Genomic DNA, 57,671 nt, shown 5'->3' with positions numbered 1-57,671 from the left:
CTACGTGCGCAAGCTCGACCCCTCGCGACCGGTGACGCAGGCGTTCATGCCCATCGGCAACTGGGACGACCTGTTGCCGGGCTTCGACGCGCTGGACCTGGTCGGCTACAACTACAAGATCGACCGGTACGTCACCGATCACCAGAAGCGCCCGCGGCAGGTGATCGCCGGCACCGAGTCGTTCCCGAGCGCGTGCTTCGACGCCTGGATGGCCGCAGTCGATCTGCCCTACGTCATCGGCGACTTCGTCTGGACCGGGTACGACTACATCGGCGAGGCGGCCCTGGGCCGAACCGCCTGGGACGGCAAGGCCGATCCGACGTGGACGCCCTGGCCGTGGAACGTGGCGTACTGCGGCGACATCGACATCTGCGGATGGCGGCGCCCGCCGTCGCACTATCGCGAGGCGGTCTTCGGCGTCACGCCCGTCGTGTCGTGCTTCGTCCGCCAGGTGGACCCCACCAGCGGGATCGGCCCCTGGGGCTGGTGGGACGAGCAGGCCTGCTGGACGTGGGATGGCCTGGAAGGCCAGACCCTCAAGATCAACGTCTACTCATCCTGCCCGCGCGTGCGACTGACGCTCAACGGGCGAGATCTGGGCGTCAAAGACACCTCGCGCGCCACTCGCTTCAATGCTCAATGGGACCTGCCCTACGAGCCGGGTGAACTGACTGCCGTCGGGCTCGACGCCCGCGGCCGCGAACAGGCGCGATGGACGATGAAGACCGCCGGCTCGCCCGCGGCGCTGCGTGCCAACGCCGACCGCACGACCCTCGCCGCCGATGGACAGGACCTGTGCTTTGTGGATGTCGAGGTGGTAGACGCCGCCGGCGTGATGCACGCTCGCGCGGACAATCAGGTGACCTTCAGCATCGAAGGCCCGGGAACAATCGCCGCGGTCTCCAACGGAAACCCCTGCAGCCGCGAAAGCTTCCAGCAGCCGCAGCGCAAAGCCTTCCGAGGCCGCTGCCAGGTCGTCATCAAGGCCAGCGAAAAGAAAGGCACCATCCGCTTGCTCGCAAACGCCGATGGACTGGCAGGCAGCGAAGTCGTCATCAGCGCGAAGTAGAGCCACTGAGGTCGCTGAGGACGCTGAGGAAGGATGAAGGGATGGATGGATGGATGGATGGATGGATGGATGGATGGATGAGAAGTTGGAATAATGGAATGTTGGAATAGTGGAAGACTGCGGGTGCCGTGGCGCGCAGGGCCGCAGGCCCGGAGAGCCACGATACCGCGCAGTGGGAGTGGAACCTTGGAATACCGGAATGACAGAAGACGGCAGATGCTGCGACGCTTGATTTTGCCCGCCCCATTCTTCCACCATTCCATCATTCCACTATTCCATCTTTCCTTCCTCAGCGTCCTCAGCGACCTCAGCGGCTAGTATCAACGGAAGCACGATGTCATCCTCGCCTGACTTGTACATGCAGTGGCTGGCGTTGCCGCCGGGGCCGCGGCCGCCGGACCATTATGTCTTGCTGGGTCTGCCTCGCGGGTGCGGCGATGCCGAGCGGATCGAGGCGGCTGTCCGCCGCCAGATGGACCGCCTCGACGCGTACGCCCTGCACCCCGACGCCCAGAAGCGCCAATCCGTCCAGGAGATGATGAATCGCCTGGCGCAGGCCCGGGGGTGCCTCATCGACCCGCGGCGGCGCAAGGCGTACGATCTGGCGCAGGGCATCACGCCCGCGTCCGCCCCGCCGGCGCCCGCGATCGCCAAGGCGCCGCCGAGCCCGACGACCGCCCCCGCCACGGCGGCGCAGCCGACACCCCCGGCCATTGAGGCGCCGCTCCAGATATCGCCCCGCGAGACGCTGCGTGAGTTCGAGTCGCGCGTCCGCGGGCACCTGCAGAAATGGAAGCTCGACCCGCACGAAGAGATGCTTCTGATGGCCGAGGCGGCGCTGCTGGGGATGGACGAAACCAAGGCCCGTGCGACCATTCACCGCGTCGGCGGCGTGCGCACCCGCCGCGTGCGCCGCGGAAGCTGGCGGCTCAAGAAATGGCTGCTGGGCATCATCGCCGCCGAGACGCTGGTCGTGCTGGCCATGCCCACCGCTCGCGACATCAGCGACCGCCTCGATGAGAATGAGGCACTGCGGCACGAGAATGAGCAGCTTACCGCCGAGATCACCCGCCTGACCGGCAAGCCCCCCGCCATCGCCCCCGTCCCGCCGCAAAAACCCGCTCCCGCCCCCGCTCCTGCTCGAGCGCCCCGAAAGCGCCACCGGTAGCGCAGCGGCCGCCCTAACGCGGCCCCGCTTCATCCGCCGCAACGAAATCCCCCTGCGTCAAGCACGTCGCCACAAGGCGACCCTGGAGTGCGGCGGCACCGGCGCCGCTTTTATGTTCTTCTAAACCACCCAAACCGTTTTCATGGAACAGCACGTCACTAAAGTTGGGCAAGATAGGACAAAGGCTCAGAGGAAAGAAACTGCTAAGCCGCAAGCGGCGGATATCGCCTTGCGTTACTGGGGCAGGATGATCCTTCGCTTGGCGGGGCGGGGTTCCTGCTGCGCGGGGCGCGGTTTGGAGGCGGCGCCGCCTCGGCGATGCGCGGGTTGGGCGGCGGTTTTGTCGGGACGGGGCTTCGCGCCGGCGGGTTTTCCACCCGACGGTTTGGCGCCGGAGGGTTTGCTCTTGCGGGGTTTGGCGGCTGTGGCGGGCTTGGGACCGGCCGACTTGCGCAGCGACTGCACCTCAGCCGGCGACAGCACGCGGTAGTTGCCGATCTTGACGCCCTTGTCGGTGATCTCGCCGATGGCGACGCGTTTGAGGCGTTTGACCTCGTGGCCGACCATCGCCAGCATCCGGCGGATTTCGCGATTGCGCGACTCGTTGAGCGTGATCTGCAGCAACGTGGTGTTGTGGTCGCGGGCCAGCACGCCGACGCGGCTGGGACCGACGCGCTTGCCGTCGATGTGCATGGCGCCGGACTTGATGCGGTTGATCTTGTCGCCGCTGACCATGCCCTCGACGTCGACAATGTACGTCTTGGGCACGCCGTAACGCGGGTGCGTGAGCTGGTTGGTCAGCTCGCCGTCGTTGGTCAGGATGATCAGCCCGGTGCTCTCGATGTCCAGCCGCCCCACGCAGTACACGCGCGAACCGACGTCGCCGAGCAGGTCCACCGCACGCCGGCGGCCTTGCGGATCGAACTGCGTGCAGACCACGCCCTTGGGCTTGTTGAGGAGGAAGTAGAACTTCTCTTCGCGTTTTTCCCACCGGACGGGGCGGCCGTCGACTTCAATGCGGTCACCGGGCTCAACAAAATGCGGCAGGGCGGCGACGGTCTTGCCGTTGACGCGAACGCGTCCCTCGACGACCATTTCTTCAATCGCCCGGCGGGAGTCGACGCCGGCTTCGGCGAGCACTTTTTGAATTCGCTGTGGCATAGCGCTTTATAGTACGACACAGAGGCACAGAGAACACAGAGGAAAGAGGAAAAACCGAGGACAAGGACGAGGACGACGTTGGCGGCCGACAGTCGGGTGCCGTGGCGGGAGGGCGAAGCCCGACAGCCACGACCAGCCGCTACTGAGCAGACGTGCGCTCCAGTGAAGTCAGGGATCGTGGCTCTCCGGGCCTGCGGCCCTGCGCGCCACGGCACCCGAAGGATACCGCACACTTAGGTATTCTTTGCGTTGGGCAGTGTGATTTCGAGCCAGGCGCAACCGGCGCTGCAGCGCACGGCGGCGTTCTTGAGGGCGGCGGGGATCAGCAGCGTGTCGCCGGCGCGGGCCGATACGGCGGGCTCGGTCGTTCCATCGTGAACCACTTCAAGATTGCCCTCGAGGCCAAGGAACATCAGCGCCGCGCAGCGGCCGCTGGGCAGGGGCCTGGTGCCACCGCCGCTGATGCGGCGCAGGGCGATGGAGAAATATGGCGTCGCCAGCAGCGTCGGCGGTGCGGCGCCGGGCGAAGGCGCCGGCGGCGGGGCAAAATGAATGCACTGCATGGACCGCTCGACGTGGATCTCGCGCCCGCGGCCCCAGTCGGTCACGCGGTAGGTTGTGTCGGAGGGCGTCTGCACCTCGGCCACGACGACGCCGGCGCCCAGGGCATGCACCGTGCCGGCGGGCAGGTAGTGGAAGTCCCCCACCGCCACGTCGTAGCGGTTGCAGACTTCTTCGCACGCGTCGGTCTCGATGGCCTTGCGGAAGGCGGCTGCATCCACGCCGGGCGCCACGCCCTTGTAGATGAAGCCGCGGCGGCTATCGAGCACGAACCAGCACTCGGTTTTCAGGGCCGCGGGCGGGCCGATTTCCTTCACCGCCCGCTCGTCCGGGTGTACCTGGAGCGAGAGGATGTCGTTGGCGTCGAGCAGCTTGAGCAACAGCGGGAATCGCCCGTCGCGCCAGGCCGCCGCGGACCCGAGCAGGTCGCGCCCCATCTGCCGCGTCAAGTCCGTCAGCGAAGTCCCAGCGGCAGGCCCGTTGGCGACGACGCTGACGCCCTGCTCCAGATCGGCCAATTCCCAACTCTCGCCGATGTTGTCGGCAGGCAGTGTTCGCCCGAAGAGCCGGCGCAGATTTCCGCCGCCCCAGATCTTGTCGTGGTAGATGGGCTCGAAGTGAAACGGATACGCGTTCATTCTTCCTCTATTCCATTCTTCCATCATTCCACTCTTCCGCTTGTTTATCGGCGGCCGCGGGGAACAAGCTTGAGCATCCACCCCGCCGCGCCTACACTACGCCGAACACGAACCGCTGCTGTTTTTTGAAAGGCCCGTTATGTCCGACGCACCGACGACGCCCAAACCGACGATCGAATACGACGACTTCGCCAAGCTGGACCTGCGCATCGGCAAGGTCGTCGAGGTAGCCGCACACCCCAACGCCGACAAGCTCGTCGTGCTCAAGGTGGACCTGGGCAGCGAGACGCGCCAGATCCTGGCCGGCATCCGGGCGTACTACAGCCCCGAGGCCTTGCTCGGGCGTGAAATTGTAGTCGTGGCGAACTTGGCCCCGCGCAAAATGCGCGGGCTCGAATCGCAGGGAATGCTGCTGGCCGCCTCGGCCCGAGGCCCCGCCGACCCCGCCACCGGCGAGGCGCCGCTGCTGGACGTGGTGGTGCTGGGCCCGGAAAAAGAAGTCCCGCCGGGATCGACGGTCAGCTAATGAATTGTCTGTCTCGTGCATTCCGTTCTTGCCTACCTTGCTGGCGGTATGTCACAAGCCGACATCCTGAACGAATGGCCCGAACTCGAACCGGAGGATATCCGTCAGGCCTTGGCATACGCAGCATGGGTGACGGCTGAACGCGTACTGGAACTCAAGGAGCCTGCCGCCTGATGCGGTTCCTCCTGAACATGAACATGGCCAAGGCTATTGGCCAGACCCTGCATGAACTTGGGCATCAATCGGTTCACGTTCGCGAGATAGGGCTGGATCGTGCAGACGACGCTACGGTCGTTGAATATGCCCGCAAAGAGAATCTTGTCGGCGTGTCCGTTCTTCTTCTCAGTGATCTCTGTGCCTCTGTGGTAATAAGCCGCCAATAAAAAGAGGACCGCATTGCTGCGATCCTCAATGGTCTCTGCGCGTCTGTGGTAAGCCCTGTCGGAACCCGTTATTTTCCGTCGACGGTTGACTTCGACCTTGTGCGCTGGAGCTTGACGGTGTTGGCCTGGCGGGACAGGACCGACATTGAGATGTCGATGCATTCCTTGGCCTCGTCGGGCGTCAGCGTGCCGACGGTGACCATGTCTTCGTCACGCAGCGTCGCCCACGAGAATGCCAGACCCACCAGCGGATGCAGGCGGCCCGACGCCATCGGCTTGATCGTCATGACGGGCTTCTTGAGGCCCCAGATGATGCGCTGCACCCAGTCGACCTCAAGCGGCATCAGGAAGCCCGCGGCGTTGTAGATCTGGATGTACGTGTCGACGTCGAGGCCGCTCTCGTCGGCGTAGATGGGCGCCTCGTTGGTGTGCGTGCTCATGCCCGGGATCATGCCCCGCTGGCGGATCATCTTGGAGTATTCGTCCATCAGCAGCACCTTGCGCAGGCGGCGGTCCACCAGGCGGTCGATGCTCGACGAGTGCGGCAGCACGATGTCGACGTTGCGCTGCTTCTCCATGTCGAAAATCTTCTGCGCCTCGTCGCGAGAGGCCTGGTTGTCGTCGACGGGCACGGCCGGGGTCGAGACCACGATCATCTTCTTGCCCGTGCGCTGCTGGGCTTCCTGGACGGCCTGGTGCTGAACGTCGCGCTGGGCGAAGCCCATGATCGTGTCGATGCCGGCCTTGAGGTACACCTCGATGATGTCGGCCACCTTCGAGGCCGTCTGGGTTTCGCCGATGAGTTTGTCGCGAGCGGCCGACGTGTGCGACCAGCCGAGAAACCAGTTGGTTCCGATGATCATTCTGGAAACAGAAATGCCGCCGACTTCAGTGCGAGGAAACTCGTTCACGCTTCGCTCCTTTGGTGCTCTTGCGGTCCCGCTCCGGCGGGCTCACGTTTGGAACATTGTAACACCTTCGGCGTCATTTTGGATCGGCCTGTGGGGGAATTTTGCTGAAGAGAAGCTTACCACCGAGGCACAGAGGGCCCTGAGATGGAAACTGAAGCGGCCCGGGTGGCATGGCGACACGCGTTGTTCAGCGGGTCGCCATGGGCGCGCTGAGCATCATGGGCGAGTGCGTGGCAGCGGGGCCTTGCCACGATCCCCCGTCATTATGGCGGTCGGGCGGATTTGGTTGCCGCCGCGGGCGGGCATATAGTCTTCTGGAGACACTCGGTCGCTGCAGGCGTTTCTGGCGGCCTGGACCGTCAGCACCTCGTGAGCCTGCCAGGACAATGATTGTCCCCGCAGGTGAAGTTCAGGAGAAGACGCGGCCGGGGATTCACGTTCTCAAAGGGGAGAAGATGGGGACGCGCGCTCAACATCGCGGCGCTGTCGCCGCGTTCACGCTGGTTGAACTGCTGATCGTCATGGCGATCGTGGCCACGCTGGCCACGCTGACTGGCATGACGGCCGGATACATCCGCTCCACGGCCCACCGCGTCACCTGCGCGAACAATCTGAACAAGATCGCCCAGTCGCCGCGGCTGCAGTTGAGGGAGTTCGACCCCAGCGTCCGCGGCGCTTTCAGCACCGCCGAGCGATGGATTCTGATGACCCTGCAAGACGCCCAGGACGCGGCGATTCTTCGCTGCCCGGAAGGGGGCAACTATTTTTCGATATCGGACCGGCCGCCCGCAGCCCCGCTGTACAGTATTTCGGGGACAATCGCCATCGACATCAGCCCCTCCAACTCCGACCCCAAACGATTTGAAATGATCACGCCCTCGGGCACCATCGACCGCAAGAACATCATGGCCTATAGCGGCCCGGCCAGCAGCGTGCAGTTTACGCCGCAGGGGGCGACCGAGGTGCTCTTGAACGGCCAGCCGATGCAGCTCGATTACCACACCGCCACGACCGTCACGGGCACTTCGATCACGGTGAGTCTCTACAACACCAGCAACAATGGCAAGGCCTCCAGCGCCTGGGTTGTCGAGATTGCGGCCACCGACGCGAAGATCACGCCCGGCCCGTCGCCGAGCATGGTCGAGGCCGCCCCGGCAGCGGCGGCGCCGACGTACTACGTCAGCTATGGGGTAAATCCCAACGTTGTCAACACTTCGGGCCTTGGCCTTGGCAATGTTCTGGCGATGGATTACGAACACCTCGTCGTTCAGCCGGGCGATGCGGACTGGCAGATGCCGACGTACCCATTTGCCCGGCACCGCGGGTTGCTGAATGTGCTGCTGCGCGACGGTTCAGTGCATGTGCTGGCGCCCGAAGAAGTCAGCCCCGCCATGGCCGAGAACTTCGCTTACTGGCAACCAGGATAGTGGCATGGCCCCGCCAATCACCTTTTTTTTTGCCAGCCGCATATTTCGGACGATTTTTACCAGATTCTCTCATCTCGCGCCGCTTTCAAATCCGATACTCCTGAAGATGGTCAGTCGCCGGTGATGCGTTGATGTTCGTTTTTTGCGCATGCTTGTTCATGCCGGAAGGGAGCCCCGATGGTCGCGCGAGATATTTCCAGGCCGGCCCGCCCCGCCCAGAGTCGCCCTCGTCCCCTTTACCCTGCCAAGACCGCAATGACCCTGATCGAAGTTCTGGTGGTGCTCGCGGTTACGTCTACGCTATCGCTGCTAGGCGCCACGACCGCCGGCGACATCCTCTCGCGAACGCGCCTGGCGATCTGCGCCAACAATCTTGCCCGGATCGGCCAGGTGCCCGGAATCCAGATGCGCGAGTTCGAGCGGGGCCGCCAGGCGGCTTTCACCGACACCACGCATTGGATTCTCTCCGCTCTGAAGGAGACCAATGAAAAGGGCATCCTCCGCTGCCCCGAGGGCGGACGCGAGTTCACCCTCTCCGACCCGGTGCCCGGGGCACCCGCGCCGTGGATGACCACCAACATGTGCATCGAAATCAACCCCGACAACTGCGACGCTAATTCCTTCTGGATGCAGACCCCCTGTGGCGTGATCGAACGCAACAGCATGGTCTATTACAGCGGCCCGGCCGGCATCGTCAAGGTCAAGCCCCAGGGGCCTACCACCATCACCATCAACGGACAGCTCGTCGGCCTCGACATTACCCAAGCGTCGACCATCACCTCGGCCAACATGACCGTGGAGCTTCGCAACACCAGCAAGAACGGCAAAGCCATGGGGCAATGGGAAATCCTCATTGCCGCCACGGATGCGACCATTGTCCCTGAGCCGCCCTCTGCCTCGGCGGCACGCGACGCGCAAGAGGCGGCCATCGAAGCCGCCAAGCCCCGCTACTTCGTCAGCTACGGCATGAACCCGACCGTGGCCTCAGGCGCGACCCTGCGTTCGGGCAACATCCTGGCGATGGATTACTCCGAACTGGTAGTGCAAACCAGCGACCCCCAGTGGTCCGCCCCTGACTATTCCTTCGCCCGCCACCGCGGACTGCTCAACGTCCTCTTCCGCGACGGAACCGTCAGGCAGCTAAGCCCGCAGAATCTGGACCCCACCTTGCCGGAAAATGCCCGGGAATACTGGCAGCCGTAAAACCGATCCTCGGTCCTAGGGGAAGAACAAGATCCTAGGTCCTAGGTCCTCGATCCTAGGGAGGAAAGAAAAGAACAGATCCTCGATCCTGGAGAGAAATGGATCAGCCCGTTCGCGTGTCGCGCAGTTCCCCTAGGATCTAGGACCTGTTGTTGTCTTCTAGGATCTAGGACCTAGGATCTAGGATCTGTTGTTAAGCACCCGCAGCACCAGATCGGCCGCGTTGTCTGCCGCTGTGGTCCCGTGCGGCAGCAGCGGCTCGACCGTCTCGAGCAGGCGCCGCCGGGCCTCGACCATGCTTCCGAGGTCTTCGAGAATCTCCAGCACCATGTCCAGAACGCGGGCGATGTTTCCATGCCAGGGCATCAGCTCGGGCACCACCGGTCTGCCGTTGGGCGAGAGAATGTTCACCAGCGACAGCCGCGGCGTGTGGACGATCCACCGCCCCACCAGCTCCCAGTTGAGCTTGGGGACGTGGTAGAAGATCACCATCGGCACGCCGTAGTATGCCACTTCCAGCGTCACCGTGCCGCTGACGGCCACGGCGAAATGCGACTGCCCGATCGTCTCGCTGGTGCGCCCCACGACGATGTCGAGCTGGCGGTCCTTGGCCGTGGCGGCGATGGCCTGGGCGGCTTTTTCGTCGCCGGCCAGGAATTGGCAGCGGGCGTCAGGGTGTCGCTGGTGGATCAGATCGGCGGCCGCCAGCAGCGCGGGCATGTGCGTGCGGATTTCGCCCATGCGCGATCCGGGCAGCAGCGCGACCCGCCAGGACTCGTCGGCCCAGGCCTCGATCAGGTCGGGCATGGGCTCGGGGCGTGGGGGCAGGTCGTCGAAGAGCGGGTGTCCGACGAAGGTAGCCGGCACGCCACGGTGCTGCATGTACCGCGCTTCGAAAGGCAGCAGGCACGCGACGTGGTCGGTCAGGCGGCACAGTTTCTTGGTGCGCCATCGCGCCCACGCCCACACCTGCGGGCAGACGTAATGAACCACCGGCGAACCGACGGCCTTGGCGGCGGCAGAGAGGTGCCAGTTCAGCGCCGGCGAATCAACGGGAATGAACACGTCCGGCTTCAGCTCGGCGATGAGCTTCTTGAGCCGCCGCACCGTCCGGACGTAATAGCCGATCCTGGAGAACGGTCCGGTCACCATCGTCGCCTGGGCGGCGAGGTCCACGACGACCTCGCAGCCGGCCTCGGCCATCTGCCGCCCCGCCACGCCGATGAACCGCGCGTCGGGCACGCGTCGGCGCAGGGCGTGAATCAGGCCGGCGGCGTGATGGTCGCCGCTAGCTTCGGCGGCGGAGAGAAAGAATGTCGGGGCGTTTGTTCCCATAGCTCAGGAAGACTATTTCGTAGCTTACGGCTTTTCCCCGCCCTCATCCGCCAGGGCGATCGCCGAGGCGATGGCGTGCGTCTCGACGTGGCTGATCGAGATCAGGATCCGCCCGATCCCGCGGGCGCGGGCGACTTCCTCGCACCGTCCGCTGAGATAGATGTCCGGTTGCCCCGAGGGCGCATTGCGTACTTCGACGTCCGTCCAGGCGATCCCGTTGGTCCAGCCGGTGCCCAGCACCTTGAAGACCGCCTCCTTGGCCGCGAACCGCCCGGCCAGATGCTCAATCTTCCGCGCCGGACGGCGGTCGCAATATGCCAGCTCCAGCGGCGTAAACACCCGCTCGAGGAACCGCTGCCCGTGGCGATCGATCGCCTCCTGCAGCCGCCCGGTCGGCACCATATCCACGCCATGTGCGATCACATTCATTGACGCACAGTCTACGCCAAAGCACGCGGCGAGGGAATGATGGAATAATGGAATGACGCAAGAGTGGATGGATGGATGGATGGATGGATGGACTGGATGGATGGATGGATGGGTGCGGCGCCACGCACAACTCCGTTGTGCGTGCCCTGACCGCTATGACGGGTTGACACTGGCGAGGTGATCGTTGATACTCACATGTTCGACAGTAAGGTCACTCGCGAATACAGGAGCAGGAAATGTCATCAGTCATGGGAAAAGTTCTTCTTGTTGCTTTCATGGTCGCCGCTGTGGCCGTGAGTTCTTCGACGGCCGCCGATCCCAATGAGTGCAGCGGTCCGTTCGAGAACATCAAGACTGCGCCGGTGGCGGTCACGTGGCAGTACAGCAACGACGACGGCAAGACCTTCTCCGACAAGCCCCTCGCCGGTCCCAAGGCCGGGGCTGACCCGCGCCACACCCGGGAAGTCTTCCCCTATGTCTGGAAAGGCGCCTTCGAGGTCGCCGACCCTGCGAAGGTCGCCGGCCTGTGGGTGCGGATCACCGACGGCCTGCCCGACACGAAGGCCACCATCTGCAACGGCGACATCTTTGGCGCCGCATCGGGCTACTGGAAAGACCTGGGCTTCTGCCCGACGCTGCTGGAAGCAGCCATCACGCTCAACGGCAAGAACGTGCCCTTTCCGCACGGGGGCCCGCTGGTGCAGTTCTGGGTGCCGCTGACAGGTGAACTCGTCAAGGGCAAGAACACCGTCGAAATGCGCGGCAACCTGTATACGCACTGGCAGGCCAAACCCGCCGAGGCGATGAACGCCCTGATCGTCTCGGCCGAGGCGCAGCCGGCGGAGATCTACAACGGCCCCATCCTGGGCGACTTCGGCGAGGGATACTTCACCCTGGCCTGCCGCACGCAACTGCCCGCCGACCTGACGGTCGAGGCCACGCCCACCGAACCGGCCGGCGCGGCTGTCAGCGTCGTCTCGGCCGGCAAGATCTGGCACCGCCTTAAGATCGAGGTGCCCAAGGGTACGCGCAAGGTCAGTTACACGGTTTCGGCCAAGGTCGCAACGCACGTGACGAAGCGCGGACCCTACGCCGTGACGCTGGCGGCCGACACCAAGGCGTACCGGTTCGTGGCCTTCGGGCATCCGCAGCAGCAGCTCACGGGCGATTTGACCACCGAGCCGCTGGCGATCAACAGCAAGCTGATCCTCAAGGCCAACCCGGACTTCGTGGTCAACACCGGCAACCTGCTCGAGCAGGGCGCGTGGTCGTTCTGGTGGGAGTCGTCGTACATCAAGCCGGCCTCGGAACTGCTGGCGCGGGTGCCGACTCTGATCACCCCTTGCGCCGACGATTACACCGGCATCTTTGACGAGCTGCACTACACCCCCGCCGACGACGGCTACGGACATAGCTGGACGAAGGTGATGGGGCCGGTTCGCTTCATCGGCATCGACGGCAACATGGACTGGACCGCCGGCGGGCAGAACGCCAAGTGGCTCGAGGGCGTGCTCAAGGCCGCCACCGACAAGTTCGTGATCGTGCTGGCGGGCTACCCGGCGTATTCATCGGGCATCAACAGCAAGAAGATTTTCGGCGGGCGCATCGCCACCCGCGACGTGATCCTGCCTCTGTGCGGCAAGTACAAGGCCACCATGATGCTGTGCAGTTGGGACCCGACGTACGAGCGCATCGAACTGCCGCCCGAGAAAGGCTGCACGCAGATCGTGACCGGCTGCATCGGCCGCGGGAACTGGCACCGCTGGGACACCCGCATGGGCTCGCACCCGTTCGGCCCGCCTAATGGCAACGCCCGCGGCACGGTCGGCAAGGTCGTGCGTCCCGACGGCGGCGAGTGGGTCGGCTACTTCGGTACCCGCCACTTCTGCGTCTTCGACGTCAAGGACAACACCCTGGAGATGAAGGTCCTCAAGACCGGCCCGGCCGACGCCGACATCAAGGACCTCAAGGTCCTCGACCAGAAAACCTTCAAGCCCAGAAACTGATCCCGATTGCGGATTAAGTTCTCGATCCGCCCGGCATGGCGACACGCGATGTTGTTTCACGCGTGTCGCCATGTCATTTTCGGCCGGGGACGGGGAGTGCGGGATTTAGGGGATTAGAAACGGATTAAGAGGATTAAGAGAGATCACGGGGAGCGGCTGTTTATGGAGTGCGGCAGCCTTAGCTGCCGCTTTTAGAGTTTTTCGGATGCGAGGAATGCCCGTGGCGAGAATTAGTGAGCAATTTCGCCACTGTCGCTTTTGCGACTGCGAACAACTCCCAAAGCGGCAGCTAAGGCTGCCGCACTCCATAACCTACTTGTTCTATTTTCGCTTCTTGCTTGCCTTGGCTGCGGACTTCTTGATGCGGTCTTCCAGGTGGAAGATCCGCGTTGGGGTGTCGACGAACATCCACCCGGCGATCTGCTTGGCGCGGTCGAGGTCGAAGCTGCCATCGGACACCTTCTGCGCCAAGGCGGCCGCTACGTTCTGACGCGCCAGCGTGGCGTGGCCGTAGACGCCATCGACAAAGCAGTAGTCGCCGCCGAAGGCGGTGATCTTGTTGGCGGGCACCGCGTCGAGCCATTCGACGATCGCGCGGCGGGCGGCTTCGGGGCTGATGATGTGGCCCCAGCACATGTCGATGAAGACGTTGCGGAAGTTCTTGGCCAGGTTCGACAACTCCATGATGAACGGATAACTCATGTGGAAGATGTCGAACTTCACGTTGGAGTATTCCAGAAACAGGTTCGTCAGCAGCACGGGGTTCGAGTGGGCGATGTGGTTTCCGTTGCCCTCGTGCAGGCCGGTGTGGATCTGGAAAGTCAGCCCGCGCGCGTCGGCGAGCTTCAGCAGCGCGTGCATCATGTAGTCCTGGAAGCCCTTGGCCATGTGCGTTCCTGGCTGCCATGGGGCCGAATGATTGGGGCCGAAGAAGCGGTTGAACTCTTCCTCGGCGACGGCGCGCGGGGTCTTCTCGAACAGCAGCGTGCGCGAGTACGCCAGGCCGCACTTGAGGGCCACCGCCCCGCCCTTGAGGCACTTGTCCACGTGCAGTTCGAGGGCATGCTCCCAGTCTTCGATCGAGTGAATCTCCACGCCGACTTCCTGGCCCACCTGGCGCACACGGTTGATGTGTCCGGGCGTGATGAACTCGTCGAGGTACTGCGAGACGGCGAAGAAGTCTCTCTCGTACGGCGTGACGACCGCACCTGCCGCCAGCGACAGGGCGATGCGGCTCTTGTCTTTGAGCACGTACTGGTAGTGCCCGCCCTTGGCGCGGGCGGCCTTGAACGCCTCGTTGAGCGGCTCGATGGTCTTGCCCGTGACGCCGTCGAGACCGTAGAGCCCGCGGGCGGCAATATCGAGCGAGCGGCCGTAGCCGGTGCTGCGGGCCGCGTCCCAGAACGGCTGGACGATCTTCCACCGCTTGGCGAGAGGTTGCTTGGAGTCGCGGACCTGCCCCATGGCGTCGTCGCTCATGCCGGCCGAGATCAGATCGCAGGAGAAGTAATGGAACAGCCACTCCGAGAGGACATCGGAGTTCTGGTCGCGCTGGGCCTCGGGGGGCAGATGCTCGTGCGAGTCGATGATTTGCAGTTCGTTGATAAAGCCCAGCAGTTCGTCATAAGCGGCCATGGTCGGCTCCTGTGTGAGGGGCGTATTTTACGGGCGGGCAAGGCGACGTGCGTAGAAAAAAGCGGCGAGCAGAGATCGCGGGCAAGATGCCCGCGGATACGCGCCGACGGGACGTCCGCGACACGCGCGCAAAGAACAGGCGGGCCCGCGAAGGTCCGCCTGTCGGTGTGACAGAGTCGTGCGTTCTAGCGTCGGCGCTTCAGGAGCATGCCCAGACCGCCCAGGCCCAGCAGGCTCATCGTGACCGGCTCGGGGATGGGGGTGTATTCATAGGTGACCGTGAGCGTGCCGTTCGATATCCCAGCCGTCGTCTGGTTCAGCCCTTCGCCGCCATCAGTGCTGATCATCTTCTTGAGCGTAGCGTTGATGGTCGCGTCGAAGGTCTCTCCGGCAAACGTGGCAAGAAACGTGCCCAGGCTGCTGGTAGTAAAGGCCGACTTGCTGTCAGACCCGGTGCCACCGGTCACGCTGAACGAGTCGGTGCCGATGTAGTCGGCCGCAGCGTCGTTGTCAGCGGCCACGCCAAAAGCCGATCCGGTCTGCATGGGAACCGCAATGACCGTAATCAGGCTCAGCGGCGCAACCGCGGTCACCGTGGCGCCGATCCCCAGATCAACATCGGTCAACAGACCCGATTCGTTATCCCATGCGATGGCCCCGCTGCTGGTGTTGGCATTGAGTTGCAGCGTCACTTTGGTCAGCGTTCCCAACGCCGGATTGAATTTGGACAAAGCGACGGCCGTCGCCCCAAAGGGAACCGCCGTCGGACCGTAGGTGTTGCTGTAGCTGATGGTATCGGCCTGCACGTATGAAGCCATAAGCAGAACGCATACACAGATGCTGGTAATTGCCATCCTCATTCTTCTAGCTCCTTTATGGCCTTGACCGGCCACTCAGACTGGACCTCTCTCCATGCTCGGTCCATATAGTAATCGCACATCACGTTTTTGTCAAGAACTAAACCTGAACCACAAGACGTGTCTTCAATGCTGCCTGATGCGGATAGAACTCATGCTGCGCAGAGACAACACAACCGCCGACAGAACGAGCGCTGCTTTCATTTCCCTCTCCTTCGATGTATTGCCGGTTTGAGCCGGCGTTTCCCTCGCGATGCGGAATCGCGTGTTGTCAGGTCCCTACTCCTGACTTAACCAACGTAAGGCAGGTTTCAAATTCCGTCAAGGAGGTAAATGGCTAATATTCTGGACTCTTTCTTTTTTTTCCATCGGGTTTGCGGTGAAATAGACGCATGGACAAACTCGCCGAGAAGACCGCCCTGATCACCGGCGGCGCCCTGAGGCTGGGACGCGCCATGGCGCTGGCATTGGCCGCCCGCGGAGCCAATGTCGCCGTACACTACAACCGTTCCGAAAGACAGGCCGATGAGCTCGTCGACGAACTGACGGCGATGGGCGTTCGAGCCTCTGCCCTCGCGGCTGACCTGTCCGATGAAACCGCCGTCAAGACCCTCCTCGCCCGCGCCGTCGAGACCGTCGGACCGCTGGATATCCTCGTCAACAGCGCGTCGATCTACGAGGGTGGCCGCGTGCTGGACCTTACGGCTGAAGACCTCTCGCGGCACGTGCAGATCAACGCCCTGGCGCCACTGGAGCTGGCGCGGGCCTTTGCCGCCCAGAAGCGGCCCGGGCACATCATCAACTTTCTCGACGCGACGGTGCTCGACCAGGACGCCTCGCACGCAGCGTATCACTTGAGCAAGCGCATGCTGCTGCAGTTGACGCAGCTCCTGGCCGTCGAGCTCGCCCCGGCGGTGGCCGTCAACGCCATCGCCCCTGGTCTCATTATCCCCCCGCCGGGCGAACCGGCCGACGCGTATGACAAGCTCACCTGGACCAACCCGATGCACAAGGTCGGTTCGGTCGAGGCCATAGTCCACGCCGCGATGTTCCTGCTGGAAAGCGATTTCATCACCGGCCAGGTGATCTTCGTAGACGGCGGCCGGCACCTCAAACGATTAATGCCCCGGCACGGGCGACCGCCTGCCGATCACGGCCAGTAGATCGCGATCGCCGCGGCGATGAGCATGATGACGCCGACGGCCATCTTGCCGACGGTGCCCAGGAGTCGGCCGATGCCGGCGCCTTTGCCCACGGCGACGGCGGGCTTGAGCGGTTTGCCCGAGGCCATTTCAAACAGCAGCGCCCCTGCGAAGGCCCCCGCGCAGGCGCCGATGAGCGTGCCCAGCAGCGGGATGGGAATCACGAAGGTTCCGACAGCGGCCCCCACCAGTGAACCGCCCAGCGCGCCGATCGAGCCCCACCACGATCCCGAGGCCTTTCGCGCCCCGGCCAGGCCCGCGACGAACTCGATGATCTCGCCCAGGATCGCCAGCACCAGCAGCAGGATCAGGCTCTGCAGGGAGACGGGCTGGGCCCACGGGCTCAGGGCGGGGTTCCACTGCCACCAGGCGAAGCCCCCCATCGCCAGCACGATCAGCCAGTTGCCCGGCAGACCAAAGAGATTCATCACGAAGAAGATCGCGTTGAACAGCACCAGCACCGTTCCCCAGACATAGAACATCGCTCGGTTCCTTTCGCACAGGTTCCGCAGCAGAACCGCGTCAGGCGTAATACATCTCGTTCCAGCGAAGCTCCTGCTTGAGCGTGCGGATCTCCGTACCGCCGCCGATCAGAACGAACTCGATCCCCGCGATGTCGGCGAAGTCCTCCATGTGCTCTGCCGTCAACGCCATGCTGAAGCCCGTGTGATGCGCCCCGCCGGCGAGGATCCACCCGCCCGCCGCCACCGCAAGGCTCGGCCGCGGAACCCACAGCGCCCGCGCCACCGGCAGATTCGGCAGGTCGTGCTCGGGCGCCACAGCGTCCACCTCGTTGACGATCATCCGGAACCGATTGCCCATGTCGATGACGGTGGCGTTGATCGCCGGCCCCGCCGGCACGTTGAAGATCAGCCGCGCCGGATCGTCCTTGCCGCCGATCGACAGCGGGCGGATGTCCAGCACAGGTTTGCCCGCGGCGATGCTGGGGCAAACCTCCAGCATGTGTGCCCCCAGCACTTTCATGCCCGCCGGGTCCAGGTGGTATGTGTAATCTTCCATGAAGCTCGTGCCGCCGCGGCGGCCCGCCGCCATCACCTTCATCGCCCGCACCAGCGCCGCGGTCTTCCAGTCCCCCTCGGCGCCGAACCCGTACCCGTCGGCCATCAGACGCTGCACCGCCAGGCCCGGCAGTTGCGCCAGACCGTGCAGGTCCTCGAACGTCGTCGTGAAGGCCTTGAAGTTTCCCTCGGTCAGGAACGCCCGCATGCCCAGATCGATCCGCGCCGCCTCCCGCAGCGCGCCGCGCTTCGCCCCGCCGGGACGGATGTCTGCCGCCAGATCGTACTGCTGATCGTACTGGCCGGCGAGGCGGTCAGCCTCGGCGTCGCCCACTGCCGTCACGCGTTTGGCCAACTCGCCCATGCCGTATCCGTTGACGCTGTATCCCAGCCGCATCTGGGCCTCGACCTTGTCGCCTTCGGTGACGGCCACGTCTCGCATGTTGTCGCCGAAGCGGGCGATCTTGCCGCCCTGGGCGTCGTGCCAGGCGCACGCCGCGCGGGCCCAGGCGTCGACCTGCGCCTCGACTGCCGGCTCCTGCCAGTGCCCCACCACGACCTTGCGGTTCTTTCGCATGCGCGTGCAGATGAACCCGAACTCGCGGCCGCCGTGGGCGGACTGGTTGAGGTTCATGAAGTCCATGTCGATGCTCGACCAGGGGATGTCGCGGTTGAACTGCGTGTGCAGGTGCATGAAGGGCTTGGCCAGGATCGACAGCCCGCCGATCCACATCTTGGCCGGGCTGAACGTGTGCATCCACGCGATCAGCCCCACGCAGTCAGGCGCGGCGTTGGCCTCGAGGCAGATCGTACGGATGGCCTCTGCCGTCGTCAGCACCGGCTTGTACACCACCTCCACGCAAACGCCCGCCGACTGCGAGAGTCCCTGGGCGATCTTCTGCGAATCCGCGGCCACCTGCTTGAGCGTCTCGGGCCCGTACAGATGCTGACTGCCGGTGATAAACCAGACCTGAAGTTTCTTGAGTTCCATCGTCGCGTGCTCCTGCGTGGGGGTCTACAAAAACGTCGGCGAATTGTATCACACGGTTCCCGAATTGCCACCCTTGCACTTTCCTTGCACTTTGTTGTACTTTTCACAGCCGTTTGCGGGAACCTGCCCCATCCGCTCTCTCCGGACAGAAGCCAGGGAATATGCGACACAGAGACGCAGAGAAAACAGAGAAAAGCAACAGTACCAAGGAAGAAGACTTAAGAAGTTTCCCGCCCCTGTTTTCTCTGCGCCTCTGTGTCGCAATGTCTTTGCCAGCCCGAAAGCGGTACGCGCTATACCACAATTCCACTTCCTTGCACTTTGTTGTACTTTTCACAGCGGTTTTGGAGGAGGCCATAGGGAACAGGTCATAGGGCGTAGGGCAGGGCATCTGCGGACCTGAGACCTCGGCCTAAGACCTCCGACCTAAGACCTAAGACCTCTTGTCCTTCCCGTACCCGTTTTACTTCTTTATCCGAGCCCCCGCCGCGGCCTTGCTCGCCCACGCGTTATTGTTCGAGTTTCACAAAAACCACCTGTCCTTTTTCGGAAAACTTTTTTTCTTGTTTCGCCCGACCCGAGTTTCCCCGCTGCGCCAGTGCAAAAGAATTTCCAGCGTCGTGAATATTTCTCGGCCGCCCTGTCCACTGACTATAATGCAAGTGAGGGAAGAAACTATGGAGCACCAGCCGTGTCTGGTGCTTTTTTGTTTCCAGACTATGGGGCATTGCATCAACCGATTGCGGATCTCGGATTGCGGATTGCGGATTCTTCATGCCCATTCTGCTCAGCCCCGCTGCATGCTACTTCAGCGGGGCTGCATTGCCCCGTAGGGGCAACGCGTTCTTAGCCCAGGGCGCAGGGCTGAAGGCTGCGACAGCAGACTTCAGAGCCAAGCCCTGGGTCCAGGTTCCCTCCGAATCGAGCCCCGGAGGGGCGGACGTGATTGTCTGCCATCGTCACGGCCGCCCCGCCGGGGCTCATTGAATCTACGCCTCATCCCCAGGGCTTAGGCTCGCTTCGCTCGCCCGGCGCCCTGGGCTAAGCACGAAGGCCCCTCCGGGGCCAAACTCATGAAGGGTGAATTATGCATTGCCACCGGGCCCGCTAATCCGCAATCCGAAACCTGCCTGCCGGCAGGCAGGTCCGCAATCCGCAATCCGAAATCTTCAAGGAGTCTGACGATGTCGACGACGGCCGCACGCTACGATGAAGACCAACTGGTGGAAATGCTCGCCGACGGCGCCCCCTATGACAAGGTCGCCGCGGCCGTCGGGATCACCGTCTCGATGGTCGGCAAGATCGCCCGCGGTGACAGCCGCCGCAAGTTGTGGCAGCGGATCGAGGATATCCGCCAGGCCCGCCAACAGGCCGTGCATGAGATCGCCGTAGCCCGGGCGGTCGACATCATGCGCGCCCACGTGAACGAAGGGCTCACCGGCACCGGCGAAACCGCCCGAAAATGCCGCGAGTTCGTCCTCGAACTCCTCCTGCCCAAGGACGATTGCCCGATCGACCTGCTCGAAACCCTCCTGGCCGAATCGGCCAAGCCGGCGGCTGGGGAATACGCTACGGCCGGCGAGGCACAAGCCCAGGGTGAAGGTGTGGCCGGGGAAGCCAAGGACCAAAAGGACGACAAGGACTGCAAGGCCGAACCGACCCCGATAGCCGCTTGTGCGAGCTCCGCCGACACCGCGGGCCCCGCCGCCGCCGCGCAGGCCGTTGCCGCCGGGCCTCTCGCCGAGCAAGGCGCTGCCGCCCAGCCTGTCGCCCCGCCCGCGCCGGCCCAGGCCCCAGCCGCCCTCGCCCCGGCGGCGCCTCCCGCCCTGAGACGCAGAACCATCCGCCTGCCCGCCGGCGCCAAGAAGCCGGTACCCGCCGCCGAGGCCGTCAGGCCAGGAACCTGGCGCGAACCGGGAGGGGGTTAACCCTCGAAGTGCCGGGAGTGGACCTTGTGGACGGAGTGGACGCGGTGGACAACTTGGTGGACTTAGTGGACGCGGTGCCTGCCCGGCTGCATTCATTGCTGTCGGCGCTTTTGCGTTCGCACGCGGTATAGCCGCTCTGGAAGCCGCCTTCGTTTTCAGATGCCGCCGCCAATGCGGCCAGTTGCCTCTCCAGCAGGCTGCACGCCACCGCCGTCAGAACCAGCGCCGCGTTAGCGGCCAGTTCGGCATAGCTGGCCGCAGTCGGCGGCTGCGCTGCGCTTGCGCCACGGCGCCCATTGGGTCCACTTTGTCCACCCTGTCCACAAGGTCCACACCCAAATTGTCCGCACTCAAGCGGACGCCCGTGCTACTCAGGCCCGTGCCGCCTAGAAGATCTTCAGGTGGGTAAAGGGGTCAGGAGGTGGGTAAAGGGGTCAGGTACAATTGTTGTGTGACGGGCTACCCCGGGCTTCCGCCTTCGCCTGCGGCTATGGCGTGACAAGCTGCCTTCGGCTCCACTGGGGGGCTACTATCAGCCCCCGGACAACGCGATCCCCAAGCCCGCGAAGCGGGCGCCTCGTTGACGAATCCTGCAGGCTCGCTATGGCCTGGCGGTGCGGGGTTGGAGAAACTCACTACTGTCCGGTCATTGATTTTGGATTTTAACACAAGACAAAGAAGTTCAATGGCTTAAAGCAGAGAATGGCTGTTTTCGATTTCAACTTGCTTGCCTCGTTCGGCCATGATCTTTCCAGTTCAACCTGGAAAGGATGGCCTCATGCACGCCGGACGACTGGTCTTCGCGCAACTGCTGGACTTCTTGCCCCACCACCCCTTCAACGTCTGCGTGCGACGATATCGAGGCAATCGCAAGGTCTCCCGCTTCTCCTGCCGCGATCAGTTTCTCTGCATGGCCTTTTCGCAGTTGACCTATCGCGAGAGCTTGCGCGACATCGTGACGTGCCTGCAGGCGATGACGCCCAAGCTCTACCACGTCGGCCTTCGAGGTTCGGTATCCCGCAGTACGTTGGCCGATGCCAACGAGGTTCGAGACTGGCGCATCTATGCCGATTTCGCGGCCGTGCTGATCGCGCAGGCCCGCAAGCTTTACGCCAAGGACAGCTTCGGCGTCGACCTCGAGCAGACGGTGTACGCCTTCGATTCCACCACCATCGACCTGTGCCTTTCGCTTTTCCCGTGGGCGCAGTTCCGCCGCCACAAGAGCGCGGTCAAGCTCCATACCCTGATCGACCTGCGCGGGAATATCCCATGTTTCGTGCATGTTTCCAGCGGTTCGATGGCGGATGTCCGATCGCTCGACCTCCTGCCGATCGAGCCGGGCGCCTTCTACATCATGGATCGTGGATACATCGACTTCGCCCGCCTCTACACCTTCACTCAAGACATGGCCTTCTTCGTGACGCGAGCCAAACGCACCATGGATTATGTCCGACGCAAGTACCGCCCAGTGGACAAGGCCACCGGCCTGCGCAGCGACAGCACGATTGCCTTGTGCGGCCCCAAGAGTTCGCGGTTCTATCCCGATCCGTTTCGCCGGATCAGCTATCATGCGGCCGACATCGACAAGCACTTCGTCTTTCTGACCAACAACTTCACCTTGCCGGCGCTGACCATCGCCCAACTGTACCGGTGCCGTTGGCAGGTGGAATTGTTCTTCAAATGGATCAAGCAGAACCTGCGGACTCAAGGCGTTCTATGGAACCTCGGACAACGCCGTCAAGACGCAGATATGGATTGCTATCTGCGTCTACGTGCTGGTGGCTATCGTCAAGAAGGAACTGAGCATCGAACGCAGCATGGCAGAAATTCTGCAAATTCTCAGCATCAGCCTTTTCGAGAAAATGCCTATTTTGCAGGCGTTTTCGCAAGATTCCACTATAATGGAAAACGACGGTATTCATAACCAACTGCCGCTATTCAACTAATGACCGGACAGTAGTGGGAGAAACTTCCAAAGCGGCAGCTACGGCTGCCGCACTCCATAGAATACGCTCGCGATGAAAAAAGACGAGCAACACCTTGTCCGGGCACTGCACCGCAGCGGCCCGTGCGAAGGCCCCAGCCGCCCTCGCCCCGGCGGCGCCTCCCGCCCTGAGACGCAGAACCACCTGGCGCGAACCGGGAGGGGGTTAACCACAAGGGCCCAAAGACCCGAAGGGCCGGGAGTGGACCTGGTGGACGCGGTCGACGCGGTGGACGCGGGGACGCAGTGGACGCACCGGATGCGGGGCGACGCGGGGGCAAACTGTCGGGGGAATCGCTTGCCTGTTGCGGCTGATCGTTTCATAATGGCCGCGGTTCAGGTCCTGCAAATGGGTTTTCAGATGGGTCCAATGCCTTGGGCTCTTTGGAAGGATGGCAGACATGACGGCCGGCGAGCCGCTGATTCCCAAGCATGGCGGATACCGCAAGCTTAAGAGCTTCCAGGTCGCCCAATTGCTCTACGATGTCACGGTGCGTTTCTGCGGCCGCTATATCGACGGGCGCAGCCGCACTCGGGACCAGATGGTGCAGGCGGCGCGGTCGGGGGTGCAGAATATCGCCGAAGGCAGCGAGGCCTCGGGAACCTCCAAAAAGACCGAGCTCAAGCTGACCAGCGTGGCCCGGGCCAGCCTGGAAGAGCTGCGGCTGGACTACGAAGACTTCCTGCGCCAGCGCGGTCTGCCGATCTGGGAGCGCCAGGATGGGCGCCGCCAGAGCCTGATTGTTCGTCGCTGCGCCACGGCAGACGACGTGGCCGCGTGGGTGCGGCAGGAGCATGAGCGTGGACGCCGTGGACCTGGTGGACAAAGTGGACCCAATGGACGCCGCGGCGCAGGCGCAGCGCCGCCGCCGGCCGTGGCGAGCTATGCCGAACTGGCCGCCAACGCGGCGCTGGTTCTGGCAGCCGTGGCGTGCAGCCTTCTGGAGAGGCAACTGGCCGCATTGGCAGCGGCGTTTGAAAATGAAGGCGGCTTCACCGAGCGACTATACCGCGTGCGATCGCAAAAACGCCGGCAGCAATGAAACGCCCGGGCATGCACCGCGCCCCCCATTCGTCCACTGCGTCCACCGCGTCCACCAAGTCCACTCTGCCATGCCGCCCCGTTTTACCGCACGGTCGGCACGGGCGCTAGCGTGACGGTCTTGAGCATGATCCAGCCGCTGGGCGTTTCTTTCGTCGGGCGGATCGTCAGCGTGTACTTGCCGGCCTTGGGCAGGTGTACGATACCGCAGTTGTACTTGCGGTAGAGCGGCCACAGGCCGTGATCGGGCACGCCGGCGTCGCGCTGGCCGGTGTCCAGGGCGGGGAAGGGAATCTCGATCTTGCCCACGCTGACGACGCCCTCGATGCCGTCGGCCTCGAGCTTGGCGGAGTAGTCCAGCTCCAGGTAATACCGCCCGGCCTGGGGCGTTTTGAAGGTCCACGAGGCACTGCTGCCGGGGCCCTGCCAGTCGATGATGCAGTCGGCGTGCTTCCAGTCGCCGAACTTTTCCATCCAGCTATTCTTGCCGGCCTTGCAGGCGGTCAGCTTGGCGAAGGGCGGATCGAAGTCGTTCCGCAGGCCCGGCAGGACGGTCTGCATTTTGTCGGCAGACATTTTGCCGGCCACATCCAGCACGATCACCGTCGGCTCGGCGGGCGGCTGTTGCGGCAGAGCGATGTTCGTCGCGCCGGCGTTCTTCGATACTTTGAGCGTCTTGGCGCCGCGGCCGAGAACCGCCGCGCGCTTGATCGTTCCCTTGAGGCCCGCCAGCGTGAGCCGTCCGTCGAGGGGATAGTCCAACACGTGCAGGTAGAGTTTCTTGCCGTCGCGCGAGGCGGTGCATTCGCCCCAGGGCATCGTCGGCAGCGGCGAGGGCGCGGCGTTGTAAATCGCCGCGGCGTTGCGCTGGGTCCAGACGCCGACCTCGCGGAGGATGTCGGCCGACGCGGCGGGGATCTCGCCCAAACCGTTTGGCCCGATGTTGAGCATGTAGTTGCCGCCCTTGGCGACGACCTTCACCAGCCGCCGCACGAGCTCGCGCGAGCTCTTCCAGTTGTGGTCGTGCTCGACGAAGCCCCACGTGTCGTTGTGCGTGTCGATCGACTCCCACAGCCCGCCGTGTGCTTCCAGGGGAATCTCCTGGTCGCCCAGCGAGTCGTAGTCGCCCACGCCGTTGCCGATGCGGCTGTTGATCAGGCACTGCGGCTGAAGGCGGCGCACCGTATGCACCAGCCGCAGCGAGTCTTCGCGCGAGATCGGCCCGGGGGTGTCGAACCAGATCAGCGCCACGTCGCCGTAGTTGCTCATCAGCTCCTCGACCTGCGGGACGCACTTGCCGTTGAAGTATTCGGCAAAGTCGCCCTTGACGGCAGGGTCCCAACCGTTGCCCCCGCCGCCAATGGCGTGCCAGTCCTGGAACTGCGAGTAGTAGAAGCCCAGCTTCAGGCCGTGCTTGGGGCAGGCCTTGGCCAGCTCGGCCAGCGGGTCGCGCTTGAAGGGCGTGTAGTCGGCGATGTTGTACGCGCTGGCGCCGGACTTGAACATCGCGAACCCGTCGTGATGCTTTGCGGTGATGACGATGTACTTCATGCCCGCCTCGGCCGCCAGCGCCGCCCAGCGGTCGGCGGAGAACTTTCGGGGGTTGAAGGTGGCGGCCATGGCGGCGTAGTCTGCCGCGGGGATCTGCGCGCGGCACATGAGCCACTCGCCGATGCCGTGATAGCGTTTGCCGTTCCAGACGCCGCCGGTTGCGGCGTAGGGGCCCCAGTGTACGAACATGGCGAACTTGGACTGCTGGAACCATCGCCCGTCGGGGGACGCTGTCAGATCAACTGGTTTCTTGTTATTGCTCATGGGGGTCTCCATTTTTCGCAAGGCGCGACATCATCTCGTCTAGGTGGGGTTAAAGCAAGGGGCAAGGGGAGAGTTGTGAGTGGTGAGTGGTGAGTGGGAGCAAGTCATTGTTTGCCACTGGCGGGAACGCTATGATTTGGGATTGCGAATTAAAGAAACGCGCTCCGAGAAATATTTCCGGAGAGAAAGGATCGAGTTCGATGTGTAGTGGTAAGTGGGTTCGTCATGCGGTAGTTGGGGTTATCGGGGCTCTGGTGGTGTCGCTTTCGGCCTCGGCGGCGCTGGCCGACAAGACTAAACACGTGCTGATCATCGGCATCGACGGGGCCATGCCCGACGCCGTCAAGGCGGCCAAGGCGCCGAACCTCAAGGCGTTGGCGGCCGACGGCGCGGTGAGCTGGGACGCCTTCGCCGGCGGGGTGCTGGGGACGCCTTCGCGCCAGAACACGGCCAGCATGGCGAGCTGGCACAGCATTATCACGGGCGTCTGGGCGAACAAGCATAAGGGCGCGCGGATGCTCAGAGGCCAGCCGGTTCCGGCAGACCACGTCAGCTACCCCACCATGTTCCAGCGGCTCAAGTCGCACGACGGGGCCGCCCGCAGCGTGTGCATCTCGAACTGGCCGATCATCACGCAGGTGATGGCCCCGGGCGCGACGTTCAAGGCCCGCGGCGCCGGCGACGCCAAGGTCGTCGAGCTGGCCAAGAAGGAACTGGCGGAGAATACGCCGACGCTCATGTTCCTGCAGCTTGACGAGGTCGACGGCGCCGGGCACGCGAACAATTACGGTCCGAAGATTCCCAAGTATCTCGAAGCCATCGAACAGGCCGACAAGCACGTCGGCGAGATCGTCGCGGCGGTCAAGGCCCGCAAGACCTACGCCAACGAAGAGTGGCTGATCATCGCCGTGACCGACCACGGCGGCACCAAGGACCCCAAGGGTCCCGGCGGCGTCCATGGCGGCGACAGCCCGCAGGAGCGCAAGGCCTTCATCATCGTCAGCGGCGCCGCGGCCAAGAAGGGCGAAGTGACGCCGGGCCCGGGGATCACCGCCGTGGCGCCGACGGCGCTGGCGTTTCTGGGCATCAAGATCGCCCCGCAGTGGAATCTCGACGCCAAGCCTTTTGGGTTGAAGGAATGACCGGGCCGTTGCGGGCCTCTCGCGCCCGCGACGCCGGGCGGAACTGAACACGCCGTGCCGCGCGGGCGGCGCCGCTACAATTCCTGCACTACTACAGGAGACACCGAATGAACGCACGCATGTTGTCTTTGGCAGTGCTGGCCGGCCTGGCGATGATCCTGGGCGGCTGCAAGACGTCGAATATCATGTTCGTCAACGACACCGGGCGCGATACCGAAGTCTCGCTTCAGGGACCGGGCAAGATCGAGCCGACGCCGCCGATCCTTCCTGTCGCCAACCGCGGGACGGCCAGTTTCACCGTCACGACGGACCCCGCCGACATGCCGGCCAACTACGTCTGGCAGGCGGCCGGTCGCCGCGGCACGGTCGTCGTCAGCAAGCAGAGCCCCGATCACCAGATCGTGAACCTCGCCACAGGAACCGCAAGCGATTCGACCGCGCCAGCGCCGCGCTGATAACCGGGCCGGGTGGCAGGCGACACTGCCATCCGTCGAAACTTACCACAGAGGCACAGAATGCACTGAGGTAACAACAAGAAAACAAATACCCGGTCTTCTTGTTTCCTACCTCATCCCCCCTCTGAGTCTCTGTGGTTGCATTTGTGTTTTTGGAGGGCCCTAGCGGTCTGGAATCGTGAAAAAGAAGGTCGCGCCCTGGCCCGGTTGCGACTCGACCCAGATGCGTCCGCAGTGGTGCTCGACGATCTTTTTGCAGATGGCCAGCCCGATACCGGCCCCGGGCGATTGCTGCCCCGCCTGGATGCGCTGGAAGATCATGAAGATGCGATCATGGTCTACCGGCGCGATGCCCACGCCGCTGTCCCGCACCCAGAAGAGCCACGCATTGCCCTCGCGCCGCGCCCCCACCTCGATCTGCGGGGGCTTGCCTGGCGAACGGTACTTGACGGCGTTGCCGATCAGGTTCTGCAGGAGCTGCGTCATCAGCGGCTTCTCCGCGCGGATAACCGGCAGGGGCTGGTGAATCACGACCGCCTGCTCCTGGCTTACGGCGGCCTCCAGGTTTTCCTCCGCTTCGCGCAGCACGTCGTTCATGTCGGTCGGTTCAGAGGCGGCGCCGCTTCGACCGACGCGCGAGTACGCCAGGAGATTGCTGATGAGCTTGTTCATCCGGTCGGCGGCGCCCATGGCGTGCTCGATGAACCCGGCATTTTCCATCCCGATGACCGGGCCGAGTCTCTTCTTCAGGAGGGTCAGGTAAAGCAGAATCACCCCCAGCGGTTCGCGCAGGTCGTGGCTGGCCACGTGGGCGAAGTGCTCCAATTCGGCGTTGGACCGCGCCAACTCTTCGGCCGTTTGCTCAAGCTGCTGCTCGGTCTCCTTCTTGCGGGTGATGTCCCTGGCCGTACCCAGCAGCCGGCAAGGCTGCCCATGTTCGTCGTAGTAGTAACGGCCTCTGGCGTTGAGCCAATGAAGGCTCCCGTCAGGCCAGATCACCCTGAAGTCTTTTTCGGCCATGACGTGAGTGGCCTTGGCGTGCGCCAGTTCGGCCCAGAAGCCCGCCACGTCGTCGGGATGGATGCGCGACGCCCAGTGGTCGCGGCTGCGCACCACCATTTCGGCCGGCGGTCCGGAACTGGTGTCGAAACCGAAAAGCTGCTCGAACTCCTCGCTCCAGAGCGACATGCCGGTGATGACGTTCCAATCGAAGACGCCGACCTTGGTTTCGCGCGTCGCCGCGGCCAGGCGCTCCTCGCTGGCGCGCAGGCGTTCCTGCGCCTGGCGCTCGCGGGTCATGTCCCGGATCAGCCATCGCAAGTTCATCACCTGTCCCTGCGCGTCGCGCGTCGCCGAGGCCGTTACGGCCGCCCAGAAGGGAGGACCATCCTTTCGCAGCACCTGCACATCCCAGGGCGCCAGGGACTGACCGGCGGTCAATGCTTGGAGATACTGGTGAAACTCGCCGATGTGCGGCTCGGGAAGAAGGTCGCTCAGAAGACACTCGTACAACTCCGCCGGCGCGTAGCCCAGCATCGAGCAGGCTGTGCGGTTGACGACCTCGATGCGGCCGGTCGGGCTGGTGACCACATACCCGTCCGGGGCGGACTCGAACAGGTCCTGGTACCACGACTTCTCCTCCTGCACGCTCGACTGGATCGACTCCTCGCGGTCCTTCTGCGCCTTCCTGTCGGTCAGGTCGGTGATGACACAGATGAACCCGCGGGGTTCGCCCGCCGAACCGCGCAAGGCGATCAACCTCACTTGGGCCCAGAACCTCTCGCCGCCGCGGCGGACATAGAGCCCCTCGCTGCAATACTGGCCGTCATGCGAAGCGATCTCGAGATCCTTGCGGGGCTTGCCGGCTTCGGCGTCCTCGCCGGCGTAAAGGCAAGACACATGCCGCCCCAGCAGTTCCTCGCCCCACTCCCCAAGCAACCGCGTGCCCCCATTGCCGGCGACGATGACTCCGTTGACATCCAGAACCACGATCGCCAGATCCTTCACTTCCGCGATGACCCTGTACAAAAGCCGCTGCGACGGCGAGCCGCTGACCCTCCCCTGTACTTCGTCTGAACGGTAAGACATTATTTCTTCACCCGCGTTGGAGAGGCGTAAAGACCAAGCGTCAAATTCATTCTAGGGCACGGCCGCGAAAAGCGTATACTGGCGGCGGCCTTAAAAAGGAGACTCACCGTGAAGCGACGCACCGTCCTGACGCTTGCCTGCATGTTCGCCCTGGCCGGATCTCTGACCGCAAGGGCAGCGACGCCAGCGCCGATCCCCAACACATGGACAGGCATTGAGCGCGTCGTGGCTATCGGCGACGTCCACGGCGACTGCAAGCAGTTCGTCGTCTCGCTCAAGGCGGCCGGCATCATCAACGACAAGGAAGACTGGATCGCCGGCAAGACGCACCTGGTGCAGACCGGCGACATCCTGGACCGCGGCGATGAGTCGCGCAAAGCCATGGACCTGCTGATGAAGCTCGAAACCCAGGCCGCCGCCGCCGGCGGAATGGTGCATGCGCTGCTGGGCAACCATGAGGCCATGGTCATGATCGGCGACTACCGCTTCATCACGCCCGGCGAAGACGAGGCCTTTGGCGGACGCGAGCAATACATCCAGGCCATGGGCCCCGAAGGCAAGTACGGCAAGTGGCTGCGCACGCACAACACCGTCATCAAGATCAACGAGGTGATGTTCCTCCACGCCGGCCTGCCGCCGAGCATGGCCGAGATGAGCCTCGACCAGATCAACGACAACGTCCGCAAGGCCCTCAACGGCGACCGCCCGCTCAAGGGCCTGCTCAAGAGCGGCGGACCGCTGTGGTATCGCCACTGGGTAGACGAGGACCCCGCCGTCGTCGCCGAGGCGTGCGATGGGTTCTTCACCAAGCACGCCGTCCGCCACGCCGTCGTCGGCCACACTGTCGCGGGCGTCAAGACCTTCGGCAACGGGCGCGTAATCTGCATCGACTCGGGCATGTCGGCCGTCTACAAGGGCACCGCCTCGGCGCTGGTGATCGAAAAGGGCACGTTCACGGCTATCATCCCGGACCAGCCGGCCGTGGTGCTGGAGGTCAAGTACGACCCCGCCCAGAAGCTCCAACGCAAAGCGGCGTAGGGGTGGCGGGGTTCATGATGGGTGGCATGGCGACACACGTTTTAGTTTCTCGTGGGTCGCCATGATGCTCAGCGCACACCCATGGCGACCTGCCTGCCGGCAGGCAGGCCCGCTGAACAACGCGTGTCGCCATGCCACCCGGCCGCAGGTTCAAAAACATTTCGCGGGGCCTTTCCCTTACGCTATAGTAAGGGTCCTTCCTAAGCCGGGTTCAGACCTTCATGGAGTGATTTGAGCAGTGACAAGAATTATCCTTCCGCTGATCGCGTTCTATCTTCTCACGGCGGCCTCACGCTCTTTTGCAGCCGCGAGCGTTCCCAACACCTGGACCGGCGTCGAGCGCATCGTGGCCGTCGGCGACGTGCATGGGGCGTACGATGAGTTCGTCAGTGCCCTGTCGGCCGCCGGGGTGATCGACGCCAAAGGCGACTGGATCGGCGGCAGGACGCACCTGGTGCAGACCGGCGACATCGTCGACCGCGGCGACCATTCCCGCAGGTGCATGGACCTGATGATGAAGCTCGAAACCCAGGCCGCCGCCGCCGGCGGAATGGTTCACCAGCTCCTGGGCAATCACGAAGTGATGGTGATGCAGCACACGTATCTCTATACCAGCGCCTCGGACTTTGCCTCTTTCGGCGGGCGCAGCGGGCTCAAGAGCGCCCTGGGCCCCGCCGGCCGCTACGGGCGATGGCTCCGCAGCCGCAACGCGGTCATCAAGATCAACGACGTGCTGTTCGTGCATGGGGGTATCCCTGGCAAATACGCCAGCCGATCGCTGGATGAGCTCAACGACGCGATCCGCTCGCGCATCGACGCCGGTTGGTCGCTGGGCGGGCTGCTCGGGCGCGGCGGGCCGCTATGGTACCGCGGATGGACCAGCAAGAATGCTTCGTCGGTGGCCGACCGGTGCAAAGACGCCTTCGCGGCGTACGACGTTCAACACGCGGTGGTCGGCCACACCACCGACGGAATCGCGACGTTCGGCAGCGGTCGCGTGATCCTGATCGACTCGGCCATGACGCCCGATCTCAAGGGCGAGCCCTCCGCCCTGGTGATCGAGAAAGGCGTCTTCACGGCGGTCTACCCCGCCCGCGCCAAAGAGGCGTTGAACGTGCATTACTACCGGGCGAACGTGGCCGCCGCGCCGGCCGCTCACCGTCCGTAGCACAGGCGTCCCGCCCGTGTAGTTGTGTGGCATGGGCGTCTCGCCCATGCACTGGCGGGCGTCCCGCCCGCCAGAGGCAGAAGCAAGAGCATGGGCGGGACGCCCATGCCACACAGCAAGAGCATGGGCGGGACGCCCATGCCACACAGCAAGAGCATGGGCGGGACGCCCATGCCACACAGCAAGACTCATGGGCAAGAAGCCCATGCTACTTTTCGCCTTTCGCTGCTAGACTACTCTGTCGCCCGAAAGGACACGTAATTGGATTTGCCGGATGCAAAAAACCGATGGGGCCTGGGGGAGGTCTTGCGCCTCAGTTGGCCGATCAGCTTGACCCTGCTCAACAGCACGGCCATGCGATTCGTCGACGGGTGGTTTGTCGCCATGACGGGCCCCGACGCCTCGGCGGGGCAGGTCAGCGGCGGGATCACCGCGTTCATCCCCGAGAGTTTCGCCAGCGGGCTCATCGGCGTGCTGAGCACGTTCGTGGCCCAGAACTACGGCGCGGGGCGCCATCGCCGCTGCGGGCAGTATGCCTGGGCGGGAATGCTGCTGGGGCTGGTGGCGTACCTGGTCGTGGTGCCGATGGCGTTCGGCGCTCGGCCGCTGCTGACGCTGCTCTACGCCGAACACACCGAGGCGGTCCGCGACGCTGAGGTCCTGTATTTCCGCTACATGACCTTCAGCATGATCCTGTCGCTATGGGCGCGGGCGTTGGCGGAGTTCTTCTACGGCATCCACCGCCCGCGCATTTTGCTGGTGGCGTCGGTGCTGGCCAACGCCGTGAACCTCGTGGGCGATTACGTCCTGGTGCTGGGCAACTGGGGGTTCCCGGCGATGGGCCTGGAAGGCGCCGCCATCGCCACGGTGGCCAGTTGGGCGCTTCTGACGGGCATCCTCATGGGCAGGTTCCTCTCGGGGCGCATCCATGCCCAGTACGGCACGTGGACGCTGCGCTCCGTCCAGTGGCGCCAGATCGCGGACCTGATCCGCATCGGCTGGCCGGCCGGGCTGCAATTCACCATCGACGTGTTCATCTGGACCGTGCTGATCGGCAAGCTGGCCGGGATGTTCGGGGCCGAGCAGATGGCGGCCGGCTCTTTCGCCATGCGGTACATGCAGCTTTCGTTCATGCCGGCGGTCGGGATCGGCGCCGCTATCGCCGCCATCGTCGGGCGGTACATCGCCCAGGGGCAACCGCATCTGGCGCGCAAGCGCGTCCACTCGGGGGTGGCGCTGGCGATGATCTACATGGGCCTCTGCGGAGCGGCGTTCCTGATCTTCCGCCATCCGCTGATTTACTTCTTCATCAAGTACGGCACCGAGTCGTACACGCCCGAGCAGATCACTACGATCATGGACATCGGCAGCAAGGTGATGATCCTGGCGGCGGTGTTCCAGTTGTTCGACGCCATCGGCATCATCTATCTGGGGGCGCTGCGCGGGGCCGGAGACACGCTGTGGGCGATGACCGTCACGGTGATGCTGAGCATGACCGCTGTACTGGGGTTGGGCTATGCCACCGTCACCTGGCTGCCGGGGTTGGAGAGCCTGGGGCCCTGGATCGCCGGAACGTTTTACGTGATCGTGCTGGGATTTCTTTTCGCCGGAAGGTTCGAGCGCGGGGCCTGGCGCAAGATCGACCTTTTGTCGACGCATTGACGCCGCCCGCGCGGGCCATAATAATGACCGCTCGGGTGCCGTGGCGGCGGGCGTGAAGAGCCCGCCCCCCCCACGACGGTCTTGCGAATGAGTCGTGGCTGTCGGTCCTTTGGACCTCCCGCCACGGCACCTTTGGTTTGGGAGTCAGCGATGAGTGAGCAAAAGAACGCGTACAAGGACACACTGAATCTGCCGCAGACGGCTTTCGACATGCGGGCGGGACTGCTGCAGAAAGAGCCCGCCGTCCAGGCCAAGTGGAAGCAGGAAAACCTCCAGGGCAAGATTCGCGATGCCCGACGCGGGGCCCAGCGCTTCATCCTGCACGACGGCCCGCCGTACGCCAACGGTCAGCCGCACATGGGGCACGTGCTCAACAAGGTGCTCAAAGACCTCGTCGTGCGCATCAAGACGATGTCCGGCCTGGACACCGGCCCGTATATCCACGGCTGGGACTGCCACGGCCAGCCCATCGAGCAGAAGATCGTCGAGCAGCTCGGCGAGAAGATCCACACGCTGCCGGCGACGGTCATCCGCCGCCTCTGCGGCGAGCACGCGCAGAAGTACGCCAAAATCCAGGCCGAGCAATTCCAGCGCCTCGGCGTCATGGGTGACTTCGACCACCCGTACATCACGATGGACAAGCAGTACGAGGCCGCCGTGCTCGAGGTCTTCGCCAACCTCATCGAGCAGGGCCTGGTCTACCGCCAGCTCAAGCCCGTCCACTGGTCGATCGAGAACCGCACCGCCCTGGCCGACGCGGAACTGGAATATCACGACCGCACCGACCCCAGCGTCTACGTGGCCCTGCCCGTGGTCAGCGGCACGTTGCCCAACGTCACCGGCCAGGCCTGCCTGCTCGTCTGGACCACCACGCCCTGGACCCTGCCGGCCAACCTGGCCGTGGCGGCCGGGCCGGCGATCGGCTACGCCTGCGTCGCCTGCGAAACCTCCGACGGGCCGCTCACGCTGGTGATGGCCCGCGCCCGCGTCGAGACCGTGCTGGCGGCCGTCAAGGCGGCGCGCCCTGAATACCTGCGCAGCCATAAGATCGTGGCCACGTTGAGCGGCGACGAACTGCTTTCGGCCGCCCTGACCTACCGCCACCCGCTGCTGGAGGGCAAGACCTGCCCGGTGATCTCGGCGGACTACGTCACGCTCGAGGACGGCACGGGCCTGGTGCATACGGCTCCCGGGCACGGCCTGGAGGACTACGCCAGCGGGCTCAAGCACGGCCTGGAGATCTACTGCCCCGTGCAAGCCGACGGCACGTTCGACGAGACCGCGCCCGAGTTCATCCGCGGCAGGAGCGTCTGGGACGCCAACGGGCTCATCTGCGAGCGACTGAAAGCCGACGGCGCACTCGTGCTGCAGGAGCCGATCCGGCACTCGTACCCGCACGACTGGCGCAGCAAGACGCCGACGATCTTCCGCGCCACCGAGCAGTGGTTCATCGGCGTCGACACCATGCCCGCCGGCGGCAATACCTCGCTGCGGCAGATGGCGTTGGACGTCTGCACGCGCGACGCCGACGACGGCGGCGTGCGGTTCATCCCCGCCTGGGGCCGCAACCGGATCGAGGGCATGCTCGCCAGCCGTCCCGACTGGTGCATCTCGCGACAGCGTAGCTGGGGCCTGCCCATCCCCGCCTTCATGAATCAGCGCGGCGAGGTGCTGATGACCGCAGACAGCGTGCGCGCGGTGGCGGCCGTCGTCGCCCGCGAAGGCTCCGACGCCTGGTTTACGCGAACCCCGGCCGAACTGCTGGCCGGGTACAGCATCGATTCCGACGACTACGCCCCAGCCTCCGACGTTTTTCCCATCGACTCGCTGCAAAAGGGCGGCGACATCTTTGACGTGTGGTTCGAGTCGGGCTCGAGCTGGTTTGCGGCCGCCATCCAGCGCGGGCTCGTCAGCGACATTCCCGTCGACCTGTACCTGGAAGGCTCCGACCAGCACCGCGGATGGTTCCAGCTCTCGCTGCTGCCGGCGCTGGGCACGCGAGGCAAGGCGCCCTTCAAGACGGTGCTCACCCACGGGTTCGTCGTCACCGAAGACGGCTACAAGATGAGCAAGTCTCTGGGCAACGCCGTCGACGCCGTCGAGCAGCTTAACAAGCGCGGCGCCGACGTGCTGCGGCTCTGGGTCGCCAGCCAGAACTACCAGGACGACATCCGCTGCAGCGAGAGCCTGATCCTGCAGTCCGACGAAGCCTACAAGAAAATCCGCAATACGCTGCGGTTCTGCATGGGCTCGTGCTTTGACTTCGCCCCGGCCGCCGACGCCACCGAGGCGGCCGACCACAGCGTCGACCGCTGGATGAGCCTCGAGCTCAACCGCCTCGTCCGCGACGTGCGGGCGGCGTTTGACGCCTACGAGTTCCACCGCGCCACGCGAATGATCTACGAGTTCTGCACCGTGCAGGCCTCCAGCGTGTACCTCTCGGCCGTCAAGGACCGCCTCTACTGCGAGAGCCCCAACGCCCTGCGCCGCCGCGCCACGCAGACCGTCATCCACCGGATGCTCATGGCGCTGGTCAAGCTGCTGGCGCCGATCATGCCGCACACCGCTGAGGAGGCCTGGGCGGCCATTCCCAACCGCCCCGCCGACGAACCGCAAAGCGTACACCTGGCCCTGCTGCCCGAGGCCGACGCCGACATGCTCGCCATCGCCGACGAGATGCGCCCCTCCAACATCGACCTGGGCACCTTCACCAGCGACCAGCTCCAGCCGGGCCCGCAATGGATCTGGGACCGTCTGATGGACCTGCGGGGCGAGGGGCTGGGCAAGCTCGAAAAGCTCCGCGGCGAGGGCGTCAAGAACTCCCTCGACGCCGAGGCGGTCTTCCGCGTCGCCAAAGGCCGCGACGGCGCAGCCGATCTCATCGACACGTATATCCGCGAGCTGGAAGACCTGCTGGGCGTCGGGTTCGCCCGCGTCGAGCGGGCAGAACTGGCCGAGGGCGTGACGGTCGAAGTCGAGGTGCTCGACACCCGAGAGCGATACGACCGCTGCGCCCGAAGCTGGAAACGCCGCCCCGACGTCGGCTCCGACAGCGACTACCCCGACCTCTCCGCCCGCGACGCGGGGGTGATGAAAGAACTCAAGAGCGGAACAACGGAATGATGGAAAGAATGGAATGTTGGCTGGGTGGCATGGCGACACGCGTTGTTGTTTCATGCGGGTCGCCATGGCGGTGCGGAATGATGGAAGAATGGAATAATGGAATAATGGCATGGCTGCGCCGCTTGCGGCTTGGCGTCTTTAGGAATAGCAAATGACCGATATCTATGCTCCCCTCCCCCGTGAAGAAGTCATCAAGGCCGTGGAACGCAAAGGACCTTGTCGCATTCCCATGGTCCGCTCGCGATGGTGGGGCGAGGGGCTTTGGGAGCAGTATGGCGAGCGTCTGCGCGAGCTTGAGAAATATCCCGAGGATTTCGGCGAGGTCATGATCTCGCCCCTGAACCCGCACGAGATGGGCCTGTCCTGGAGCGCCCGCGCCGGGGCGGGGCACGACTCCAATGCCGTCATCCCCGACTGGAAACATCTCGACGAGTTCATCGCCAAGCTGCCCGACCCGGAGAACCCCGCCCTGGGGCTGTACGGCATCGAGCACGTCGAAGAGAACCGCCGCCGGAACATGTACATGCTATTCGGCTGGTGGGGGCTGTTCTTCGAACGCCCGTGGTCGCTGCGCGGGATGGAAGGGCTGATGACCGACTACTACCTCCACGGCGACGAGGTGCATCGCCTCCACGACGCCCTGTGTACGCTGTACGAGGGCTACATCCGCCGCGCCATCCGCACCTTCAAGCCCGACGGGTTCTGGACCAGCGACGACCTGGGCAACCAGCGCCAGCTCATGATGAAGCCCGACCACTTCCGCGAGTTTTTAAAACCGTACTACAGCCGCATCGGCAAGCTCTGCCGCGACAATGGCATGCACTTCTGGCTGCACTCCTGCGGCAATAACACCGAAATCATGGACGACCTGATCGCCGCCGGCGTGAGCGTCTTTCACCCCGTGCAGAAACACACGATGGACGAGGCCGCCGTCGCCCGCCGCTTCGGCGACCGTATGACCTTCCTGGTCGGATTCGACGTGCAGCACATCCTGCAGGAAGGCACGCCCGACGACGTCCGCGCCGAGGTGCGACACCTCATCGACACCTTCGACGCCCCCGGCGGCGGGATGTGCATGGCCGCCGGCAACGGCATCGTCCGAGGCACCCCCTTCGAGAACATCGAAGCCTACCTCGACGAATCCATCCGCTACGGCACCGCCCACCGCAGCCGGTTCACCGCAGAGATCGCAGAGGACGCGGAGGGGGGAAGTGAAAACGGAATGATGGAATAATGGAATGATGGAATAGTGCCGCGGCACTCAATTCCAATTTCCAATATTCAATATTCCATCATTCCATTATTCCCATCTTCCTCCCCCTCTGCGTCCTCTGCGACCTCTGCGGTTAATAAATCCGAGGAAACGCCCCCAGGTCTTCCGGGCTGCCGCAGATTTCGTGCAGGCGGGTGAAGCAGCGGCAGAGATTCTCGTAGCTCACGTCCACCTGCAGGGCGTGGTCGAACATCGGCATGAAGCCGCCCTGCTCGAGCATCTCGGGGATCCGGGGCACGAGCTCGCGCTCGATGCGTTCGGGGCTGCTGCCGACGTTGACGATCTCCTTCTCGATCCCCCCGCCGAAAACAAAGTCGCTCTGGCGGCGGCGGTAGTCCAGGATCGGATTGCCGCACACCTGCTCCAGCGGCCAATTGCCGTTCCAGCCGACTTCCTCCAGCAGCGGGCAGAACTCGTCCACCTTGCCGTCGCAATCGACGATGAGCAGCTCGGCCCCGCAGTCCCACGCCACCTCGGCTACGCGATGGTAGTAGTTCGCGCAGAACTTGCGGAACGCCGCCGGGCTGATGAGCATCCCGTGGTTGTAGGCGAAGTCTTCCCAGCCGAGGATCGCCTCGGGCCTCAGGGCCTCGAGCACGGGGAACGTGAACTCTTCCATGACCCACAGAAAGTGGTCGATCATGTCCTGCAGCAACGCCGGGTCGTCGTACACCGCCAGCAGCGCCCGCTCGGGGCCCATGAGCTGGCGAGCCCAGCCCCACGTGCCGCCGCCCCAGACCATCAGCGGCCGCTTGCGATGGGCAAACCGCTTCTTCCAGTCCTCCAGCAGCGCCAGGTCTTTGCGGCGCGGCGTGGTGAGCTCTTTGTATTTCTCCCACGACGCGCGGTCGCGCACGTCGAACTCGATAAAGTCCGGCATCGAGTACGCCAGGTCGTTGTCGATCACCTGCCGCGTCAGGGCCCCGGTCTCGCTGCGGACAAACTCAAAGCCGCCCTCGCGCCAGGTCTCGGTCTTGACGCCCGGGCAGTCGGCCCCGATCCCGGCCAGGTGGTCGAACGTCGCCTGCCCGAAGAAGCGGCACCAGGCCTCGACGTCATTGACCTCCGCGGGCAGGCCCTGGCGGTGCAGATTGACCAGCCCCCCGCCGTGGATGTACCCCAGCCCGCCCAGCGTATACAGCGGCCAGTAATCCGGCCGCTCGAATCGCACCACCGCTTTGAAGCGTTGCAGTTCCGTCACAGGCGTTCTCCCGTAATCAAGGCAAGGCGGGCGCATGTTAACGGGCAACCGGCGCGGGAGCAATGGATGGGTGGATGGATGGGTGGATGGATGGATGGATGGATGGATGGATGGATGCATGGATGGTGGATGGATGAGCCGCTGAGGTCGCTGAGGACGCTGAGGCAATGGGTGGTAGTTGCGGCCTGAAAGGCCGCTGGCAAGTCAGCCCAGGGCAGAGCGACGAGCGCAGCGAGTTGCGCCGCCCTGGGGGCATGCCGGTTGCTGTAGAAGCTCTGTAAGAGCGATGCAAAGAACAGACACTGAAGGCGCCGCTTAGGCCCTCATTTTGCATCGCCCCTTCAGGGCTGAGCGGCACAGCGGACCCGTTACCCAGGCCGCCGGCCTGGGGCCTCTGGCCTGGGCTGTCTTGCCGACGGCCTTACAGGCCGCAAAGAAATCATCCTTCTTCCTCAAGACCTTTCGGCGGGAATGAATGATTCACGCACCAGCGATCGCAATAGTTGAAGATGCCCGGAATGAAGCCGCGCTTGCGCACCCTCATTACTCCGACAGCTTTTCAAACTCGCGCATGCACATGTACATCGCTCGCGGGACGTGGAAGCAGCCTTTCCACTTGCCGCCTTTGAGCCAGAGAAGCACTTCGCCGCGGCGGTTGAGGTAGCCGAACCACTCGCCGTAGTTGCCGTCGGCGAAGCGCGGCCAGGACCAGTGATGCACCTTCTCGTACCACGTCCAGCAGTCGGCCCGGCCGGTGAGGCGATGGCCCATCGCCAGGGCCACCAGTGTCTCGAGGTGAACCCACCAGAGCTTCTGGTCCCATTCGAGCTTGTCGGGGGGATGGCCCTGGCTGTCGAGAAAGTAGAAGATGCCGCCGTGCTGGTCGTCCCAGCCGTACTTGAGGATGCTCAGCATCACGTCGACGGCCTGCTCGATCAGCTTGCCATCGCCGCGCCGCGCGGCGATGTCCATCACGAACCACATCGCCTCGATCCCGTGGCCGGGGTTGATCAGCCGCCCGTCGAAGCTGTCCACCTGCGTGCCGTCCGGGGCCACGTTCTCCAGCAGGATGTTGCGGTCCTTGTCCAGGAACTGCGTGAAGACCTCGCGCAGGCACATCTCGACCGTCTGGGCGACCGAATCGGCCGGCAGCATCCACTCCAGCTCCAGGCACAGGTTGCTCAGGATCATCGGCACGGCCAGCGACATCATCGGCCGCGTGCCGGGATACGCCTTGGCGTACTTGCCCTTGGGGTTGGCCTTGCGGCGCAGGATGTTTTCGTAGGTCTTATGCGCGAGAAGCTTGGCCTCGTCATCGCCGCCGGCCAGGGCGAACTGCCCAAACGCCATCGCCGCGAAGCAGTCGGAGAAGATGTTGTACGGCTGCACGAGCGGCCGTCCGTCGCGGGCGAGCGAGAAGTACCAGTTGCCGCCGTCGTCGTGGCCGTGCTTTCGCAGGAAGTCGGCCCCGCCGCGGGCGATGTCCAGCCATTCCTGGCGGCGTTCAAGGCGGTTGTAGAGCATGGAGAAGATCCACACCTGCCGCGCCTGCAGCCAGATGAACTTGTCGGTGTCGTACACGCTGCCGTCGCGGTCGAGGCAAGTAAAGAACCCGCCGCACTGGCGGTCGATGGAGTTCTTCGTCCAGAACGGAATCACGTCGTCCAACAGCGTCGTGCGATACTGCCTGGCCAGTTCGGTGTATTTCGCCTTCATACTCGTCCCTTCTGAGAACTATAAATGGCCGCTGAGGTCGCTGAGGACGCAGAGGAAAGAAGTTTCCATCTTCTTACGACCTCAGCGTCCTCAGCGACCTCAGCGGCTTAGTCAATCGTCCTCGCCGCCCAGCATGGCGGCGGCGTATTCGGCCGTTGGGCCGCGCAGGTCGACCTTGCCGGTCACGTCCCAGAATGACGTCTTCATCTCGCGCATCGCCAGGACCGAGACGATCCAGGCCTGCGTCCAACCGCTCTCGATGCTCCAGACGCCCCAGCCCAGATCGGCATTGCTGGCCCAGTAGTCCCATCGCCCATAGTCGAACGCCCGGAACCATGCCCCGTCAAGCTCGCGGTGCCGCTCGCTGCGCACCTGGATGCGCAGCAAAAAGTCCGTCAGCCGCTGGGCTGCCTCAATGAAATACGAATCGCCGGTGGCCGCGGCGGCCTCGTGCAGTCCCACGTATGCAAAGTTGGTCGTGTAAAGCAGGTCGCACACCGGGTCGCCGTTGGCGGCGATGAGCGTGGCCTCGTTGGTGCCGTAGGCCTCGTTGCTAGCCGGCGGGCCGTAGTCCCCGCGCCCGGCCGAGCCGATCTCTTCGCGGATGGCGCCGCAGGAATCCTGGAACGCCAGGAGCTGCTCGGCCATGAATCGCAGTTGCCGGCGGTTCTCGGGCGTGTCGTCGACGCGGACCCGCCACGCCAGCGGCAGGAGCATGCGCGCCCGCTCCTGCTGGATGCCGTTGGTCCAGTGCCACTGGTCGGGATAAGCGTCCATCGTCATGGCGATGGCATTGCAGGCCCGCTGCCTGAACGGCTCATACCCGCTGCGCGCATACGCCCAGAGGAAGCACGCCCAAAGCCAGCTTTCGTAGTGCGGGGCAAAGTTCGTCCGCGGGGTCGTCCAGAAATGTCGCCAGCCTTTTTCCTGAAGCATCTCTTCATCCAGGCGGCCGCTCCGGAAGCCTTGCGGGCCCGTCGTGCGCAAGTTCGCCAGCAGGCACCGCGCCAGCGGTTCGGTCCAGCGATCGCTCTTGAGCACGGCGGCTGTCAGCATCGTGCCCATCATGGAGCGGGCATTGTCGTCGCCGTAGTAGACGCCGTTGTTGTCGGTGGGATACCACCGCACCAGGCCGTACGAGGGCGACGAAGGCTCGGCGCGCGGGCCCTGGGCGAGATTGGACAGCGTGTAGATATGGTCGCACAGATTGGCGGCGATGGCCTGCCCGGCGGCATCGTCGCGGGCTTTGCCCGCCATCGCCATTGCTCCGGCCGCCTCGCCCATGCAGTCGTTGCGGCGCATGTACCGCCACATCTGCGTGCCGTCGGGATAGATGAACGAGCGGGCGCCCTCGATCATGCCGCACCGCCCGTCGCCGCAGGGCCATTCCGCCCGCGGGCCGGGCGCCGCGGTGTCGGCGCCGGGGGCGAGCATGTATCGCTCGGCCTGATCCGCCCACGAGGGGTGGATGAACAGCCTGGCGTTGGTGAACCAGTCCGCCCCGCGGGCCATGGCCCGACGCTGGACGGAACCATCCAGCGCTTCATCCTTCCCCAGCGACGCCCTCACGGTCGGCGTCCATCGCAGATCCACGTCCCCTGCCCCCGCCCAGCGAACGATCCATGCCCAGATCGCCCGCCACGCTCCAGCCGGGGCAAAGCGCCCGGTGACGAATCCGCTGAGCCGCGTCGATGCCACAAGCATCCCATCGTGCTCAAACAGGACCGGCCAGATCTTGTCGACCGGGGGCAGACCAAAGACGGCGCGGTCGAACCCGGCCACACGAGCCACGACAATGTGCGGCGTGACCGAAGCGGCGTCGACTGGTGCAAAGCGGCAGCCGTGAATCGCCAGGATGCTCAGCCTCTCCAGGTCCGGCGCAAAAGCGTCGGAGGCGACGACGCCTCGCTCCCACTCCGTGCTGCGCATCTGACCGCATTCCAGGCCCGGCAGCGACGCGGGGAACTCGATGTACAGGCGGAGCGATTTATCACGGGCAGCATCCAGAAGGTCAGCGGAAATTTCCCTCTGTCGCTGCGGATAGTCGTCGGCGAGGATCAAAACGCCCTCGCCCGCGGCGGCCTGGGCGACGGCGTCAGCCGCGTCGGCAGCGTGCCGGAACGCGGCGCCGGAATCGCCCAGAACTCTCACCAGATCGCTATCGCCGCGGCAGACGCAGAACATGGAGCGATCCTCAACTGGTTGCCACACTGATGCCGCGCACTTCGCCGTGCTCGATCTGGCCCATCTTGGGATTGGCCGCCGGGGCGAGGGCGCAGTAATAATGATAGAGCCTGCCGCCGGCCGAGGCGATGCCGGGCTTGTGGGCATAGCGGCTGTCAATGCTGCCGGGCGGGCCGACGTCGATCAGCACCTCGTTGGACTTCTCCCAGTGCAGCAGGTCCTTCGAGAACGCCACCGTATCGCGGGCGACGGCTTTGGCGTCCAGCGTGTAATAGAACATCACCCACGTATCGCCGTCGCGCACCACCACCGGGTCGCTGGCGAAGACCTCGTCGATCGAGCCGGGCCCGCCGACAGGCAGGATCGGATTGCCCGCGTACTTCTCCCAGCGCTGCAGGTCCGTCGAGATCGCCACGCCCGTCTGCTCGCGCCACGGCCAGCCGGCGTCGGTCTTGGCGTTGTAGAATAGGTAGTACGTGCCGGCGTCTTCCATGATCCAACTCTTGTAGAGCCCGCCGCTGTCCCACCCGCCGGGTTTGCCCGGCGTCAGAACCGGCGGCGAAACTTCCCACTTGCGCAGGTCGTCGCTGAAGCACAGGCCGATGATCGCCGGACCGGTCTCGTAGCCCGGCTGGGGGTACGCGTGATACGTGCCGACGAATCGCCCGCCGACTTTCTTCGCCGCCCCGCTGCCAAACAACGCGTTGTCGCGCAACACGCCGGTCATCGCCGCGTTGAACTCGGTGGGCGAGCCCGCCGGGCCGCGGCCGAGAATCAGCCCTTCCTTCGTCCAGTTGAGCAGGTCGTCCGAGACGGCCAACCCCGTGCGGTAGCCGATGGTGTCCCAGCCGACGAAGCTCATGTAGTGCCGCCCGCCATGGCTGAACAGGCTCGGGCAGTCGACGGCGTGGCTGTCGAAGGCCCCCTTGACGTACGACGGCGCGACGACCAGCCGCGGGACTTTGTTCGGCGTTCGGACTCGCTGCAGTTGCTCTTTCATAGATAAGATCCTAGGTCCTCGATCCTCGGTCCTCGGGATCCCATTCCTAGGATCGAGGATCTAGGATCTAGGATCTTCTTCTATCACTCAGCCACAACTTCCACGCCGCACAGCAGCGGCTGGCCTTTCGTCGCTTCAAGGCCGATCGACAACTCGCCGCCGGCCTGGATGCCTTTGAACTCCTTGACCAGCCCCTTGCGGCGGCCGCCAGTTTCCTTCGCGATGTCCAGCGCGGCAAGAACTTTCTTGCCCTGCAGGCTCACGTCGATCACGCGCTGGCCGGGGGCGATGTCCTGGGGCTCGGCGAAGTAAAGCCGCACGGTGTACGCCCGCTGCACCCCGCCCAGCGGCAAGGTGATGCTGTCCACACCCTGCACGCCCGAGGCGCAGATCATCGAAACGCCAGAGCCCTTGTCGTCCCAGGCCTGCGGGCTCTCGTTGAACAGCCCGCCGCCGCGGCGCGGCAGCTTGACCCCCAGGCCGAACTTCAAAATCAGCGAGTCGCTGTAATCGATGCGCGGGATCAGCGTCATCGTCGGCCGCGGGTACGCCAGCCACAGCACGCCGTTGGCGTCGCGCCGGTCGCCGGGGGCGCCGAAGTTGATCGCCAGATGTTTCACCGGGGTCATCGCCCCGGCCGCCGAGAAGATGCCCCACAACCGCTGCGAGGCGGCGGGCTTGAATACCACCGTCGTCTGCACGCCGTACGGGCACGCGCACCCGTTGCTGCCCTCGGGAATCGCCAGCACGCCCCCTGCCGCGACGGCATTGATCCAGCACGCCAGGCGCTGTCCGCCGAAGTGCGCGGTCCCAAAATCCGACTCCAGGTCATACAGGGCGATGCTGCCCGAGCGGAAGGTCAGCATGTGGTTCGCTGCCGAGACGGCCCCGCAGTGATGACCCGGGCGGCAGAATTGCCAGGGGCTCTCGACGCCGGTCACCGGGTGCTTGCGCATGATCTGCTTGCCGGTCTTGAGATCGTGCGCCCACGGTTCGGCGATCACCATGTCCCCCACGATCAGCGGGCGGCTGCGGTAGCCCTTGCGGCCGGACCAGAGCCTCTTGCCGTCGGCGGCCGACAGGGCGATGAGGCTGCGGCGGTCGAACTCGCCGCGGACGAACTGCGTCCAGAAGTGCCCGTTCCAAGGTTGACCGCACAGCAGCACCACGCCGTTGCTGGCCTGGACGATCAGGTCGCCGCCGACGATGGTTCCGAAGACGCCCAGCGGCCGCCCGCGCACGTTGTGCCGCCCGACGCTGACGGTCTCCGAAAGATACTGCGGGCTCTGCCAGAGTTCCTTGCCCGTTGCCGCGTCGAGCGCAACGACGCGCCGCACGTCGGCCGAAGTGTCGCCGCGCCGGTCGGGCGCGGGCGCCTTGGTCACGTCTTGGGTGGCCTGGGCGATCTGCTCGGCCGTCACGCCGCGGTCCACAAAGAACAGCTTGCCCTCGGCAATGCACACGTTATCCGGATTCGCCCGCACGACGCTGCGCTGCCAGAGCAGCTTGCCGCCGGCGACGTCGTAGGCGAATATCAAGTCCGCCTCGCGCAGGCTGCCGCGCGTGCCGTACAACACGCCGCCACTGCAGCCGACGTAGCCCCAGACGGGCGCCGCCTGCCCCTTGGGCACCTCCCCGCCGCCGGGCAGTGCGAATGTCGCCAGCGTCTTGCCCGTGGCTGCATCGAGTCGCAGGCAGGAAGCGCCCTGTGCGATAAAGATGTTATCCGCATCCGCGACATACCCGCCGGGGATCCCGTCGATCAGCGGATGCCGCGGGAAATCGGGCAGCTTTCTCGACCACAGGAACAGACCGTTATACACGTCGTACGCGGCCAGCGAGTCCGGACCGGGCACCAGCAGCCGCCCGCCCACGCTCAGCGGCGAGGCCGCAAACTCATGGCGATTGGGCACCTGGGCCGGTCCCGGCGGGCCGAACCACAGCACGCTCATGGGCCCGCGCACCAGGTCGTCGCCGCTGCAGGCGGTGTTGGCCATATTGCCGTACTGCGCCGACCACGCCCCCGCCCCGGGCAGTTCGCCGCGGATGGCACGCTCGTACAGGCCGACCTTCTCGACCTTCAGCTTCGTCTGCCCCAGCGCGTCGCCGCCGGCGACATACGCCCGCCCGCCACAAGGCTTGAGCGTGCGCAGAATTTCCTGCGGCCCAATCGCCGCGCCGTCGCTGACGATCAGATTGGCGAAATAATCGGGCATGGGAACCTGCGCGGGCGCGGCGACACGCACGATCACGCGACCGTACAGTCCCGCATCTGTCAACGCCGCCCGCGCATCGGCGGCGGATTTCTCGTCGACCGCGATCATGTAAATGGTCAACTCGCTCGCCCGCGCCAGGGCGACGGCGAAATCGGCGCTGACTCCCGCAACCAGCGCGAAACCGCGCGTGGGCGCACCGTCAGTAACAATCTGCGAGACAGCTTGCTGGGATGCATCCCCGCCTTTCGCGGGCGCTTGCGCCGCCGGCGCCTTCTGCGGCGCCGCTGCGCTTGCGAAGCAATGCACGCTGCCTTTGTCGGTGCTGACGTACAGCCGCCCGCCCGCCACCGCCAACCCCCGCGCCCGACCGTGTACCTTCGCCGACCAGGCTTTCTTGCCATCGGCGGCCCCGACGGCGAAAACCTCATCCCCATCGGCAATGAACGCCCAGTCCGGCGTGGCGATAATCGCGTCGTCTGCCTTGCAGGGGAAATGCCACAGCGTCAGTTGGTCGAAATCCGTCTTCAACTTCTCCAGCACGCCTTTAAACTCGACCTGCTGTTTCTCGAACTTCGCCACGTCGGCCGTCTTGCCGGCCTTGCGGGCCTGCTCGATCTGCCCGGGCAGGGCATCGAGTGCCTGGCGGTACACGTCGTGCGTGTTGGGCAGGCCGATGGCCTTGGTCCAGCGGGCGCGGTCGGTGGCGAAGGCCTCCATCCCGTTGAGCGAAAAGAAGCGGTCGGCCCCCACCGCCAGCGGCCGCGAGCCCTCGCCCGGCATGCGCTGCTGACGCCCTTCGCCATAGGCATTCTTGCCGTTGGCCAGGTTCCAGGCGAATATCTGCTCGGCAGCCGTGATGACCGTCCCGCCGTCAAGCACGTTGTTCGTGCCGCCGGCCAGGCCGTTGACGCGCCAGATCACCGGCTGAAACTGCAGCTCTCCGCCGGCGCGGTCGAAGACCATCGGCATCGTCCGCCCCGTCGGGAACACGAGCCGGTCGGCCGACGCCAGCAGATACCCCTGCGGCGAGCGGTTGGCCTGGCCGCCGTCGGTGAAGGAATTATTCACCCAGAGCTGCTTGCCCGTGTTGGCATCGACCGCGTAGACGAAGCAGCCCTCTGCCGGAAATATCCCCGCGCCGAAATACGCCGCGCCGCCCACGACCACCACGCCGGTGCGCACCGGCCACAACGACGTGACCTTGCCCGCGCCGACGACGGTCTGCGTTTCGGGCGCTGCCTGGAAGCGCCAGAGCTCTTTGCCGCTCTGGGCGTCGAGGCAGTACACGTACCCGTCGTCGCTGCCGGCGTAGAGCTTGCCGCCGGCAACCGTCGGGGCCATCCGCACCGGCCCGTCGGTGTAGAACTGCCAGACGATGTTCCCGCCAGCCGCGTCGATGGCGTAAATCTTGTTCTCGCTCGATGAACCGAAGAACACTTTGCCCCCCGCCGCCGCCACGTGAAACGCGTCGTCGAACCGCATCCGCGGGCGCTCGAGCGAACCTTCGATGGCTTCGGCGGGCGGGTCCGACCACGCCGGCGACGGCGCCAGGGCCGATGCGAACACCCAGTGCTCCACCAGCGGCATCGCGACCTTGTCAGCCGTGAAGCCCGACCGCTGGGCGTCATGGCGGTATGTCGGCCAGTCTTCCGCCCGGGCCGCACCGGCCAGGGCAACGAGCACGGCGATCGTCAACCATCGCATCGGAACCTCGCATTCGTCTGGGGCAAAAGGGCTGGCGCCACTGCAGCGTTTCTTCACCCAGATATAACACATTCGTGCCGCAAGACGTTCGACGAAACTCCGGGCGGGAAAGCTGCGGCCGAGGCACTTGCGCCGGACATCGCGTGCCTGCGACAACTTTCCCCCATGGACGTTGCACCTCCGCCGGATGACCCTTCTTGACACGACCGCCCGCGGCGGTACACTCATCGCCTGCCTTAACGCTGAGAGGAGCGTCGATGACCGATTCCGTTCTGCCCACGCCGCGTCAGCTTGAGTTCCACAACTGGGAGCTGGGCCTGTTCCTGCACTTCGGAGTGCGGACCTTCAACGAAGGACACCTCGACTGGGACGACAAACCCATGTCGGCCGACAGCTTCATGCCCACGCAGTTCGACCCGCGCCAATGGGCCGCGGTGGCCAGACAGGCCGGCATGAAGTACGCCGTCCTGACGGCCAAGCACCACGACGGCTTCGCCAACTGGCCCTCGAAATGTACCGAGTTTTCCGTCGCCTCCAGCCCGTGGAAGAACGGGCGCGGCGATGTGATCGCCGAGTACATGGAAGCGTTCCGCGCGGAGGGATTGGCCGTGGGCTTGTACTACTCACCCGCGCAGTGGACCGGCGGCAAGTTTAAGGCCGACCCCAAAGCCTACGATGATTTCTTCCTCAAGCAGGTCAGCGAGCTCATGGGCGGGCAGTACGGGCAGATCGACCTGGTGTGGTTCGACGGCTGCGGCAGCGACGGCCACCAGTACGATTGGCCGCGCCTGATCGGCGAGATGCGGCGCATGCAGCCCAATCTGCTGATCTTCAACATGGGCGACCCTGACATGCGCTGGATCGGCAACGAGGAAGGCTTCGCGCCGCTGCCGGTGTGGAACACGCTCAATCTCCAGGACGTCCCCGGCGACCCGACGATGCGCCTTGCGGGCAACGAATTACGCTATCTGCCCGCCGAGTGCGACTGCCGCCTGCGCGGGTACAACTGGTTCTATAGCGACAAGGACGAGCACACCGTCAAGCCCCTGGACGTGCTGATGGGCATGTATTACTGCTCGGTCGGGCGCGGGTGCAACCTGCTGATCAACGTCGGCCCCGACCGCCGCGGCCTGCTGCCCGACGCGGACGCCAACCGCCTGATCGAGTTTGGGGCGGAAGTCCGCCGGCGCTTCGGCACGCCTGTCGCCACGCTCAAGGACTTCGAGCAGACCGAGCCCAACGTCTGGTCGTTCAAGATCAACGGCCTGGTCGACGTTGATCATGCGATCATCCAGGAAGACCTCGCGCACGGCCAGCACGTCAAGCGCTTTCGTATCGAGTTCCCCGTGCCGCCGGGCATCCCGCTGTACGAAGGCCAGACCATCGGCCACAAGGCCATCTGCCAGTTCCCCCTCGTGCGGCGCAACAAAATGATCTTCCGCGTGCTCGAGGCCGACGGCCCCGTGCGGCTGCGCAGTCTGGAACTGCACGATAGTCGTATGAAGCAGTTGTGAGTGGTGAGTGGTGAGTGGTGAGTGGTGAGTAGAGGGTGGCATGGCGACACGCAGTTTCATCGCGGGTCGCCATGGATGGGTAGATGGATGGATGAGTGGATGGGTGGCATGGCGACACGCAGTTTCATCGCGGGTCGCCATGGGCCCGCGGTAGGGATGGATGGATGGATGGATGGATGGATGGATGAATGGATGAATGGATGTTGTTCGTCCTCGTCCTCGTCGTCGTCGGTTTTTTCTTTTCAAAGGCATAAGAGATGAAAGTCGCAGCCATCACCGGTCCCAGGCAGTGCAGCCTGGTTGACAAACCCGATCCCAGGCCCGCCGGCGATATCGTGGTCGTCAAGGTCCACGCGGCCCCCATGTGTACCGAGTACAAGGCTTATGCCGCCGGATGGGGCGGCGACTGCCTCGGCCACGAGGCCGCCGGCGAAGTCGTGCAGGTCGCCCAGCCGGGCAAGGTCAGCGTCGGCGACCGAGTCGTCGTCATGCCCCTCTCGCCCTGCGGCCAGTGCCCGCACTGCCTGGCCGGGCAGTACATCCACTGCCAGAGCGGGATCGACCCGGTGGCCCTGACCGGCTCCGGCGCGGGCAACGCCACGTACGCCCAGTACCTGCTCAAGAGCGACTGGATGCTCCTGCCGATCCCCGAGGGCATGAGCTACGACCACGCGTCGATGGCCTGCTGCGGGATCGGCCCGACGTTCGGCGCTATGCAGCGCATGAACGCCGGCGCCTTCGACACGGTGCTGATCACCGGCCTGGGCCCCGTCGGCCTGGGCGGCGTGATCAACGCCGTCTATTGCGGCGCCAAGGTCATCGCCGTCGACACCAACCCCTATCGCGCCAACCTGGCCAGGAAGCTTGGCGCCGCGGCGGTCGTCGATCCGTCTAAAGATGACGCCCTGCAGCAGATCCTCGACCTCAGCGGCGGCGGGATCGACAAGGCCGTCGACTGCTCCGGCGTTCCGCAGGCCCAGCGCCTGATGATCGACGCCCTCAAACGCCGCGGCCAGGCGTGCTTCGTCGGCGAGGCCGGCGACCTGACCATCCGCATCAGCAACGACATGATCCGCAAGGGCATCAGCCTGCACGGCCAGTGGCACTGGAGCATGGCCGACGCCCCGCTGATCATGAAACTGATCGCCGACAGCACCGACAAGCTCAACACGCTCATCACCCACACCTTCCCGATGTCAGACGTAGGCAAGGCGTGGGAACTGCAGTTGACCGGCCAGTGCGGCAAGATTGTGCTGCACCCCTGGTAACGGGTGGCATGGCGACACGCGCAGCGGGTCGCCATGGGCGCGATGCTATGGAATAGTGGAATGATGGAATGTTGGGGCGCTGACTAAGCAGTTGTCTTTCGTCCTCGTCCTCGTCCTCGTCGTCGGTTTTCTCTTTTTAAGGAAAGCAAGATGTACAAAGCAGCAGTAATCGGATGCGGCGGCCGCGCCCGCGACCATGTCCGCGCGTACGAAACCATCCCCAACGCCAAGGTCGTCGCCTGCTGCGCCCCCACGCCCAACCGCCGCGATGCCTTCGCGAAAGACTTCGGCATCAAGGCCTACGCCGACGCCGCCGAGATGCTCGCCAAAGAGAAGCCCGATATCGTCCACATCGTCACGTGGCCGAACATCCGCGTCGAGATGATGACCATCGTCTCCGACGCCAACGTGCCGCTATGCACGGTGGAAAAACCCGTCGCCACGGCCGTGCCCGACTGGCGGGCCCTGTGCGAACTCCAGGCCCGGACCAAGACCAAGTTCGCCGTCTGCCACCAGACGCGATGGAACGAGCATCTGGAAACCTGCCGCCGCGCCGTGGCGAGCGGGCGACTGGGCAAGCCGCTGCACGTACACCTCTCTGCCGGGATGAACATCGCCGGCCAGGGCACGCACACGCTCAACTACGGTCTGAGCCTGGTGGGCGACCCTGCCGTGACGGAAGTGTTCGGCAACGCCTGGGGCTGGGACGTACACGACACCGGCCACCCCGCCCCGCAGGCCACCGTCGCCCAGCTCTCGCTGGAGAACGGCATCAAGGCCCTGTGGACCAGCGGGCCGGTCAGCCCCGTCTGCCGCGACCCCAACACCACCTATCAGCACGTGCGCGGCGGAGCGTACTGCGAGAACGGCCGCGTCGAGTGGCAGCAGTTCGGCAAGTGGGAAATCGTCGCCGGCGACAAGACCGAAAGCGGCCTGTGCTACGTCGACGGCGCCCAGTTCGGCGCCAACTGGATCGTCGAGCAGACCGCCTTCCACAAGGCGATGTTCGCCTGGCTCGAGACCGGCACGCCGGCCGGCACGAACCTCAAGCGTTCGCTGCACGAGTGGGCGGTGGTGCTGGCGCTCTACCAAAGCGCCCTGGAACGCCGCCCCATCGCGATGAAAGATTTCGATCCGCCGGCCGATCTGGTCGAGCGATACAAGCAGACGCTGCCTTGAAGCGATGTATGGATGGATGGATGGCGCGATTGGTTTCTCGTCCTCGTCGTCGTCCTCGTCCTCGTCCTCGGTTTTTCCAGTTGTTAGATGAAGAAGGAATCGACCAGTGAAAACGATGAACACCGACTGGTTCAGCGCCGCCAAGTGGGGCGTCTTCTGCCACTACTCGCCCGAGCCGGGCTTCGCCTCCTGGAACGAGCAGATCGACCGCTTCGACGTGGGCGGCCTGGTCGAGCAGCTCGTCGAGGCGCAGGCGAAGTACTTCTTCATCACCCTCACGCACGGGCACGGCAAGTTCATGGGCCCCTGCCGCGCACTTGATGAGCTGCTGGAGACTTCGCCGGCCGAGAGCTACTGCTCGAAGCGCGACCTGATCGCCGACATCGCCGACGCGCTGGCGCCGCACGACATCCGCATGATGGCGTACATTCCCGCCTGCGGGATCGGCGACGCGTACATGCTCAAGAAGCTCCGCTGGATCGACGGCCAGACCCTCGGCTGGGGCGTCGAGGGCAACGCCGTCCGCCCCGCCCGCCGGCCGGTCGAGTTCATGCAGAACTGGGAAGCCGTCATCCGCGAGTTCTCGCTTCGCTGGGGCAAGAAGGTGCATGGCTGGTGGGTCGACGCCTGCTACTGGCCCGAGCACATCTACCGCAGCGACACCGAGCCCAACTACAAGAGCCTCGTCGCCGCCCTCAAGGCCGGCAATCCGGATTCGATCGTCGCCCTCAACGGCGGGCTGGAGACGCCCATCCTGACGCACAGCGAGTACGAGGACTTCACCGCCGGCGAAGTCGGCCACCTGCTGCCCCTGGGCACGCGGATGACCGACGGCCAGCTCCGCCAGGTAACCCGCTTCATCGACGCCGCGCAGTATCACATCCTCACGCACCTGGGCGCCTTCTGGGGCCGCTCGCCCCTGCGCTTTCCCACCGAGCTGGTCATCGGCTACACCAAGTACCTGAATGACCGCGGCGCCGTCATCACCTGGGACACCGGCATCGAACCCAACGGCCACCTCCAGGCCGACGGCCTGGAGCAACTCACGGCGTTAGGCAACGCCACGCGCTAACGGAACCGCGAGCCGGGCTCGTAGCACGGGCGTCTCGCCCGTGAGTAGCATGGGCGTCTCGCCCATGCCTCATGCACGCCGTCGTCGATAATTGAAATCGCCGACGACAGTGATTCGGCATTGAGCCGCCCACAGGTCCTGACGATTCGCAGTATCGGACCCACGCCATGAGTGGCGGCGGCTCAGGCGTCATCACCCTGCGGGCCCTTGACCCATCCCAACCGCTGAAGAAGATAGCCGCCATCACGCATCGCCCCCAATATGATCGCCCCGCACCTATGCCGCCCCGCGCGGGGGTTTCTCCAGCGCGCCTTCGACATAGAGTCTGCGCACCAGGACGATCAGGCAGGCCATGATCGGCGTGGCCAGCATCACGCCCAGCACGCCCCATAGAGCGCCGAAAACCACCTGAGCGATCAGGATCAGCGCCGGCGGCAGCGAGACCGCCCGCTTCTGCACCCATGGCGTCAGGAGGTATCCGTCGGCGAGGTTGACTCCCATGTATAGAATCCCGACATACACGCCGTGCCACAAGCTGACCGTCAGGGCCAGCAGAACCGCCGGCACGGCCGATACCAGCGGGCCAATATTCGGCACGAAGCCCAGCAGGCCCGCCAGCAGTCCCAAAGTCACCGGCAGTGGAATCCCCAGCGCCCATAAGCCCAACGTCGTCGCCAGCCCCACGGCCGTCATCGAAACCAGCCGCCCCAGCAGCCAGCGGCGCAGCGTGGTGGCAAGACTCTCCAAAAGGTCCCCGGCCTCCTGTCGCCGCGACGGCGGAACCAGGCGCACCACGCCCTGGCTGTACTGCCCCGGCCCGACCGCAAGGTAAATGGCGATAAAGAACACGAACACCATCGAGCCGATCACGCCCAGCGCCGACGCCAGCAGACCTGCGGCCTTGACCGCGTACTGTCCGGCCTGCTCGGCGACGCTGCTAGTGACGCCGAAGACGCTGTCGGCTATTCCCGGCGCATTGTCCTGCAGGCTCCGGTAGGCGTTTTCCAGTTCTTCGGCCAACACCGCGCCCTGATTGGCGATGTTAGGCCCGATCCAGAACCCCACGCCGACGATCAAGGCCGCCAACGCGACCAGGCAGCCCGCCAGGCTCCACCCGACCGGCCAATGGAACGTGCGCGAAACGACCAGCGCCAAGCCGCGCAGCGACGTGCCCAGCAGGACCCCGGCGAAGGTCAGCAGAAGGACCTGTGCGGCCGCATGGACCACCGCCAGGACCACGACGACCAGCGCCGCCACCGCCCATAGAATCAGAGCCGTCCGCGCCGAAACCGAAGATTGTGAATTGCCGCCCATGCCGATCCCCCACTGGACCCATGCCGCCGCGCCGTCCGGTTATTCTATCCTCGACGCGGGATGCCAAACCGGCCTGTGGGGTTACTCGAACTTCCTGGCATAGTCGGCGTCGTTGTAGAGCCCTTCGCCGTAGCGATCTCTGCCGAACTCGCGGATGGTCTTCTGCGCCTTTTCGCAGGCCAGGAAGTCCAGAAACTCTGCGGCTGGGCTCTGGGCCGATCCGGGCTGTGCCGGCTGACGGTAGGCGTGGTAGACGTTGACGATGAAGGGGTCGCCCTTGAGGACAATCTTGAGGTTCGCGGCCCGGTCCCGGCAGGCGATCCACGTGCTGCTGTCGGTCAAGAAGTAGCCCCGTTCGTCGTTGGCCCGCATCAACGAGGCGATCATGAAGGACTTCGTAGGCACGTACCAGTCGCCGGCCGGCACGATGCGGGTCTTCTGCCAGATCGCCATCTCTTTCTTATGCGTGCCGGAGTTGTCGGCCCGAGAGAAGAATTTCGCTCGCGACCGGGCGATTCTCGCAAAAGCCTCAGCCACACTGTTGGTGGATTGAACCTTGGCCGGGTCCTCGTGCGGACCGACCAGGTAGAACTCATTGGACCCGATCAAGGTCCGATGAACTGCCCAGCCTTCGCTGACAGCCTTCTTCTCCTCCGCCGGGCCGTGGACCATGACGACGTCGGCCTTGCGGTCGTGAAGCAACCGCAGCGAATCGCCGGTACCGGCCTTTCGCCAGCAAACCGCAACGTCATTGTCCTTTGAAAACTCCTCGGCGAGCACTTTGAGCAGGCCCAGTTCACCGGGGCTTCCGGTTGCCACGACCAACTGCCGCGAGCCATTGCCATAAGTTGCATCAAATTCCTTCGGAGCCCGCGCGGCACAGCCGTTCAGCATCAGCATCAGCAGCACAATCGCGCATAATCCATTGCTCATGAGAGACCTTTCGTAATGAGGCAATCGCGACGACACACGTTTATACTGTCGACGCGGCAGCGGTGGGACATTTTCCTCGGCGGCTTGACAGGGAGCCCGGCGGCGATACTCTTTAGATAAGGTCCAACATGAACATCATCATCCGCAAGAGGTTCTCCTGATGTACCGACGGATCGCAGCGCTATCGTGGGCCGGGGTGCTGATCCTGGCAGTTTTGCCTGTCAAAGCCTCGGGCGCCGAAACGGCCAAGGCCGTGCTGTCGGACCCGGACATCAGGCAGGGTCTGTGCGTGCTGGTGGGCATCGACGACGCCGCAGCCGCGGTCGAGATCGCCCGGGGCGGCAACTACCTCGTCCAGGGACTGGCCGGCGGCGACGCGGCGGTGGCGAAGCTGCGCGCGGCGGCTACGGCCCGCAAGCTCCACGGGTGCGTCTCCTTTGATCGCCTCAACGGCGGGCGGCTGCCCTATGCCGACAGCCTGGTCAACGTGCTGGTGGTCGAGCGCGCGGGCGAGGTGAGCGTAGCCGAGATGCACCGCGTGCTGGCCCCCTACGGAACGCTCCTGCTGCGGCAAGGGGCGGCGCCGGGCACAGTGGCGGCGGTCAAAGCCGGCGGCTTCCCCCAGGCCGAGCCGGCAGCCGCATGGGTCCGGGCGGTCAAGCCCTGGCCTGGGGGGATGGACGAGTGGCCCCAGCGTCGCCACGACGCGTCTCGCAACCCCGTCAGTGCGGACAGGCACGTCGCGCCGCCGGTGTCGCTGCGGTGGCTGACCGGGCCGGCGCACCGCCAGCGGGCGGGGGCGGTCCTCAGCGGCGGCGGGCGCAACTTCTACCCCGGCGAGTACATCCGCGACGCCTTTAACGGCCTGCCGATCCGCCCCCAGCAGTACCGCCTGGAAGTCAGCGCGGTCGCCGGCGGGCTGCTTTACACGCCCGGGGCCGACGGCGTGCTGGCGGCGGTAGACGCCGTCAGCGGCAAGGTCCTGCGGACCTATCCGCCGATCAAGAACATCAAGGACCTTCTCCTCGTCGACGGCAAGCTCTTCTTCGCCGGCGAGCAGGGCCTGGGGTGCGTCGAGGCCGCCGACGGCAAACTCCTCTGGCAGCGCGGGCGGGAGAAGCCGGTGCTGGTGCTCGTCAGCGGCGAGGGCAAGGTCTTCTGCCAGGATGCCGCGCAGGCGGTCTTCGCGGTGGATGCAGCCGACGGACGCGAGTTGTGGACGCTGGTCGACAAGGTCTTCGGTCAACCGGCCGACAAGGTCCCCGGCGGGCTGCTGTTCTACCACCAGGGACTGATCCTGTGCAAACAGGACCGGGCGATGTTCCGCGCCTATGCGGCCAAAGACGGCGCCAAGGTCTGGGAGTATCCCCGCATGACGATTGGTTTTCATCCCGTGGCCGCCGGCGGGCTGATCTGGCTTGGATACTCAGGAGCCGTGGACGGGCTCGATGTCGCCAGCGGCCAGAAGCAGCGTACCAGCGCGTGCCCGTCGGCGATGTGTTCGATCGGCGGGGCCGCGACGGAGCAGTACCTCATCGGCGGTCTGCCGATGGGATTTTCGAGCACCCGCACGGGCGAGTTGACGCCGGTGCGGTTCGGGCGCAACGGCTGCAGGACCGACCCGGCGACGCTGGTGGGCAACGCGTTGACGTACATCTATCCCAAGTCCTGCGTCTGTTACGCCCAGGTGCGGGGATACGCCGCGTTTTCCTCGCAGGCGGTGGCGGTCGACGAGTCGCCGCTGGAAAGCGGCCCAGCCTTCGCCGCCGCGGCGGGGGCGGGCGCCGACGAGCCCTGGCCGACGTTTCGCCGCGACGGCTCGCGCAGCGGCGTCACGCACGAAGGCATTACCCTGCCGCTGGCCGTGCGATGGCAGGCCCAGCTCGAGGACCAGGCCCCGCCGCAGTGGCTCGTGCGCGACTGGAGCGAGAACCCCTTCAACGGCGGACGCCTGACGCCGCCGGTGGTCGGCGGGGGAACGGTCGTCGTGGCCCTGCGCGACTCGCACCGCGTCGCCGCCGTGGACGCCCGAACCGGTCAGACGCGATGGACATTCACCGCCGGCGGACGGATCCACATGCCCCCAACCATCGCCGCCGGCCGGTGCGTCTTCGGCTGCGCTGACGGATACGTCTATGCCCTGGCTTTGACAGATGGCACGCTGGCGTGGCGCCGCCGCGTGGCGCCGGCCGAGATGCGCATCGTCGCCCAAGGCCAACTCGAATCGCCCTGGCCGGCGCCCGGCGGCGTCCTGGTGCGGGACGGGCGGGTGATCGTTGCCGCCGGACGCCACAGCGGTCTGCAGCCGGGCATGATCGCCATGGCGCTGGGTCTGACCGACGGGCAGGTGCTCTGGCGCACGCCCTGGAGCGCGGAAGGGCTCACCGGCCTCGCCGCACGCGATTGCGAAGCGGATGTTCCCGTCAGCGTCGGCAGCGCTGTCCGCCTGGGCCACACCGCATGGCTGCTCGACGCGGGCACCGGCCGGAGGGTTGCGATGAAGGATCTGCCGGCGGCAACGGCCATCTCCACGGTCAAAGGTGGTTTTCTGGATGTCAGTTGGAGCCAGCCTGCCGGTCCGGGGCGACACGGCAGCGGCCAGCAGGTCGTCCAGCTTGAGCGGCAGGAGACCTCCGAGGCTCGCGGCCCCAAGGGTCGCCTGGCGCTGCTCGACGGGCAGGGAGCCATCGTCTTCCGCGACGGTGCTCGGCGCGGCGAGGCGTCCGTGGCGGCCTTCACGCTGGACGAGGCGCCGCGTTGGACGATTCCCGCCCCGGGCGGGTTCACCCCCACGGCGATGATCGCGGCGGGCGATGCCGTCATCGCCGCCGGGACGCAGGCCGGCGTGAACGTTCTGTGGGTCGCCTCGATGTCCCATCGCAAGGAGATCGCCCGTGTGGAACTGCCGGCCCCTCCCGTGACGGAAGGTCTGGCCGCGGCCTATGGCAACGTCTACGTGGCCCTGGCCGACGGGCGCTTGCTGTGCCTGGGGGCAGCGAAGGACTAGCCCGGATATTTCACCGCGGAGATCGCAGAGGCCGCAGAGGTATTTTGAGCGAAAAGACTTACAGAAAACTAGCGAAGCGGGGCGCATGGACAGTCTGTTTTTCAGATTAACGCCGACGGCGACG

At 64.9% G+C, this 57,671-nt stretch carries 41 protein-coding genes and 1 pseudogene (1 of these 42 running past the window's edge); 22 read left to right on the top strand and 20 right to left on the bottom strand.

The window, feature by feature from the left end; all coding sequences use genetic code 11:
• Together ABFD92_13980 and ABFD92_13975 are read left to right on the top strand one after the other, a co-directional pair.
• Positions 1–1,069 carry the 3' end of a sugar-binding domain-containing protein gene (locus ABFD92_13980; GenBank protein MEN6505647.1) on the top strand. The gene continues 1,802 nt to the left of window position 1, outside the view, so the window shows 1,069 of its 2,871 coding nt (coding positions 1,803–2,871); its start codon lies beyond the left edge, outside the window; it ends in the stop codon at positions 1,067–1,069.
• A 334-nt stretch (positions 1,070–1,403) separates the two neighbouring features.
• The gene (locus tag ABFD92_13975; GenBank protein ID MEN6505646.1) at positions 1,404–2,237 is read left to right on the top strand and encodes a DnaJ domain-containing protein; all 834 of its coding nucleotides are present in this window, start codon (positions 1,404–1,406) and stop codon (positions 2,235–2,237) included.
• Between the two features lie 234 nt (positions 2,238–2,471).
• Here the strand turns inward: ABFD92_13975 and ABFD92_13970 are convergent, their stop codons facing one another.
• Positions 2,472–3,398, bottom strand: coding sequence for a pseudouridine synthase (locus ABFD92_13970; GenBank protein MEN6505645.1), 927 nt, complete (start codon positions 3,396–3,398; stop codon positions 2,472–2,474).
• 233 nt (positions 3,399–3,631) lie between these two features.
• On the bottom strand, positions 3,632–4,597 hold the full coding sequence (locus tag ABFD92_13965; protein MEN6505644.1) for a type I phosphomannose isomerase catalytic subunit: 966 nt from the start codon (positions 4,595–4,597) through the stop codon (positions 3,632–3,634).
• Between the two features lie 139 nt (positions 4,598–4,736).
• Here ABFD92_13965 and metG point away from each other — a divergent pair, with 139 nt between their 5' ends.
• Positions 4,737–5,123 (top strand): methionine--tRNA ligase subunit beta, encoded by a 387-nt coding sequence (metG, locus tag ABFD92_13960; protein ID MEN6505643.1) that lies wholly within the window; start codon positions 4,737–4,739, stop codon positions 5,121–5,123.
• Between the two features lie 104 nt (positions 5,124–5,227).
• On the opposite strand, the gene ABFD92_13955 is transcribed toward metG, so the two are convergent.
• Both ABFD92_13955 and ABFD92_13950 read right to left on the bottom strand, forming a co-directional pair.
• Positions 5,228–5,503: a hypothetical protein gene (locus tag ABFD92_13955; GenBank protein MEN6505642.1), complete on the bottom strand. Its 276-nt coding sequence runs from the start codon at positions 5,501–5,503 to the stop codon at positions 5,228–5,230.
• 71 nt (positions 5,504–5,574) lie between these two features.
• On the bottom strand, positions 5,575–6,417 hold the full coding sequence (locus ABFD92_13950; GenBank protein ID MEN6505641.1) for a hypothetical protein: 843 nt from the start codon (positions 6,415–6,417) through the stop codon (positions 5,575–5,577).
• A 455-nt stretch (positions 6,418–6,872) separates the two neighbouring features.
• Here ABFD92_13950 and ABFD92_13945 point away from each other — a divergent pair, with 455 nt between their 5' ends.
• A complete protein-coding gene (locus ABFD92_13945; protein ID MEN6505640.1) occupies positions 6,873–7,844 on the top strand; it encodes a prepilin-type N-terminal cleavage/methylation domain-containing protein in 972 nt (323 codons plus the stop codon).
• A 255-nt stretch (positions 7,845–8,099) separates the two neighbouring features.
• Complete coding sequence (locus tag ABFD92_13940; protein MEN6505639.1) at positions 8,100–9,047, top strand: hypothetical protein; 948 nt, start codon at positions 8,100–8,102, stop codon at positions 9,045–9,047.
• A 180-nt stretch (positions 9,048–9,227) separates the two neighbouring features.
• On the opposite strand, the gene lpxB is transcribed toward ABFD92_13940, so the two are convergent.
• Positions 9,228–10,382 (bottom strand): lipid-A-disaccharide synthase, encoded by a 1,155-nt coding sequence (lpxB, locus tag ABFD92_13935; protein ID MEN6505638.1) that lies wholly within the window; start codon positions 10,380–10,382, stop codon positions 9,228–9,230.
• Between the two features lie 24 nt (positions 10,383–10,406).
• Entirely contained in the window at positions 10,407–10,811 is a 405-nt protein-coding gene (acpS, locus tag ABFD92_13930) for a holo-ACP synthase (GenBank protein MEN6505637.1), read from the bottom strand.
• A gap of 236 nt (positions 10,812–11,047) precedes the next feature.
• Here acpS and ABFD92_13925 point away from each other — a divergent pair, with 236 nt between their 5' ends.
• Entirely contained in the window at positions 11,048–12,817 is a 1,770-nt protein-coding gene (locus tag ABFD92_13925; GenBank protein ID MEN6505636.1) for a hypothetical protein, read from the top strand.
• 321 nt (positions 12,818–13,138) lie between these two features.
• On the opposite strand, the gene ABFD92_13920 is transcribed toward ABFD92_13925, so the two are convergent.
• Both ABFD92_13920 and ABFD92_13915 read right to left on the bottom strand, forming a co-directional pair.
• Positions 13,139–14,452 carry an amidohydrolase family protein gene (locus tag ABFD92_13920; GenBank protein MEN6505635.1) on the bottom strand — a complete coding sequence of 438 codons (1,314 nt, stop codon included), beginning with the start codon at positions 14,450–14,452 and terminating at the stop codon, positions 13,139–13,141.
• A gap of 185 nt (positions 14,453–14,637) precedes the next feature.
• On the bottom strand, positions 14,638–15,270 hold the full coding sequence (locus ABFD92_13915) for a choice-of-anchor E domain-containing protein (GenBank protein MEN6505634.1): 633 nt from the start codon (positions 15,268–15,270) through the stop codon (positions 14,638–14,640).
• 431 nt (positions 15,271–15,701) lie between these two features.
• Here ABFD92_13915 and ABFD92_13910 point away from each other — a divergent pair, with 431 nt between their 5' ends.
• Positions 15,702–16,472, top strand: a complete 771-nt coding sequence (locus ABFD92_13910) for an SDR family oxidoreductase (GenBank protein ID MEN6505633.1) — start codon at positions 15,702–15,704, stop codon at positions 16,470–16,472.
• Here the strand turns inward: ABFD92_13910 and ABFD92_13905 are convergent.
• The 3 genes from ABFD92_13905 to ABFD92_13895 all read right to left on the bottom strand — a co-directional run bounded on the left by ABFD92_13905 (position 16,460) and on the right by ABFD92_13895 (position 19,297).
• The gene (locus ABFD92_13905; protein ID MEN6505632.1) at positions 16,460–16,993 is read right to left on the bottom strand and encodes a DUF456 domain-containing protein; all 534 of its coding nucleotides are present in this window, start codon (positions 16,991–16,993) and stop codon (positions 16,460–16,462) included. The genes ABFD92_13910 and ABFD92_13905 overlap by 13 nt on opposite strands.
• Positions 16,994–17,033: 40 nt before the next feature.
• A complete protein-coding gene (gene araA, locus ABFD92_13900) occupies positions 17,034–18,521 on the bottom strand; it encodes an L-arabinose isomerase (protein MEN6505631.1) in 1,488 nt (495 codons plus the stop codon).
• Between the two features lie 509 nt (positions 18,522–19,030).
• Positions 19,031–19,297, bottom strand: coding sequence for a hypothetical protein (locus tag ABFD92_13895; protein ID MEN6505630.1), 267 nt, complete (start codon positions 19,295–19,297; stop codon positions 19,031–19,033).
• A 408-nt stretch (positions 19,298–19,705) separates the two neighbouring features.
• Between ABFD92_13895 and ABFD92_13890 the strand changes: the two genes are divergently transcribed.
• From ABFD92_13890 to ABFD92_13880, 3 genes and pseudogenes are all read left to right on the top strand, one after another.
• On the top strand, positions 19,706–20,449 hold the full coding sequence (locus ABFD92_13890) for a hypothetical protein (protein MEN6505629.1): 744 nt from the start codon (positions 19,706–19,708) through the stop codon (positions 20,447–20,449).
• Positions 20,450–21,227: 778 nt separating this feature from the next.
• Positions 21,228–22,395, top strand: a pseudogene (locus ABFD92_13885) (IS4 family transposase).
• Positions 22,396–22,834: 439 nt separating this feature from the next.
• Positions 22,835–23,476, top strand: coding sequence for a four helix bundle suffix domain-containing protein (locus ABFD92_13880; protein ID MEN6505628.1), 642 nt, complete (start codon positions 22,835–22,837; stop codon positions 23,474–23,476).
• Between the two features lie 83 nt (positions 23,477–23,559).
• On the opposite strand, the gene ABFD92_13875 is transcribed toward ABFD92_13880, so the two are convergent.
• Positions 23,560–25,290, bottom strand: a complete 1,731-nt coding sequence (locus tag ABFD92_13875) for an alpha-L-fucosidase (protein ID MEN6505627.1) — start codon at positions 25,288–25,290, stop codon at positions 23,560–23,562.
• 200 nt (positions 25,291–25,490) lie between these two features.
• Between ABFD92_13875 and ABFD92_13870 the strand changes: the two genes are divergently transcribed.
• Positions 25,491–26,432, top strand: a complete 942-nt coding sequence (locus ABFD92_13870; GenBank protein ID MEN6505626.1) for an alkaline phosphatase family protein — start codon at positions 25,491–25,493, stop codon at positions 26,430–26,432.
• 107 nt (positions 26,433–26,539) lie between these two features.
• Positions 26,540–26,887: a hypothetical protein gene (locus ABFD92_13865; protein MEN6505625.1), complete on the top strand. Its 348-nt coding sequence runs from the start codon at positions 26,540–26,542 to the stop codon at positions 26,885–26,887.
• Between the two features lie 162 nt (positions 26,888–27,049).
• On the opposite strand, the gene ABFD92_13860 is transcribed toward ABFD92_13865, so the two are convergent.
• Positions 27,050–28,975, bottom strand: coding sequence for a PAS domain S-box protein (locus ABFD92_13860; GenBank protein ID MEN6505624.1), 1,926 nt, complete (start codon positions 28,973–28,975; stop codon positions 27,050–27,052).
• Between the two features lie 108 nt (positions 28,976–29,083).
• Here ABFD92_13860 and ABFD92_13855 point away from each other — a divergent pair, with 108 nt between their 5' ends.
• The 5 genes from ABFD92_13855 to ABFD92_13835 all read left to right on the top strand — a co-directional run bounded on the left by ABFD92_13855 (position 29,084) and on the right by ABFD92_13835 (position 37,200).
• Positions 29,084–30,013, top strand: a complete 930-nt coding sequence (locus tag ABFD92_13855) for a metallophosphoesterase (protein MEN6505623.1) — start codon at positions 29,084–29,086, stop codon at positions 30,011–30,013.
• A gap of 238 nt (positions 30,014–30,251) precedes the next feature.
• Complete coding sequence (locus tag ABFD92_13850; protein MEN6505622.1) at positions 30,252–31,181, top strand: metallophosphoesterase; 930 nt, start codon at positions 30,252–30,254, stop codon at positions 31,179–31,181.
• Between the two features lie 267 nt (positions 31,182–31,448).
• Positions 31,449–32,843 carry an MATE family efflux transporter gene (locus tag ABFD92_13845; protein MEN6505621.1) on the top strand — a complete coding sequence of 465 codons (1,395 nt, stop codon included), beginning with the start codon at positions 31,449–31,451 and terminating at the stop codon, positions 32,841–32,843.
• A gap of 150 nt (positions 32,844–32,993) precedes the next feature.
• On the top strand, positions 32,994–35,966 hold the full coding sequence (gene ileS, locus ABFD92_13840; GenBank protein ID MEN6505620.1) for an isoleucine--tRNA ligase: 2,973 nt from the start codon (positions 32,994–32,996) through the stop codon (positions 35,964–35,966).
• A gap of 151 nt (positions 35,967–36,117) precedes the next feature.
• Positions 36,118–37,200: a uroporphyrinogen decarboxylase family protein gene (locus ABFD92_13835; protein ID MEN6505619.1), complete on the top strand. Its 1,083-nt coding sequence runs from the start codon at positions 36,118–36,120 to the stop codon at positions 37,198–37,200.
• Between the two features lie 112 nt (positions 37,201–37,312).
• On the opposite strand, the gene ABFD92_13830 is transcribed toward ABFD92_13835, so the two are convergent.
• From ABFD92_13830 to ABFD92_13810, 5 genes are all read right to left on the bottom strand, one after another.
• Positions 37,313–38,440, bottom strand: a complete 1,128-nt coding sequence (locus tag ABFD92_13830; GenBank protein ID MEN6505618.1) for a hypothetical protein — start codon at positions 38,438–38,440, stop codon at positions 37,313–37,315.
• Positions 38,441–38,983: 543 nt separating this feature from the next.
• Complete coding sequence (locus ABFD92_13825) at positions 38,984–40,156, bottom strand: AGE family epimerase/isomerase (protein ID MEN6505617.1); 1,173 nt, start codon at positions 40,154–40,156, stop codon at positions 38,984–38,986.
• 111 nt (positions 40,157–40,267) lie between these two features.
• Positions 40,268–42,340: a hypothetical protein gene (locus ABFD92_13820; protein MEN6505616.1), complete on the bottom strand. Its 2,073-nt coding sequence runs from the start codon at positions 42,338–42,340 to the stop codon at positions 40,268–40,270.
• 10 nt (positions 42,341–42,350) lie between these two features.
• Complete coding sequence (locus ABFD92_13815; protein ID MEN6505615.1) at positions 42,351–43,340, bottom strand: hypothetical protein; 990 nt, start codon at positions 43,338–43,340, stop codon at positions 42,351–42,353.
• An 83-nt stretch (positions 43,341–43,423) separates the two neighbouring features.
• Positions 43,424–47,260 carry a PQQ-binding-like beta-propeller repeat protein gene (locus ABFD92_13810; protein MEN6505614.1) on the bottom strand — a complete coding sequence of 1,279 codons (3,837 nt, stop codon included), beginning with the start codon at positions 47,258–47,260 and terminating at the stop codon, positions 43,424–43,426.
• A 257-nt stretch (positions 47,261–47,517) separates the two neighbouring features.
• Here ABFD92_13810 and ABFD92_13805 point away from each other — a divergent pair, with 257 nt between their 5' ends.
• The 4 genes from ABFD92_13805 (at position 47,518) to ABFD92_13790 (ending at position 52,293) form a co-directional block, all read left to right on the top strand.
• Positions 47,518–48,774, top strand: coding sequence for an alpha-L-fucosidase (locus ABFD92_13805; GenBank protein ID MEN6505613.1), 1,257 nt, complete (start codon positions 47,518–47,520; stop codon positions 48,772–48,774).
• A gap of 257 nt (positions 48,775–49,031) precedes the next feature.
• Positions 49,032–50,042 (top strand): zinc-binding dehydrogenase, encoded by a 1,011-nt coding sequence (locus ABFD92_13800; GenBank protein MEN6505612.1) that lies wholly within the window; start codon positions 49,032–49,034, stop codon positions 50,040–50,042.
• A gap of 150 nt (positions 50,043–50,192) precedes the next feature.
• Positions 50,193–51,221, top strand: coding sequence for a Gfo/Idh/MocA family oxidoreductase (locus ABFD92_13795; protein MEN6505611.1), 1,029 nt, complete (start codon positions 50,193–50,195; stop codon positions 51,219–51,221).
• Positions 51,222–51,327: 106 nt separating this feature from the next.
• Entirely contained in the window at positions 51,328–52,293 is a 966-nt protein-coding gene (locus ABFD92_13790) for a hypothetical protein (protein ID MEN6505610.1), read from the top strand.
• Between the two features lie 276 nt (positions 52,294–52,569).
• Here ABFD92_13790 and ABFD92_13785 read toward each other — a convergent pair whose 3' ends face one another.
• A complete protein-coding gene (locus ABFD92_13785; GenBank protein MEN6505609.1) occupies positions 52,570–53,607 on the bottom strand; it encodes an AI-2E family transporter in 1,038 nt (345 codons plus the stop codon).
• A gap of 81 nt (positions 53,608–53,688) precedes the next feature.
• Positions 53,689–54,540: a substrate-binding domain-containing protein gene (locus ABFD92_13780; protein ID MEN6505608.1), complete on the bottom strand. Its 852-nt coding sequence runs from the start codon at positions 54,538–54,540 to the stop codon at positions 53,689–53,691.
• 160 nt (positions 54,541–54,700) lie between these two features.
• Between ABFD92_13780 and ABFD92_13775 the strand changes: the two genes are divergently transcribed.
• A complete protein-coding gene (locus tag ABFD92_13775) occupies positions 54,701–57,547 on the top strand; it encodes a PQQ-binding-like beta-propeller repeat protein (protein MEN6505607.1) in 2,847 nt (948 codons plus the stop codon).
• Positions 57,548–57,671 lie beyond the last annotated feature (124 nt).

This window comes from Planctomycetaceae bacterium, assembly GCA_039680605.1.
In the GTDB taxonomy this organism is placed as follows: domain Bacteria; phylum Planctomycetota; class Phycisphaerae; order SM23-33; family SM23-33; genus JAJFUU01.
Note: the sequence above shows the minus strand (reverse complement) of the source record. Positions and strands in the feature narration are given on the sequence as shown.

Coding starts and splice junctions, on each gene's coding strand:
- ABFD92_13975 (MEN6505646.1), top strand. CDS start 1,404: ATGTCATCCTCGCCTGACTTGTACATGCAGTGGCTGGCGTTGCCGCCG.
- ABFD92_13970 (MEN6505645.1), bottom strand. CDS start 3,398: ATGCCACAGCGAATTCAAAAAGTGCTCGCCGAAGCCGGCGTCGACTCC.
- ABFD92_13965 (MEN6505644.1), bottom strand. CDS start 4,597: ATGAACGCGTATCCGTTTCACTTCGAGCCCATCTACCACGACAAGATC.
- metG (MEN6505643.1), top strand. CDS start 4,737: ATGTCCGACGCACCGACGACGCCCAAACCGACGATCGAATACGACGAC.
- ABFD92_13945 (MEN6505640.1), top strand. CDS start 6,873: ATGGGGACGCGCGCTCAACATCGCGGCGCTGTCGCCGCGTTCACGCTG.
- ABFD92_13940 (MEN6505639.1), top strand. CDS start 8,100: ATGACCCTGATCGAAGTTCTGGTGGTGCTCGCGGTTACGTCTACGCTA.
- lpxB (MEN6505638.1), bottom strand. CDS start 10,382: ATGGGAACAAACGCCCCGACATTCTTTCTCTCCGCCGCCGAAGCTAGC.
- acpS (MEN6505637.1), bottom strand. CDS start 10,811: ATGAATGTGATCGCACATGGCGTGGATATGGTGCCGACCGGGCGGCTG.
- ABFD92_13925 (MEN6505636.1), top strand. CDS start 11,048: ATGTCATCAGTCATGGGAAAAGTTCTTCTTGTTGCTTTCATGGTCGCC.
- ABFD92_13920 (MEN6505635.1), bottom strand. CDS start 14,452: ATGGCCGCTTATGACGAACTGCTGGGCTTTATCAACGAACTGCAAATC.
- ABFD92_13915 (MEN6505634.1), bottom strand. CDS start 15,270: ATGGCTTCATACGTGCAGGCCGATACCATCAGCTACAGCAACACCTAC.
- ABFD92_13910 (MEN6505633.1), top strand. CDS start 15,702: ATGGACAAACTCGCCGAGAAGACCGCCCTGATCACCGGCGGCGCCCTG.
- ABFD92_13905 (MEN6505632.1), bottom strand. CDS start 16,993: ATGTTCTATGTCTGGGGAACGGTGCTGGTGCTGTTCAACGCGATCTTC.
- araA (MEN6505631.1), bottom strand. CDS start 18,521: ATGGAACTCAAGAAACTTCAGGTCTGGTTTATCACCGGCAGTCAGCAT.
- ABFD92_13895 (MEN6505630.1), bottom strand. CDS start 19,297: ATGAAGAATCCGCAATCCGCAATCCGAGATCCGCAATCGGTTGATGCA.
- ABFD92_13890 (MEN6505629.1), top strand. CDS start 19,706: ATGTCGACGACGGCCGCACGCTACGATGAAGACCAACTGGTGGAAATG.
- ABFD92_13880 (MEN6505628.1), top strand. CDS start 22,835: ATGACGGCCGGCGAGCCGCTGATTCCCAAGCATGGCGGATACCGCAAG.
- ABFD92_13875 (MEN6505627.1), bottom strand. CDS start 25,290: ATGAGCAATAACAAGAAACCAGTTGATCTGACAGCGTCCCCCGACGGG.
- ABFD92_13870 (MEN6505626.1), top strand. CDS start 25,491: ATGTGTAGTGGTAAGTGGGTTCGTCATGCGGTAGTTGGGGTTATCGGG.
- ABFD92_13865 (MEN6505625.1), top strand. CDS start 26,540: ATGAACGCACGCATGTTGTCTTTGGCAGTGCTGGCCGGCCTGGCGATG.
- ABFD92_13860 (MEN6505624.1), bottom strand. CDS start 28,975: ATGTCTTACCGTTCAGACGAAGTACAGGGGAGGGTCAGCGGCTCGCCG.
- ileS (MEN6505620.1), top strand. CDS start 32,994: ATGAGTGAGCAAAAGAACGCGTACAAGGACACACTGAATCTGCCGCAG.
- ABFD92_13835 (MEN6505619.1), top strand. CDS start 36,118: ATGACCGATATCTATGCTCCCCTCCCCCGTGAAGAAGTCATCAAGGCC.
- ABFD92_13825 (MEN6505617.1), bottom strand. CDS start 40,156: ATGAAGGCGAAATACACCGAACTGGCCAGGCAGTATCGCACGACGCTG.
- ABFD92_13820 (MEN6505616.1), bottom strand. CDS start 42,340: ATGTTCTGCGTCTGCCGCGGCGATAGCGATCTGGTGAGAGTTCTGGGC.
- ABFD92_13815 (MEN6505615.1), bottom strand. CDS start 43,340: ATGAAAGAGCAACTGCAGCGAGTCCGAACGCCGAACAAAGTCCCGCGG.
- ABFD92_13810 (MEN6505614.1), bottom strand. CDS start 47,260: ATGCGATGGTTGACGATCGCCGTGCTCGTTGCCCTGGCCGGTGCGGCC.
- ABFD92_13805 (MEN6505613.1), top strand. CDS start 47,518: ATGACCGATTCCGTTCTGCCCACGCCGCGTCAGCTTGAGTTCCACAAC.
- ABFD92_13800 (MEN6505612.1), top strand. CDS start 49,032: ATGAAAGTCGCAGCCATCACCGGTCCCAGGCAGTGCAGCCTGGTTGAC.
- ABFD92_13795 (MEN6505611.1), top strand. CDS start 50,193: ATGTACAAAGCAGCAGTAATCGGATGCGGCGGCCGCGCCCGCGACCAT.
- ABFD92_13785 (MEN6505609.1), bottom strand. CDS start 53,607: ATGGGCGGCAATTCACAATCTTCGGTTTCGGCGCGGACGGCTCTGATT.
- ABFD92_13780 (MEN6505608.1), bottom strand. CDS start 54,540: ATGAGCAATGGATTATGCGCGATTGTGCTGCTGATGCTGATGCTGAAC.
- ABFD92_13775 (MEN6505607.1), top strand. CDS start 54,701: ATGTACCGACGGATCGCAGCGCTATCGTGGGCCGGGGTGCTGATCCTG.